Origin of the sequence: Virgibacillus sp. MG-45 (assembly GCF_036409425.1) — a bacterium.
Taxonomy (GTDB): Bacteria; Bacillota; Bacilli; order Bacillales; family Amphibacillaceae; genus LDC-1.
Window position 1 is genome coordinate 1 of record NZ_JAXOFU010000005.1, and the last position, 57671, is coordinate 57671.

The 57671-nt window shown below is 37.3% G+C and carries 62 protein-coding genes and 1 other RNA gene (1 of these 63 running past the window's edge); 30 read left to right on the top strand and 33 right to left on the bottom strand.

What is annotated here, in order from left to right:
- Positions 1–96: 96 nt before the first annotated feature.
- Entirely contained in the window at positions 97–2718 is a 2622-nt protein-coding gene (locus SPK86_RS06755) for a PBP1A family penicillin-binding protein (protein ID WP_284140112.1), read from the bottom strand.
- Positions 2719–2768: 50 nt separating this feature from the next.
- On the bottom strand, positions 2769–3356 hold the full coding sequence (gene recU / locus SPK86_RS06760; protein ID WP_284140111.1) for a Holliday junction resolvase RecU: 588 nt from the start codon (positions 3354–3356) through the stop codon (positions 2769–2771).
- Positions 3357–3464: 108 nt separating this feature from the next.
- On the opposite strand from recU, the gene SPK86_RS06765 reads away from it, so the two are divergent.
- Entirely contained in the window at positions 3465–4421 is a 957-nt protein-coding gene (locus tag SPK86_RS06765; protein ID WP_284140110.1) for a DUF2515 family protein, read from the top strand.
- 36 nt (positions 4422–4457) lie between these two features.
- On the opposite strand, the gene SPK86_RS15170 is transcribed toward SPK86_RS06765, so the two are convergent.
- The gene (locus tag SPK86_RS15170; protein WP_443089763.1) at positions 4458–4565 is read right to left on the bottom strand and encodes an acid-soluble spore protein SspM; all 108 of its coding nucleotides are present in this window, start codon (positions 4563–4565) and stop codon (positions 4458–4460) included.
- A gap of 459 nt (positions 4566–5024) precedes the next feature.
- Between SPK86_RS15170 and SPK86_RS06770 the strand changes: the two genes are divergently transcribed.
- From SPK86_RS06770 to rnpB, 4 genes are all read left to right on the top strand, one after another.
- Positions 5025–5384, top strand: coding sequence for a DUF1798 family protein (locus SPK86_RS06770; protein WP_284140109.1), 360 nt, complete (start codon positions 5025–5027; stop codon positions 5382–5384).
- Between the two features lie 74 nt (positions 5385–5458).
- Entirely contained in the window at positions 5459–5860 is a 402-nt protein-coding gene (locus tag SPK86_RS06775) for a cytidine deaminase (RefSeq protein WP_284140108.1), read from the top strand.
- A gap of 147 nt (positions 5861–6007) precedes the next feature.
- Entirely contained in the window at positions 6008–6316 is a 309-nt protein-coding gene (gene gpsB / locus SPK86_RS06780; RefSeq protein WP_284140107.1) for a cell division regulator GpsB, read from the top strand.
- Between the two features lie 66 nt (positions 6317–6382).
- An RNA gene (rnpB, locus tag SPK86_RS06785) (RNase P RNA component class B) lies at positions 6383–6765 on the top strand.
- Between the two features lie 206 nt (positions 6766–6971).
- On the opposite strand, the gene SPK86_RS06790 is transcribed toward rnpB, so the two are convergent.
- Positions 6972–7709 carry an alpha/beta fold hydrolase gene (locus SPK86_RS06790; RefSeq protein WP_284140106.1) on the bottom strand — a complete coding sequence of 246 codons (738 nt, stop codon included), beginning with the start codon at positions 7707–7709 and terminating at the stop codon, positions 6972–6974.
- Positions 7710–7755: 46 nt separating this feature from the next.
- Complete coding sequence (locus tag SPK86_RS06795) at positions 7756–8712, bottom strand: acetamidase/formamidase family protein (protein WP_284140105.1); 957 nt, start codon at positions 8710–8712, stop codon at positions 7756–7758.
- Positions 8713–8936: 224 nt separating this feature from the next.
- Between SPK86_RS06795 and SPK86_RS06800 the strand changes: the two genes are divergently transcribed.
- The 3 genes from SPK86_RS06800 to SPK86_RS06810 all read left to right on the top strand — a co-directional run bounded on the left by SPK86_RS06800 (position 8937) and on the right by SPK86_RS06810 (position 12779).
- Positions 8937–9992: a helix-turn-helix domain-containing protein gene (locus SPK86_RS06800; RefSeq protein ID WP_284140104.1), complete on the top strand. Its 1056-nt coding sequence runs from the start codon at positions 8937–8939 to the stop codon at positions 9990–9992.
- Between the two features lie 137 nt (positions 9993–10129).
- Positions 10130–11260: a THUMP domain-containing class I SAM-dependent RNA methyltransferase gene (locus SPK86_RS06805; protein WP_284140103.1), complete on the top strand. Its 1131-nt coding sequence runs from the start codon at positions 10130–10132 to the stop codon at positions 11258–11260.
- Positions 11261–11279: 19 nt separating this feature from the next.
- Positions 11280–12779, top strand: a complete 1500-nt coding sequence (locus SPK86_RS06810; protein ID WP_284140102.1) for a carboxypeptidase M32 — start codon at positions 11280–11282, stop codon at positions 12777–12779.
- Between the two features lie 380 nt (positions 12780–13159).
- Here SPK86_RS06810 and SPK86_RS06815 read toward each other — a convergent pair whose 3' ends face one another.
- From SPK86_RS06815 to SPK86_RS06825, 3 genes are read right to left on the bottom strand one after another with little or no spacing between them, the layout of a single operon-like run.
- Entirely contained in the window at positions 13160–14845 is a 1686-nt protein-coding gene (locus tag SPK86_RS06815; protein WP_284140101.1) for a b(o/a)3-type cytochrome-c oxidase subunit 1, read from the bottom strand.
- Entirely contained in the window at positions 14845–15348 is a 504-nt protein-coding gene (locus tag SPK86_RS06820; RefSeq protein WP_284140100.1) for a cytochrome c oxidase subunit II, read from the bottom strand. Before SPK86_RS06820 ends, SPK86_RS06815 begins: the two co-directional genes overlap by 1 nt.
- A gap of 26 nt (positions 15349–15374) precedes the next feature.
- Entirely contained in the window at positions 15375–15518 is a 144-nt protein-coding gene (locus SPK86_RS06825) for a cytochrome c oxidase subunit 2A (RefSeq protein WP_284140099.1), read from the bottom strand.
- Between the two features lie 261 nt (positions 15519–15779).
- Here SPK86_RS06825 and SPK86_RS06830 point away from each other — a divergent pair, with 261 nt between their 5' ends.
- Both SPK86_RS06830 and SPK86_RS06835 read left to right on the top strand, forming a co-directional pair.
- Positions 15780–16859 (top strand): type III polyketide synthase, encoded by a 1080-nt coding sequence (locus tag SPK86_RS06830; RefSeq protein WP_330948963.1) that lies wholly within the window; start codon positions 15780–15782, stop codon positions 16857–16859.
- A complete protein-coding gene (locus SPK86_RS06835) occupies positions 16859–17371 on the top strand; it encodes an isoprenylcysteine carboxyl methyltransferase family protein (RefSeq protein ID WP_330948964.1) in 513 nt (170 codons plus the stop codon). The genes SPK86_RS06830 and SPK86_RS06835 overlap by 1 nt, the downstream gene beginning before the upstream one ends.
- 51 nt (positions 17372–17422) lie before the next feature.
- Here the strand turns inward: SPK86_RS06835 and SPK86_RS06840 are convergent, their stop codons facing one another.
- Together SPK86_RS06840 and SPK86_RS06845 are read right to left on the bottom strand one after the other, a co-directional pair.
- The gene (locus SPK86_RS06840) at positions 17423–18100 is read right to left on the bottom strand and encodes a queuosine precursor transporter (protein WP_330948965.1); all 678 of its coding nucleotides are present in this window, start codon (positions 18098–18100) and stop codon (positions 17423–17425) included.
- 229 nt (positions 18101–18329) lie between these two features.
- Positions 18330–18530, bottom strand: coding sequence for a cold-shock protein (locus SPK86_RS06845; protein WP_284140095.1), 201 nt, complete (start codon positions 18528–18530; stop codon positions 18330–18332).
- A gap of 308 nt (positions 18531–18838) precedes the next feature.
- Between SPK86_RS06845 and SPK86_RS06850 the strand changes: the two genes are divergently transcribed.
- Together SPK86_RS06850 and SPK86_RS06855 are read left to right on the top strand one after the other, a co-directional pair.
- Complete coding sequence (locus SPK86_RS06850; RefSeq protein WP_330948966.1) at positions 18839–20506, top strand: formate--tetrahydrofolate ligase; 1668 nt, start codon at positions 18839–18841, stop codon at positions 20504–20506.
- Positions 20506–21102: an HD domain-containing protein gene (locus tag SPK86_RS06855; RefSeq protein WP_330948967.1), complete on the top strand. Its 597-nt coding sequence runs from the start codon at positions 20506–20508 to the stop codon at positions 21100–21102. Before SPK86_RS06850 ends, SPK86_RS06855 begins: the two co-directional genes overlap by 1 nt.
- Before the next feature lie 86 nt (positions 21103–21188).
- Here SPK86_RS06855 and SPK86_RS06860 read toward each other — a convergent pair whose 3' ends face one another.
- Positions 21189–22202, bottom strand: coding sequence for a C40 family peptidase (locus tag SPK86_RS06860; protein ID WP_330948968.1), 1014 nt, complete (start codon positions 22200–22202; stop codon positions 21189–21191).
- A gap of 130 nt (positions 22203–22332) precedes the next feature.
- Between SPK86_RS06860 and SPK86_RS06865 the strand changes: the two genes are divergently transcribed.
- The 7 genes from SPK86_RS06865 (at position 22333) to SPK86_RS06895 (ending at position 26048) form a co-directional block, all read left to right on the top strand.
- Entirely contained in the window at positions 22333–23289 is a 957-nt protein-coding gene (locus SPK86_RS06865) for a thymidylate synthase (protein WP_284140092.1), read from the top strand.
- Positions 23290–23314: 25 nt separating this feature from the next.
- Complete coding sequence (locus tag SPK86_RS06870; protein ID WP_330948969.1) at positions 23315–23806, top strand: dihydrofolate reductase; 492 nt, start codon at positions 23315–23317, stop codon at positions 23804–23806.
- A 21-nt stretch (positions 23807–23827) separates the two neighbouring features.
- Entirely contained in the window at positions 23828–24409 is a 582-nt protein-coding gene (mobA, locus tag SPK86_RS06875) for a molybdenum cofactor guanylyltransferase (protein ID WP_284140090.1), read from the top strand.
- A 142-nt stretch (positions 24410–24551) separates the two neighbouring features.
- On the top strand, positions 24552–24758 hold the full coding sequence (tatA, locus tag SPK86_RS06880) for a twin-arginine translocase TatA/TatE family subunit (RefSeq protein WP_284140089.1): 207 nt from the start codon (positions 24552–24554) through the stop codon (positions 24756–24758).
- Between the two features lie 21 nt (positions 24759–24779).
- Positions 24780–24962 carry a twin-arginine translocase TatA/TatE family subunit gene (locus SPK86_RS06885; protein ID WP_284140088.1) on the top strand — a complete coding sequence of 61 codons (183 nt, stop codon included), beginning with the start codon at positions 24780–24782 and terminating at the stop codon, positions 24960–24962.
- A gap of 105 nt (positions 24963–25067) precedes the next feature.
- Positions 25068–25808, top strand: a complete 741-nt coding sequence (gene tatC / locus SPK86_RS06890; RefSeq protein WP_284140087.1) for a twin-arginine translocase subunit TatC — start codon at positions 25068–25070, stop codon at positions 25806–25808.
- An 18-nt stretch (positions 25809–25826) separates the two neighbouring features.
- Positions 25827–26048: a YozE family protein gene (locus SPK86_RS06895; protein WP_284140086.1), complete on the top strand. Its 222-nt coding sequence runs from the start codon at positions 25827–25829 to the stop codon at positions 26046–26048.
- A 39-nt stretch (positions 26049–26087) separates the two neighbouring features.
- On the opposite strand, the gene SPK86_RS06900 is transcribed toward SPK86_RS06895, so the two are convergent.
- A complete protein-coding gene (locus SPK86_RS06900) occupies positions 26088–26408 on the bottom strand; it encodes a YolD-like family protein (RefSeq protein ID WP_284140085.1) in 321 nt (106 codons plus the stop codon).
- Positions 26409–26768: 360 nt separating this feature from the next.
- Here SPK86_RS06900 and vrrA point away from each other — a divergent pair, with 360 nt between their 5' ends.
- From vrrA to SPK86_RS06925, 5 genes are all read left to right on the top strand, one after another.
- Positions 26769–27356 (top strand): VrrA/YqfQ family protein, encoded by a 588-nt coding sequence (gene vrrA, locus SPK86_RS06905; protein WP_330948971.1) that lies wholly within the window; start codon positions 26769–26771, stop codon positions 27354–27356.
- Between the two features lie 82 nt (positions 27357–27438).
- Positions 27439–28392 (top strand): peptide-methionine (R)-S-oxide reductase MsrB, encoded by a 954-nt coding sequence (gene msrB / locus SPK86_RS06910; RefSeq protein WP_330948972.1) that lies wholly within the window; start codon positions 27439–27441, stop codon positions 28390–28392.
- A gap of 56 nt (positions 28393–28448) precedes the next feature.
- Entirely contained in the window at positions 28449–28649 is a 201-nt protein-coding gene (locus SPK86_RS06915) for a DUF6501 family protein (protein ID WP_284140083.1), read from the top strand.
- 166 nt (positions 28650–28815) lie between these two features.
- Positions 28816–29055 carry an indolepyruvate ferredoxin oxidoreductase subunit alpha gene (locus SPK86_RS06920; protein WP_284140082.1) on the top strand — a complete coding sequence of 80 codons (240 nt, stop codon included), beginning with the start codon at positions 28816–28818 and terminating at the stop codon, positions 29053–29055.
- 108 nt (positions 29056–29163) lie between these two features.
- On the top strand, positions 29164–30702 hold the full coding sequence (locus SPK86_RS06925; protein ID WP_330948973.1) for an FAD-dependent oxidoreductase: 1539 nt from the start codon (positions 29164–29166) through the stop codon (positions 30700–30702).
- A gap of 204 nt (positions 30703–30906) precedes the next feature.
- Here the strand turns inward: SPK86_RS06925 and SPK86_RS06930 are convergent, their stop codons facing one another.
- Positions 30907–31443, bottom strand: a complete 537-nt coding sequence (locus SPK86_RS06930; protein ID WP_330948974.1) for a topology modulation protein — start codon at positions 31441–31443, stop codon at positions 30907–30909.
- Positions 31444–31638: 195 nt separating this feature from the next.
- Here SPK86_RS06930 and SPK86_RS06935 point away from each other — a divergent pair, with 195 nt between their 5' ends.
- A complete protein-coding gene (locus tag SPK86_RS06935) occupies positions 31639–31812 on the top strand; it encodes a hypothetical protein (RefSeq protein WP_284140079.1) in 174 nt (57 codons plus the stop codon).
- Between the two features lie 201 nt (positions 31813–32013).
- Here the strand turns inward: SPK86_RS06935 and SPK86_RS06940 are convergent, their stop codons facing one another.
- A complete protein-coding gene (locus SPK86_RS06940; protein ID WP_330948975.1) occupies positions 32014–32595 on the bottom strand; it encodes a DUF4256 domain-containing protein in 582 nt (193 codons plus the stop codon).
- A 180-nt stretch (positions 32596–32775) separates the two neighbouring features.
- Between SPK86_RS06940 and SPK86_RS06945 the strand changes: the two genes are divergently transcribed.
- Positions 32776–32898: a hypothetical protein gene (locus tag SPK86_RS06945; RefSeq protein ID WP_330948976.1), complete on the top strand. Its 123-nt coding sequence runs from the start codon at positions 32776–32778 to the stop codon at positions 32896–32898.
- Between the two features lie 12 nt (positions 32899–32910).
- Here SPK86_RS06945 and SPK86_RS06950 read toward each other — a convergent pair whose 3' ends face one another.
- The 16 genes from SPK86_RS06950 to SPK86_RS07025 all read right to left on the bottom strand — a co-directional run bounded on the left by SPK86_RS06950 (position 32911) and on the right by SPK86_RS07025 (position 54387).
- Complete coding sequence (locus SPK86_RS06950; protein WP_330948977.1) at positions 32911–33576, bottom strand: CPBP family intramembrane glutamic endopeptidase; 666 nt, start codon at positions 33574–33576, stop codon at positions 32911–32913.
- A gap of 148 nt (positions 33577–33724) precedes the next feature.
- On the bottom strand, positions 33725–34585 hold the full coding sequence (locus tag SPK86_RS06955) for a 5'-3' exonuclease (RefSeq protein WP_330948978.1): 861 nt from the start codon (positions 34583–34585) through the stop codon (positions 33725–33727).
- Positions 34560–38219, bottom strand: a complete 3660-nt coding sequence (locus SPK86_RS06960) for a dynamin family protein (RefSeq protein ID WP_330948979.1) — start codon at positions 38217–38219, stop codon at positions 34560–34562. The genes SPK86_RS06955 and SPK86_RS06960 overlap by 26 nt, the downstream gene beginning before the upstream one ends.
- 72 nt (positions 38220–38291) lie before the next feature.
- On the bottom strand, positions 38292–39212 hold the full coding sequence (locus SPK86_RS06965) for an ABC transporter permease (protein ID WP_330948980.1): 921 nt from the start codon (positions 39210–39212) through the stop codon (positions 38292–38294).
- Entirely contained in the window at positions 39205–40077 is an 873-nt protein-coding gene (locus SPK86_RS06970) for an ABC transporter permease subunit (protein WP_330948981.1), read from the bottom strand. Before SPK86_RS06970 ends, SPK86_RS06965 begins: the two co-directional genes overlap by 8 nt.
- 232 nt (positions 40078–40309) lie before the next feature.
- Positions 40310–40774: a flavin reductase family protein gene (locus tag SPK86_RS06975; RefSeq protein WP_284140072.1), complete on the bottom strand. Its 465-nt coding sequence runs from the start codon at positions 40772–40774 to the stop codon at positions 40310–40312.
- Positions 40775–41000: 226 nt separating this feature from the next.
- Complete coding sequence (locus SPK86_RS06980; RefSeq protein WP_330948982.1) at positions 41001–42530, bottom strand: acyl-CoA carboxylase subunit beta; 1530 nt, start codon at positions 42528–42530, stop codon at positions 41001–41003.
- Between the two features lie 18 nt (positions 42531–42548).
- The gene (locus tag SPK86_RS06985) at positions 42549–43331 is read right to left on the bottom strand and encodes an enoyl-CoA hydratase (RefSeq protein WP_284140070.1); all 783 of its coding nucleotides are present in this window, start codon (positions 43329–43331) and stop codon (positions 42549–42551) included.
- Positions 43332–43426: 95 nt separating this feature from the next.
- A complete protein-coding gene (locus SPK86_RS06990; RefSeq protein ID WP_284140069.1) occupies positions 43427–43639 on the bottom strand; it encodes an acetyl-CoA carboxylase biotin carboxyl carrier protein subunit in 213 nt (70 codons plus the stop codon).
- A 14-nt stretch (positions 43640–43653) separates the two neighbouring features.
- On the bottom strand, positions 43654–45000 hold the full coding sequence (locus tag SPK86_RS06995; RefSeq protein ID WP_284140068.1) for an acetyl-CoA carboxylase biotin carboxylase subunit: 1347 nt from the start codon (positions 44998–45000) through the stop codon (positions 43654–43656).
- A 47-nt stretch (positions 45001–45047) separates the two neighbouring features.
- A complete protein-coding gene (locus SPK86_RS07000; RefSeq protein ID WP_330948983.1) occupies positions 45048–46190 on the bottom strand; it encodes an acyl-CoA dehydrogenase in 1143 nt (380 codons plus the stop codon).
- Between the two features lie 84 nt (positions 46191–46274).
- Positions 46275–46895, bottom strand: coding sequence for a TetR/AcrR family transcriptional regulator (locus SPK86_RS07005; protein ID WP_330948984.1), 621 nt, complete (start codon positions 46893–46895; stop codon positions 46275–46277).
- Between the two features lie 152 nt (positions 46896–47047).
- Positions 47048–49501: a DNA topoisomerase IV subunit A gene (parC, locus tag SPK86_RS07010; protein WP_284140065.1), complete on the bottom strand. Its 2454-nt coding sequence runs from the start codon at positions 49499–49501 to the stop codon at positions 47048–47050.
- Between the two features lie 37 nt (positions 49502–49538).
- Positions 49539–51491, bottom strand: a complete 1953-nt coding sequence (parE, locus tag SPK86_RS07015; RefSeq protein WP_330948985.1) for a DNA topoisomerase IV subunit B — start codon at positions 51489–51491, stop codon at positions 49539–49541.
- A 302-nt stretch (positions 51492–51793) separates the two neighbouring features.
- Positions 51794–53320, bottom strand: a complete 1527-nt coding sequence (locus SPK86_RS07020) for an ABC transporter permease/substrate-binding protein (RefSeq protein WP_284140063.1) — start codon at positions 53318–53320, stop codon at positions 51794–51796.
- 2 nt (positions 53321–53322) lie between these two features.
- Positions 53323–54387, bottom strand: a complete 1065-nt coding sequence (locus tag SPK86_RS07025; protein ID WP_284140062.1) for an ABC transporter ATP-binding protein — start codon at positions 54385–54387, stop codon at positions 53323–53325.
- Positions 54388–54545: 158 nt separating this feature from the next.
- On the opposite strand from SPK86_RS07025, the gene plsY reads away from it, so the two are divergent.
- From plsY to SPK86_RS07045, 4 genes are all read left to right on the top strand, one after another.
- Positions 54546–55127, top strand: coding sequence for a glycerol-3-phosphate 1-O-acyltransferase PlsY (gene plsY / locus SPK86_RS07030; RefSeq protein ID WP_284140061.1), 582 nt, complete (start codon positions 54546–54548; stop codon positions 55125–55127).
- 83 nt (positions 55128–55210) lie between these two features.
- The gene (gene folE2 / locus SPK86_RS07035; RefSeq protein ID WP_284140060.1) at positions 55211–56143 is read left to right on the top strand and encodes a GTP cyclohydrolase FolE2; all 933 of its coding nucleotides are present in this window, start codon (positions 55211–55213) and stop codon (positions 56141–56143) included.
- Between the two features lie 14 nt (positions 56144–56157).
- On the top strand, positions 56158–56424 hold the full coding sequence (yidD, locus tag SPK86_RS07040; protein ID WP_284140059.1) for a membrane protein insertion efficiency factor YidD: 267 nt from the start codon (positions 56158–56160) through the stop codon (positions 56422–56424).
- Complete coding sequence (locus SPK86_RS07045) at positions 56408–56692, top strand: HesB/YadR/YfhF family protein (RefSeq protein ID WP_330948986.1); 285 nt, start codon at positions 56408–56410, stop codon at positions 56690–56692. Before yidD ends, SPK86_RS07045 begins: the two co-directional genes overlap by 17 nt.
- 20 nt (positions 56693–56712) lie before the next feature.
- On the opposite strand, the gene SPK86_RS07050 is transcribed toward SPK86_RS07045, so the two are convergent.
- The 3 genes from SPK86_RS07050 to tlp form a co-directional block, all read right to left on the bottom strand.
- Complete coding sequence (locus SPK86_RS07050) at positions 56713–57027, bottom strand: hypothetical protein (RefSeq protein WP_284140057.1); 315 nt, start codon at positions 57025–57027, stop codon at positions 56713–56715.
- On the bottom strand, positions 57027–57455 hold the full coding sequence (locus SPK86_RS07055; protein ID WP_330948987.1) for an acyl-CoA thioesterase: 429 nt from the start codon (positions 57453–57455) through the stop codon (positions 57027–57029). The genes SPK86_RS07050 and SPK86_RS07055 overlap by 1 nt, the downstream gene beginning before the upstream one ends.
- Before the next feature lie 122 nt (positions 57456–57577).
- On the bottom strand, positions 57578–57671 hold the 3' end of the coding sequence (gene tlp / locus SPK86_RS07060) for a small acid-soluble spore protein Tlp (RefSeq protein WP_284140055.1). Its footprint extends 140 nt past the window's final position; 94 of the gene's 234 nt are visible here — the last part of the coding sequence; its start codon lies beyond the right edge, outside the window — the gene reads right to left on this strand; it ends in the stop codon at positions 57578–57580.

The following is a 57671-nucleotide window of genomic DNA, read 5'->3' on the forward strand; positions in this document are numbered from 1 at the left end:
CAAACCAGCCAATTATCTGCTTAATAATTTAGTCTAACTTTATGGGTTCAGTACATACACATTCATGTGAGCCACTTTTTTTATTTGTTATTGTCTTTATTCTGACTCTTGTTCTGCGGGTACAGTTATTTCTGTAGAAGCAGGTTGGCCTCTTTTTCCTTCATTCGCACCGTTCCTGCCAATTGGCGTAACCGTGATCGTATAGGTTTGCCCAGCCTGTGCCTTTTCAATAATGACGCCATTAGATTGGACAATTTGTTTCTGATTGTTCACGATTACTTCAAATTGAGCAGGGGGGCCATTATATTGCCAGCTGACATCAATCTCTTTATTCTCATTATAGGTAGCAGCTAAAGCTTGAACTGCACCAATATTTCCTGCTTCGTTTTCTTCTTCCTCATCTGGAATTTCTTCTTCTTCCTCAGCTTCAGGCACCTTTACCTTTGTTGACTTTGCTTCACTCTTATTCGCGCTATCATCCTTACTTACGGCAATAACTTGAATTTGATATTCTGCTCCTGGTTCAACTTCGGTAATTTCGATTGTGCGTTCTTCTGTTGATGATAGCTCCTGCATCGAACCACCATTTACACTTGCACTGACATTAAAAACAATATCCTCATCGACATCATGGTTCCAGGTTACTTGGATGGAATTAGAGTCTTCATTGTACGCTGCTTTTAGTTTACTTACTGGATCGATCCTATCATATTTATCAGATTTCTTCTTCGGTTCCGTTCCTTTTACAAACAACTCCGTCACGATTTGTGATTTAGGTGTATATTTACTCGGAAGTGCTGCTGGATTTGAACCTTTTTCAACTGCTACACGAACAACGGAATCGGGCTTTTTAAAATCTCCGGAATCTTTTCCTTTGGATATTTCAGCCATTGTTTCTTTAAATAACTGATTCGCGACAACAGTGTTTTTCTTTGATACATCCTCTTCATATCCAGTCCAAACAGAGACAGTGTAATCCGTTGTATACCCTGTAAACCAAATATCCTTATCATCATTTGTTGTTCCTGTCTTTCCAGCGACATGTAACCCAGGAACATTTGCAGATCTCCCAGTACCTTCTTTGACCACTGTTTTCAGCATATCAGTAATCATATATGCGGTATAGTCAGACATAGCAGCTTTAGGATCAGGGCTTAATTCAACTGTGCGTCCATCAGGGAACTCAACTTTTGTCACTGTGTATGGATCATTGTATATTCCTTCATTACCAAATGCTCGGAAAGCACCCGCCATTTGTAATGGATTAACGTTCGTTTCTGCACCACCAATTGCATCCGTTAAATTGATCTTATCATCTTTAAACGGAATTCCTAGACCTTTGGCGAACTCCATTGCGTTTTTAGCGCCAACTTCTTCAAAGGTTTTCACAGCTGGAACGTTTAGTGACCATTGCATCGCATAACGCGCACTCATCCAGCCTTGATATTTCAAGTTCCAGTTCTTAATTGTTTTATTCGTACCTGCGATCGGATATGGTTTATCATCGTTGAGCTGATGATATGTGGACCATTTTTTATATTCAATAGCAGGTCCGTAATCAAGAATAGGCTTAAAGGTCGACCCAGGCTGCTTTCCACCTTGAATAGCATAGTTCCATTCATCTGTACCTTTACTATTTCTTCTACCACCAACAGCACGAACAGCACCATTTTTTGTATCAAGTACGACTAAACCAGCTTGAAGCTTGTCATCTCCATTATAAGCGATAGGGTTGTTTTCACTGTCGGTTAATAGTGATTCTACATGCTTTTGCGCGTCAGGATCTAAGGTCGTATAAATTTTAAGTCCATCAGTATATATATTGGCATCAAGCTTTTCCTTTACTTCTTTATCAACTGCTTGAATGAATGCTTCGTATGGTGTTGAATCAGGACGATCGCCAGCAAGTAAAGAGGGGATATCCACTTGACTTGCCTCATCGGCTTCGGCCTGTGTTATCTTTCCATGTCTTACCATTAGCTTTAATACCGTATTCATTCTTTCCTTCATTAAATCAGGATTCTCATATGGATTATATGCACTTGGACGTTGGGGAAGACCCGCTAAAATGGCGGCTTCTGGCAAGGTTAATTCATGCAAATCAGTTTTACCGAAATAAACCTCCGATGCCTTCGCAACTCCCCAAGCATTACTTCCGTAGAAAATTTTATTCAAATACATTTCTAAAATTTGTTCTTTAGAATATTCACGTTCTAATTTTAATGCTAACCACATTTCTTGCACTTTCAATTTTATTTTCTTTTCTGGGGTGAGGAAGGATTTTTCTACAACCTGTTGCGTTATTGTACTAGCACCTTCTGCACCAAACCCACGTTTAACGTTAGCGACAACCGCACCACCAATTCGTTTTAAATCGATTCCGCTATGGTCGAAAAAACGAGAGTCTTCCGTTGCCGTTACTGCATCAATAAGAACCTTCGGTAAATCATCAAATTCAACCTTTGTTCGTTTTTCTGAACCAAAATCACCAATCAAGTTTTCGTCCTGATCATATATCTTCGTAGAAAAAGGGTCCGATAGTTTCGATGCATCAATTTCTGGTGCTGTGGCAATATAATATGTAAATAACACGCCAACACCTAGTCCAATTGCGATTAGTAATACAAAGAGAACACGCATTATTTTTTTCCAAAATGGTTTCTTTTTTGATTTTTTTTGTTTTCTTCGTGCAATACGAGATTGGCTATTATCCGCCATTTTGCTTACCTCCAATGAAATGAACTACATTTCCTGTATTAGTCTCTAAATTAAAAGTAAAGTTGTTCAACGATTTCTAAATAGTTTACTCGCGCTTTAAAATCGAATGGAATAGGATAGCCATCCTGAACAATTGCTGCATATGGAATCGACTTTTTACCATCATTTAAATGCGCCTGCCAATAACGCAATAATTTGGTTGCTGGTAATAAAAATGTCTCATCCCTTACAGTGAAGCGTAGGATCATAAAACAAATTCCACCATGCTCGACGACTGCTTCCATATGCGAGATTTGATGCGAATGAATATTCGCTAATGGAAATGCGGTTTTATTTCTAGTTTCTTTTGCTTCAAAATCAATATATTTATTCCGATATATTCCATTATAATCCGTTGTTGATGCTTGTTTAAAATAGGCCTCCGTTATTACCGCGGCACTTCGTTTAGGATAATTTACTTTTACGATTTGTACTGGTGTCGGTTTTTTATGGATAACCGCTTTATTTATCTCTAAATAATACGTATTCGTTATATTAATATCTTCCTCCAATGTCATGCCTCGTTTTCCATATCCATGCTGCAGCTTAGGCTGTATATTGGATGATCCACTGCTCTTTTTCCCATTCGGATAATTCATTTTATGTCCTCCTATTGTATTACAGTATCATATCAAAAATAGAACAGAATGATAACTATAAACAAATAAAAGTACCGATATTTTCATAAATAAAGGTAGGTAGTGCGAATGGAAATGAAATGGAATGATGTCAACTATATTCATTATATAACAAATAAGACCGAATTATATAATATGGACAATATTTCCCGTACAAAGGCATATCAAAACCTGTACTTTCAGCTTCCCGAATTAAAATGGGCATTTGTTGCAAGTATTGTATCAAGAAATGCTGGCTGGAACATGACTGATCTATATTTAAAGCCCTTTAAAAGTATGTTAAGTAATAAAGAGCGCGTACGATTATTCATGACTTACGAACGAGCAAACTGGCTTATATTCTCGGATGCATATCCCCAACTAGAAATTTATCGAATATCGAAAGAAATCCAGAAACCAATGTTTCATTTACTTAACCATTTCAAGGTTTCTAAATTTATGGAAAGGGAGTGGAATTATTTTTGGCAATATAAAGACAGAGATCGGTTACTTATTGCATTAATTATTAATGAACAAAATGTTATTCATCATCCAATTGTTAAACAACCCTTTTATAAGCACCATGTGTTTTTATCAATGCCATACTTGATGCAAAACTTTTTTTGGATGAACGCAGTTTTACTACCGACATTCGATACCAGAATTTATGGTGCAAATGTCCATGGTTTTACGAAGCTACAAAATCGTATTAGCTTAGGGAAAAAACTTGCCTCGATCATCTTTCATCCTGACGTGTATGATGATCTTGTTTTGTTTACGAAGCAAACAGAACATACTGGATCAAGAAAAGACTATGAAAGAAATATAGGTATATCCTTGCCAACAGCTCCAATGTTACGGGCGATTTATCCAGTAGTTGATCATCAAGATATTATTCGTAAGGATTGGTTTACATTAGAGGGTATAAAAGCATCTTGGCTTTTACCAAAACGTACCAAGATTGATTCTTCTATTGGAAATACTTTTTATAAAAAAAGGCATCTTCTATGGAGCTATATGCATCTAAAAACACTGTGGGACAAATAAAGGGATTTGCTCGATGCAAATCCCTTTAAATTAACGCTACGTAGAAGGACGATTCGGTCCTTTTAGCTTTTTATTCCCTTTTTCTAAGGCTTTATACGTTGTTTCCTTCTCTTTAGAGGTCACTTTATTTTTCTGCGTATTCATCCTTATCCCTCCTTCGCCTTAGTTTGTCTAAATGAGAAGAAAACATAACGATTTTTTCTATTTTTGTTTGATTTATTCTAGTTTTGTCGAAGTTGAAGGACTTTAGCGATTGTTAACGAATTTAAATTTATGTAGGAAAGTAAACTAGATGGGGTGAATAAAATGAGTTTAGCCATGTACAAAGAGAGTCACAGATATATCCAAGGAATGCCAAAGCATGACACCGATCATTTTTTTCTACGTATGAACGAGCAAATTGGAAGGATTGATTCCAGAATAACTATGCGAATAGATGAAGAGGTTACAGTCCAATACCATAACCTGTCCAATGAAATAAGCTGTGTTAGAATTTTAATTCCAAAACAAAATCCCGCGATTAAATAACTCAAATAGGATGTGTTTTGCTGTCATCCATGATACAGTTACATTGTATATTTTCTATATAAAGGATGGGACAGCATGGAGTTAATGATTCAAACAACCGAGCTTCTTAAGCATATAGACCAGTTGAAAGATAACTATGAGCATAATGATCCTCCTCAAAATCAGAAAGACAAGGATTTTTTCCATTATGTAAAAGAGGCGACATTACCTGTCTACAACCTTATAGATGATTGGGAAAGTAACGCACTCACATTCTTAAAAACAAAGCAATCAAATGTTCATCCACAACAAATTATGTCTACTAGAGATAATTTGGAATTACTATTAATGCATAGCTATTATATAGATGTACGACGCAAAAGGTATATGGAACTATACCAGTCTATTTGTTATGTACTTGATAATCTTGTTCAAGATATTGAAGTTAATGACTAAATTGTGAAAGTGCTTTACTTTTCCTAAGTTATCTCTTATAATTACCTTCCACTACCAATAGGGGGGAAGTACATATGGCAAAAGAACAATTGATAGAGCACGCGATAACGATGATGAATAGTGCTTATGTTCCTTATTCTAAATTTCCCGTTGGGGCCGCATTATTAACAAAATCAGGAAAGGTGTACACAGGATGCAATATTGAAAATGCAGCTTATCCAGTAACTTGTTGTGCAGAAAGAGTTGCCATTTTCAAAGCAATTGCAGATGGTGAACGTGACTTTCAGGAAATGGCTGTTGCAGCAGATACTAAGCGCCCTGTACCACCTTGTGGCTCTTGCCGTCAAGTGATGAGCGAGTTTTTCGATAGCGACATGCCGATTTATTTGACAAATCTTCATAAGGATACAAAAACCATTCATATGGAGGAATTGCTACCTTTTTCTTTTCAGCCCACTGACTTAACAGAAAAATAAAGCTAAATAAAAAATGGAAGCTGATTTTTCAGCTTCTTATTTTAATGGTATACTGTAAAAAAGACATAAAAAACAGTTATTCTAATAAGATAATATGAGCAACCAAATATGGTAAAATTACTAATGAACAAGATGAGGTGAGGTTGTATGACACAAAACCGTATGCAAATGAATACAAAGGAAATATTAGAAAAAGATTTTAAAATTTCTATGAGGGGCTATAACCAAGAAGAAGTGGACGAGTTCCTTGATAAAATCATCCAAGACTATGAAGCATTCCAACAGGAAATTGATAAGCTGAAGCAAGAAAATGAGCATTTACGAAAAAATGCAGAAGGAACTAGAACACGTGCTGCTGCAACATCTGGACATCAAGTCAATTATGACATTCTTAAACGTTTATCCAATTTAGAAAAAGCAGTTTTCGGTAAAAAATTTGCTAATGCAGATCAGTAGACATACCAAATTCTTCTAGTGAAATTTTCCCAATCTCATGGTATACTATTTTTACTTTAAAATTGAATACTCACGTAATCGCTGCATGCTATTAGCATGTAGAGGAAAGTCCATGCTCACACAAACTGAGATGTTTGTAGTGTTCGTGCTTGACGAAATCATAAGTCAAGGTAGCTTTCATAAGCTAACGGCAGTGGATCCTCCTAAGTCCGTTTGGATATGGAGTAGTACACTTGAAAGTGCCACAGTGACGAAGCTGAGTTGGAAACAATTCAGGTGGAACGAGGTAAACCCCGCGAGTGAGCAACCCAAATAATGGTAGGGGCACTCTTGAGTAGGGAATCCAACCGAAAAAGAGCCAGGCTATTGCCTGTAGATAGATGATTACGACCTGCGTACGAGGCTGACCACCGTATGAGTACAAATGGTACAGAACATGGCTTACCGAGTATTCAATGGTCCCATGAACGAAGACAACCTTTTTTGTCGGCATAATGCCAACGAAAAAGGTTTTTTGTTGGAGAGATATACGATCGGATACGATGAATAATTAAGGCTTGAATTACATGTTAATTGTCGAGATAAAATTTTCACCACACCAAGAAAGCACTTTTTCAAAAAGAATACCCCTCGAAGGGGCGATTGACAGCAATCATCATTTTTTCGCATCACAATCTTTCATAAATGATTCGATAGCTTGTATAAATGTATCCAAAGTAGGTTCATAAATATTATGATCCGATTCATTGAATACGATTAAACTTGCTTGAGGCATTTTATCTAAATATTTTTCTCCTGCTTCTGCAGATAACGCTGCTCCTTTTTTTCCAGCACGAATAATAAGGGCGGGGCATACAATGGTCGATAACGCATCCCAAAGGATAACTTGAGATGATTCTTTTTGTATTCCTTGTAATGCTGTATAACGCATTCTTTGAGAAAGTGATTTTCCTCTCCAAGGCGGTAAAGATGAGAAAAACTCTACCCACCCTTGTGGGAGTTGTGTATGAATAGCGGGGTAGTCCCCGATGATAAATCCTTTCACTATCTCCTTGTTTTCTAATACGTATTTAATTGCGTATGACACGCTTCTAGAGTAGCCAAATAATATAAAGTCTTTTAGCACTAGATGATTAACAACCGCTTCAATATCATGCTTATGATCATCCAGACTGTATCCAGCTTCTGGAGTGTCGCTTTTGCCACGGCCTCTAAGTGTGATAGTAATACAGTGTCTAGGGGAAAGCTTTTCCATTACGGAAATATAATCTTCTGCTGACTCCGAAAGGCCAGGAATAATTACCAACGGAGTCTGTTTCGTTATATTAGCATTTATTTCAATAAAGTGTATTTTAATACCATTATTATTAATCCAACTTTCATTATAAATCATACTAATCCCACCTTATCTAGTAATGAACATATGGCGTTGTCTTCCATCATCTTAAAGCATGGAAAGGAAGAAATGCATGAACACCTTTGATCAAATTTACAACTTGCGTTATTCGCAAATCAACTACCATCGTAGCGTATGCATAAGCCTCAGTTCGTGAAATCTTATATAAAGACGACATGAAATCCAGCATCTCACTTAAAGCTATCCACATAGCTTCTTCAAGATTTTCATGAAACCCCATTGTCAGCCATCCAGTACTCGTTTTAGCTCTAGGCATTTTAATCGGCATATCTTCTCTTACTGAAAGGGTTAAACTAACTTTTTCCATTGGACATTCAAGGGCGGGACCACTAACTTCTCCATCACCTTGAACAGCATGACCGTCTCCTGTGGAGAAAAGAGCACCGTCAACAGGGATTGGTAAAAATAGTGTACTCCCAGCCTGTAATTCTTTACAATCCAGATTTCCTCCAGATGGCCGCGGAGGGAGGGTGGAATGGTTCCCTATTTCCGATGGAGGCATTCCCATAATCCCCATGAAAGGCTTTAAACCTACACTATAATTGAAATTACCGAATTGACTTTTTCCGACCATTTTTTCCGTATCTAGTTCAAAGTCTAATAAAACTTCTTTTTTTCTGACCATCCCCATTTTCTCATTCCAATAGCTTGGGAATCCTCCTGCTGATGTCCACCCCCATGTCCCAGGGATTACTTCATTAATCTTTATTTCCAACGTTTGTCCGGCTTTGGCTTGTTTGATAAAGACGGGACCAATTAATGCGTGTCCGAATCCATCCGGGTATCGACTCGGATTTATTTCAGTGAATTTCCTTCTTGCTTCCCCCATAGCAGAGCGTCTCTCCGCTCCCCATGCGGCATCTAATGTTCGAAATATGACAGTATCTCCTGTATTAATTTCTAGAGCGGGCTCTAATTCATTACTGAAAAAGCCGTGAAGTGCATTTGCATCAGGTTTTAAATAATGAAGTTCAGACATTTCACACCACCTTTCCATCGTAATATTAAACTATAATTAAATCACTTTTATTACTTTATAAAGTAATTTAAATTACTTTAAATGTCAACTCTTTTCACGTAATAGAGTGATAATATTTACCTCATAATGTTTGCTTTTCTTGATATCCACACTATAACTAATTATATTGCTTTTAAAAGTAATTTTATTTACTATTTATTATAAAGGAGTAAGGAGGCAGAAAAATGAAATCTTCCTTTAAATTAAATACGCATTTATTGAAAAGAAAAGTTCCTAACTTAACGGTTGCTGCTAAACGTGCGGGGCTACGGCCAGCTACCGTTTCAAATCTGACGACTGGCAAGATACCAATTAGCCGAGCTGAGGTTAAAACTTTAGTCGCATTATCCCAAATAGCAGATTGTACATTGGATGAATTAATCATAATAGAAGACGAAACAGAAAAAATAGAAACAGGAATCAAGACAATAGATTTGTTTGCTCCTTTAGTTCGAGGTGGAACTGCTGGACTTGTCGCTCGTCAAGATATGGGACAATTAGTTTTACTTGGTGAGCTTTTTTATCGGATGAGAAAGTTACATTTCTACACAATACTTTTTATGCCGAACACGAATATTCAAGGCTTAAATGATGTGATAAAGAACGCAGATTATTTTAGTTCAACCACGAATGACACGTTTAAAAAACTAAATGAAATAAACCTAAATCAAGATTTCATTATAGGCGTTGATAGATCCATGGTAGTATCCGGTGATTTAACTAATTTAAAGGAACGAATAAGGAAAGAGACGGATCGATCAATTACTTTTGTTATTGTCGATATCACTGGGCAATCTGTAGACGATGATATACCATTCGGTCCATTAGAGTCTTATTGGTCTTTTGATATAGACTTAGTAACAAGGAGAATGTATCCAGGAATTAATCCGATATCTTCAACATCTTCTTTAATAGAAAGTGAATATTTGGATGCTGATCATTTAAGTGTTGTACGCCCAGCCAAAAAATTGCTTCGACGATACAGGGAATTAACGTTTATCGTAAATACTTTTGGCTTTAACAAATTGATCGAAAGAGATCAAGAAGTTTATACCCGTGGATTACGGTTGGAAGCTTTCCTTACGCAACCATTTTATATCGCCGAAGAAGTCACGGCTAAAGCAGGGGAATGGGTTAGCTTGCAAGAAACGGTAAAAGCTGTTCAATCCATACTAGATGGAAAAACCGATAACACGAAAGTAGAAGACTTAATGTATATCGGCGCATTGAATCCTAAATAAGTATTGCAGGAATTTTTTAAAGCACTTCAATTTCTTGGTTATATAAGTGCTCTACACTTTTGGTTCTTATCTTCCATCTTGATGTGGTAAACTGATACTAATACATTTTTGATTTAAAGATGAAAGGAAATTTTGATATGCAGGTTACTTTAATTGCAACAGCAGCTATGGGCTTAGAAAGCGTCGTAGCAAATGAAATAAAAGCACTTGGATATGAAACACAGGTAGAGAATGGGAAGGTAATTTTCGAGGCACCAATTGAGGCAATTCCACGCTGTAATTTATGGCTACGGACTGCTGACCGAATAAAATTATTAGTAGGACAGTTTGAAGTAAAAACGTTTGATGCATTATTCGAAGCAACAAAGGCACTTCCATGGGAAAACTATATTAGTGAGGATGGATCATTTCCTGTTTCCGGAAAATCAGTTAAATCCACGCTTTTTAGTGTGTCTGACTGTCAAGCGATTGTCAAAAAAGCAGTAGCAGAACGATTAAAGCTTAAATACGGGCTCGCAAGCATGCTTCCTGAAACCGGTGCGCTTTATAAAATAGAAGTGGCAATTCATAAAGATATTGCGTCATTAACTATTGATACTTCTGGTGTTGGTCTACATAAAAGAGGATATCGTGTTGGACAAGGAGAAGCACCATTAAAAGAAACGATGGCAGCTGCTTTGTTGCTTTTAACGAATTGGAAGCCAGACTTTCCATTAATTGATCCGTTTTGCGGCTCTGGCACGATTCCAATAGAGGCGGCGCTAATCGGGCAAAATATTGCTCCAGGCTTTAATCGCGCATTTGCTTCAGAAAATTGGTATTGGATCAAACAGAAATTATGGGATCAAGCGTTTGAAGAAGCAGAAGACGCTGCCAATTATGATCAACCGCTGCAAATCCTTGGAACGGATATTGATCATAAAATGATTCAAATCGCTCAAGAAAACAGCCGTGAAGCAGGTTTAGCTGATTTAATTTCATGGAAACAAATGCAAGTCAAAGATCTGACCATTAAGGATGAGGTAGGATATCTTATCGGAAATCCACCATATGGTCAGCGAATTGGAAATAAAAAAGCAGTGGAACAAATATATCACGATCTCGGACAAGTGATGAGCAAGCATCCTGGATGGAGTGTATACATTTTGACTGCATATGAGCAATTTGAAAAACAGTTTGGGAAAACAGCTACAAAAAAACGGAAACTATTTAACGGGTTTATCCGAACAGATTATTATCAATATTTCGGGAAGAGAGCATCAAAATAAAAGACGCGGAGGGGATTCGATGGATTCAGTTCAAAAAATGGAAAAGGATTTTCAAGCATTGCTTCAGGAACAAAGTGCGTACCAAGAAGCAATCGGATTAATTCATTGGGATTTACGAACTAAAATCCCTAAGAATGGGGTAGCGCAACGATCAGAGGTTGTTGGATTTTTAGCAGAAAAACTCCACGAATTAGAAACATCTGAAAAAATGAAGTATTTTATTGACGGGTTAGAAACAACTACCGATAATAACGTATTGCAAAAGGCGATTACTGTTTGTAAAGAAACATATGAAAAAAATCGTAAAATTCCTACGGAAATGCTTAAAGAATACGTGATGCTTCAATCTAAATCAGAAGCAGCCTGGCAAAAGGCAAGAGAAAAAGCCGATTTTGCTTTGTTTCAACCATACTTGGAAAAGCTTGTTGATTATAATAAAGAATTCGCAAACTTATGGGGTTATCAAGACAATATTTATGATGCCTTATTAGATAATTACGAACCAGGTGTGACAGTAAAAACGTTAGATGACGTTTTTCCTAAAGTCAGAAATTCATTGAGTCTCCTTGTGGAAAAGATAAGCCAAAGCACTGTAAAGCCTGATTCTAGCTTGTTACAGACGCATTTTCCTCAGGATAAGCAAAAAGCGTTTGCTATCGAAATTTTACAACGAATGGGTTACAACTTTGATTCTGGACGATTGGATGAGACGATTCATCCTTTTGCTATCTCCCTTAATGCAAATGATGTTCGAATCACGACAAGATATGATGAACAGGATTTTAGAATGGCAGTTTTTGGTACCATTCATGAAGGTGGGCACGCCTTATATGAACAGAATATTGATCCAAAGCTCTATCAGACCCCTTTAGCTACTGGAACTTCCATGGGCATTCATGAATCACAATCACTATTTTGGGAAAATTTTGTTGGTCGAAGCAAATCATTTTGGGAAAGCCATTATGATTTATTTAAACAACATGCGCCAGCTTATTTCCAAACCATTGCCTTTGAAGACTTTTACCAAGCTGTAAATGAAGTTAAGCCATCTCTTATTCGAATTGAAGCTGATGAGTTAACCTATTCGTTACACATCATGATACGTTATGAATTAGAAAAAGCACTAATAAATAGTGAGATTTCCGTAAAAGATTTGCCACACCTTTGGAACGAAAAAATGAAAGATTATTTAGGAGTTGAACCACCTTCAGATCGAGAGGGGCTTTTACAAGATATTCATTGGGCAGGGGGAGACTTTGGCTACTTTCCGTCCTATGCATTAGGGTATATGTATGCTGCACAATTCAACCATGTTATGCAGCAGGAATTAGATGTAGAAGGAATCATCAAAACTGGTGAATTCAAGCCACTGACAAATTGGATGGCTACTCATATTCATCAGTTCGGAAAAGCGAAAAAGCCATTAGAAATTATTCAGGATGTTACAAATGAAAAGTTGAACCCAAATTATCTCATTGAATATTTAACAAAGAAATATCAAGCAATATATCAATTTTAAAAGTTCAAAAGCGTAAAGCGCCGCTTAAAAACAGAGAGATTGGAGCTACGTAACTGAGATAAAGGAATCACGGCGAGGAACGAGTCGCTGATGACTTATCGGAGGGCGCGAAGCGAAATCTAGGCGTTTTTGGCGCTTGAAGCTAGACAATCAAAAGCGTAAAGCGCCGCTTAAAAACGGAGAGATTGGAGCTGCGTAACTGAGAAGGAATCACGGCGAGGAACGAGTCGATGATGACTTATCGGAGGGAACGACGCGAAACTTTCTAGTTTTTAGCGCTTGGAGCTTGATGTGGCTGTTGTTCCATCAAAGCTTTCCACCTCGTAGGAAATTTTATAATTACCGAGATAAATTAAAAAACAGGGGAGAACCCCTGTTTTTTAATTATTTCCGATTGGCCATGCAAATGGCGGTGATCCTGGTGGTGAATTTTGAATAATATCGACAAATGGAATGGAATATGCGAATAGGATTAAAGCAATTGTAATCCCAATCCAAAGCTTCCAATTGTCAAACCACATTGGTGTAGGCTCTGCATCAGCTTCTTCTTCTGCAACTGGAAATTCCTCGATCCCTTTCGGTGCAAAGAAGGTCAAGTGGATAAAAATATACATCATTAGAATGATCCCGATAAATAGAATGGAACCACCAATTGCTTGCGCTAATTGATAACCAATCCATTCCTGAGCTTGTGCGGTTCCTCCATATTCAGAAAACGCAGATCTCCTTGGTCCACCAAGTAAACCTTGGATATGCATTGCAACAGACATAATCGTCATTCCAACCGCCCAAATGATTGTTTGGATCATGCCAAGCTTATTTATTTTTGCAGTTAGCTTTCTACCTGTTAAATGAGGGATAAGCCAGTACGTTACCCCAAAAAACGTGAGTACAACAGTGGTAGCAACGGTTAAATGAAAGTGACCTGTAACCCAAATCGTATTATGAACAACACCATTTACTTGGTGTGATGCATTTATAATACCGCCCGCTCCGCCTGGAATAAATGCGAGCATCCCAACAAAAGGAGCGAAGAATCGAACATCCTTCCATGGCAAATGCCGGAACCAGCCAAACAATCCTTTATGGCCCTTTTTACGTCCGGTTATTTCAAACGTCGCAAAGAGAGAGAAAGCAGTCATCAAGCTAGGAACGATTACCATAAAGGTTAATACGACCTGAATAAATTTCCAAGTAGGATCAATTCCAGGCTCTGTTAGCTGATGGTGAAAGCCTACAGGAATCGAAAAGAATAAAAATAATACAAATGACATCCGTGCAAGCGAATCACTGAAGATTTTACCACCGATAATTTTAGGGATAATTGCATACCAAGCCATATATGCTGGCAATAGCCAAAAATACACTAGTGGGTGACCAAAATACCAAAATAGTGTTCTACTTACTAATACATTAATCGTTTCTGCATACCCTAGCGACCATGGAATGAATTGAACGAGCACCGCAGTTGCTACACCTAGCGATGCAATAAACCACATCACCATATTAATAACGACCATGAATGCTAACAGGGGTGATTTTTCACCAGGGTGCTGCTTTTTCCAAACGTAAAGCTGTCGCCAATTTACAAAACCAGCAATCCAGCTTCCTACAATAACAAGTGCTAAACCAATATAAAATGCCGGATGTGCCTTAAGGGGTGCATAAAATGTATATAGCACACTTGCTTTTCCTAATAGAATGGTAATTGCGGTCATGATTGTACCGATAACCATTACCCAAAGACTAATCCATGCGGCTTTCCGTTGTTTGAACGAAATACCTACTGTTTTTCCCATTAAAGAGAATTGAAATCCGATAATAAAATAGGTTGTAAGAACGAGTCCAAGAATAACACCATGTACAGTAAGTATTTGATAGTATCCAATTCCCCAAGGTAATGTAAATGATCCAGATCGAACGAGCGTTTGAAGCAAGCCCATTAATCCACCAACAAAAAGGGCGATAAATGCTACATAAATAAAAGACATGTATAAACGTGATTCTGCTTTTGTAATAGGCAAGCGTTCCGGTTCATGAACAGGTACTATTTTTTCTAACGCCATTATTCATACACCTCCACAGTGGCATACATCATATGATGACCAACACCACAATATTCGTTACATACGACCGTATATTCACCAGGCTTATTCATTACCGCTTCATAGCTACTAATATAACCAGGTTCCACCATCATATTAACGTTCGTACCAGCTACATTAAAGCCATGCACAACATCCTTTGTCGTTAACTGAAATAATACGGTTGACCCTTTAGGAATGCGAATGGTTCTAACCGCTGTGCCATTTTCATCCTTCCCAAGATCATAATTAAAAGCAGAGGCAACAATATTTACAATATAGCGATTATCATCCACTTTTGTTAATCCGAGATTTTCAGGTTTAAACGCCTCATAAGCTTCCACATTGTTTGGATCAATTGTCACACCATGACTTTGTGGATGTGTTCCTTTCCAAAAGGCTCCATAACCAAGTACACATAAAAAGACAACCAATGAACTAATTCCAAAGATAAGCCAAATTTTTTCATATTTATGCAAATGCATGATGTCTCACTCCCCTTTATCGTTTTTTATCGCGATATAAATAGTGCATAAACGCCAAACCAACTAACGATGAGAAAACTTCCTAGTAATAAGACGGAAATAAGTGTTCCCTTTAAACTAGGACTTTCCTGTTCGTCGCTTGAATGCATTTTTTTATTCGTTTGATCCATCCTTCCCAACTCCTTTGCAAAAGAATTAATTGCTATTTTCATCATACATAAATTGTTAACACAATTTAACAGATTCTCCGTCATTTCACAATTTGTTCAATAACATCCAAAGCCTTTATTCTATTGGTTTTACTAACTGTTTGGTTAATAAAGTTTGTGAAATAATTGTGACCAAAACAAGCATAAAATACCAAAACATGAACAAACTAATACTAAAAAAGCGTGGTTTTCAGCAAAAAATATAGAATAAAAGGTGAAATAATGGCAATTATTAGTTCTGTAGGGTTAGGGATTCCGGAGTTTAATGTCTCTCAATCCAGTATTAAAACGCTTGTTGAACAGATCTTTCCGTATACAAAGAAAGAAGTAGAGCGATTACTTCCAGTGTTTGATAATGCTTCGATCCATAATCGTCAATTTGCAGTAGACACAGCATGGTTTATGGAAGAACATAGCTTTCAAGAGAAAAATGATTTATATCAACAGCAATCTTTAACTTATTCGCTTACCGCAATGGACGATTGTTTAGAAAGCAATCAATTTCATTCTGAAAACATTCCATACGAGGCAGTTGATATGCTTATTTATGTTTCAAGTACCGGAATTGCAACGCCGTCTATGGATGTACGCCTCATGAATGAACGACCGTTTCGAGCGGATACAAAGCGAATGCCTTTATGGGGGCTTGGTTGTGCAGGAGGTGCAATCGGATTATCTCGCGCGTTTGATTGGTTGAGCGCTCATCCGGAAAAAACTGTGATGCTCGTATGTTGTGAACTATGCAGTTTAACCTTTCAAAAAAATGATCGCTCGAAAAGTAATTTAATTGGTACCGCATTATTTGGAGATGGGGTAGGTGCAGTGTTGTTAGTAGGAGAAAAATCCCCCTATAGAAATAAAGGCATTGGAACAAAGGGCAATATTAAAAAAACGAGTTCTTTTACAAAGAAAAATAGTGAATCAATTATGGGGTGGAAGATTACAAACCATGGATTTGAAGTGATCTTTTCTAAAAGTATTCCTAGCTTCGTAAAAACGGTTTGGAAGGATCATGTAATAGACTTTCTAACCGAGATGCAACTAGAAGAGATTGATTCCTTTATTGCGCATCCAGGTGGAAAAAAAGTGTTGCAAGCAATGGAAGAAACGTTAGCCATTGAACAACAAAAGCTCATTCATTCATACAACGTACTGATGAACCATGGAAACATGTCATCCGCTACAGTGCTTTATGTGCTTTTTGAATGGATGCAAGATAACATGCATCCGAAAAAGAAAAGTATTTTGTCTGCTTTAGGACCAGGATTTAGCTCAGAACTATTACTATTGGAGTGGATATAATGGCAATTTGGATGTGGATGCTTCTCATTTTTATTATTTTACAACGACTAGTAGAGCTTGTGATCGCTAGAAACAACGAAAAATGGATGAAAGAAAGAGGAGGTGTAGAAAGGGGAGAGGATCATTATAAATGGTTTATTATTCTCCATTTTTTATTTTTTTTATCGCTTCTTGTTGAGACCCATTTACATGGTCGATCAGCGTATCCATTTAGTTTCTTTCTCTTTTCTTTATTCTTTATCGCACAGATTTGCCGTATATGGTGCATCTATACATTAGGTCGCTTTTGGAATACGAAAATTATCGTATTGCCACGTGTGGCTTTAATTAAAAAAGGGCCATATAAATATGTGAAGCACCCTAATTATTTTATCGTCGGAATTGAATTATTTGTAATTCCAATGCTTTTTGGAGCATATGCTACTGCAATTGTTTTTCCAATCCTGCATTTGCTTTTGTTGCGAATTCGAATTCCGAGAGAAGAAAAGGCATTAACGAAGGTTTCTTTATAAACGCGAAGGAGACACCGCCGTATAAATGTTCGGCACCTGTCTCCTTCGTGTTTATTTTTTAGGCTGCATATACTTAGCAGCATACATAAATGGGGTGTCCATTATCGCGACAATAAATTTGATTACATACGTCGTAATAAATATTTCCACCCAAATAGATGTAGGGTATTCACCATAAAAAGCAATTGTGCAAAATACGGCGGTATCAATGAGTTGACTTATACCAGTACTTGCATTGTTGCGTACCCATAAGAACTTATCAGATGAGAGAAGTTTACGTACTTTATCATAAATCCAAACATCTGTATATTGACTAATGATGTATGCAGCTAAGCTTCCCGCGGCGATTCTTGGAATTAATCCAAATAAAACGGATAATGAATCATGTGCGAAATCATCCGCTCCAGGTTCGAACACGAGCACAATTTGCATAATCACTGTCATTGTGATTAAAGTAGAAAAGCCAAGCCATACTGCTTTCTTCGCTTCTTCTTTCCCATATTTTTCATTTAAAATATCTGTTGCTAAATAGGCTGTTCCATAAATGATATTGCCAAGTGTAGCAGTCATACCGAACATTTCAATTGTTTTTAACACTTGAATATTAGCGAGCACGGTAGACATCCCAATCCATACGAACAAGCCAACCTTCCCAAACATCTTATAAAAAAATAGTAAGAGGGAAAAATTAATTAGTGCAAATAAAATCCAAATAAGTTCATTTGACATTTATATGCCTCCTTAGTTTTGATAACGCGGGATTTCGCGAACCGCGATTTACAACATGAATCATTATACGGTCTGCATCATAGAAAAGCAATCCCTAATATTTGCCGAAAGCTGGCATTGTCATGTTATTTTCTCGCACACACTGGAAATTATGATATAAAGGATGTTCAGTCCATCAAAAAAGTGGTAATCACAATGATTACCACTTTCTAACCTATATTGTTTTCCATTAGCTTTTCTCTACGTTTGCTGCCTGTGGACCACGTTCACCTTCAACAATTTCAAAGGATACTGCTTGGCCTTCTTCCAATGTCTTGAATCCTTCTTCTTGAATTGCAGAATAATGGACAAATACATCATTTCCATCTTCTACTTGAATAAAACCGTAACCTTTTTCCGCGTTGAACCATTTTACTACTCCATTTTCCATGTAAACGAATCCTCCTAAAACTCTCACGTAAAACGTGTTAATACAAAGCAGATCATAGGCCAATTACCAATGTTTTTATAAAGAATTAATATGTCTCTTTTCAGCAATTGACTTGACTCCCTTGCTTGTGTCTAATATAGTTCATTTTCCTATACCAGTCAAGGGATTGCAAGGTATTATACATCAAAAATTTGTTTCATTTTCTAGCAAATCGTTATATAATTGTAAACGCTAACACAAGTGTAATTACGTGCAATTTTAAAAAAATGAATTACACTTGACTTATTATGAGGGAAAGGGAGTTGTATATGAAGACTGATATTGAAATAGCACAACAAGCAACGATGAAACCGATTCATGAAATTGCTGATAGCCTAGGATTAAACAATGAAGATTGGCAGCCTTATGGACATACAAAAGCAAAGATATCTGATGATCTTTATAAAAGGTTATCTGACCGACCAGACGGAAAAATAATTCTCGTTACGGCGATCAACCCTACACCTGCTGGAGAAGGTAAATCAACCGTAACCGTTGGACTTGGACAAGCAATGAATAGACTCGGAAAAAAAGCAGTTATTGCTTTACGTGAACCTTCGCTTGGTCCCGTTATGGGTATAAAAGGGGGCGCAGCTGGGGGCGGTTATTCACAAGTGCTGCCGATGGAGGATATTAATTTACACTTTACTGGTGATATCCACGCCATAACAAGTGCAAATAATGCACTATCTGCCTTAATTGATAATCATATCCACCAAGGAAATGCATTAAACATCGATCCCCGTAGAATTGAGTGGAAGCGTGTAATGGATATGAATGACCGCGCATTACGACAAATCGTCGTTGGTTTAGGTGGCCCGTTACGAGGCATCCCAAGAGAAGATGGATTTAATATTACAGTTGCATCCGAAATAATGGCCATTCTTTGTTTAGCATCAGGACTTGATGACTTAAAACAACGAATCGCTAACATTGTAATTGGATATACATACGACGAGACTCCAGTAACGGTAAAAGACCTTAAAGCAGAAGGGGCACTCACATTATTATTAAAAGACGCAATTAAACCAAACCTCGTACAAACCATTGAAAACACACCAGCAATTATCCATGGTGGGCCTTTTGCCAATATTGCACATGGCTGTAATAGTATATTAGCTACAAAAACCGCTGCAAAGTTAGGAGAATATGTTGTAACGGAAGCTGGCTTTGGTGCCGATTTAGGAGCTGAAAAATTCCTTGATATAAAAACACGAGCTGGTGATTTTAAAACAGATGCTGTTGTTATTGTAGCAACCGTACGTGCGTTAAAAATGCATGGTGGAGTTAGCAAAACGGATTTATCCAAAGAAAACGTAGCGGCTTTAAAAGCTGGAATGGAAAATCTTAAAAAGCATGTAGAAACAATTGAACAGTTTGGATTACCGTACGTTGTTGCAATAAATAAATTTCCAACCGATACTGACGAAGAACTGCAATTCCTTGAATCCTGGTGTGAATCAAGAAATATTGATGTAGCCTTGGCAGATGTTTGGGCAAAGGGAGGCGAAGGAGGAATTGCACTTGCAGAGAAGGTAATCGAGAAGACGGAAGAAAACAAGCAATTTAAGCCCATGTATGATCTTAACGAAACATTAGAAACAAAAATAAGAAAAGTAGCGCAAAATGTCTATGGAGCAGATGATATTGAACTTTCACCAAAAGCAAAAAAACAACTAATGTACTATGAAGCGCAAGGGTGGGGAAAGCTACCTATTTGTATGGCTAAAACCCAATATTCACTTTCTGATGATCCTTCATTATTAGGAAGACCTCGAGGATTTACAGTCAACATTCGTGAATTACGTCCTTCCATTGGAGCTGGCTTTATTGTCGTACTTACCGGAGATGTGATGACGATGCCTGGACTTCCGAAAAAGCCGGCAGCATTGAATATGGATGTAGCGGAAGATGGAACGATTCTAGGGTTATTTTAATGATGAACGAGCAAGATCAATTAATCGCAATAAAACAATATGTAAAGCACCTATTTTCCAAGGATGCGAGTGGGCATGACTTTTATCACCTACAGCGTGTTGCCACATTAGCACGTACCATTGCAACAACGGAGAAAGCGAATAGCGTTATATGTGAAATGGCTGCATGGCTTCATGATGTTGGTGACCATAAATTATATAAAAAGCCACAAGCAGCCATCCAAGAGATGAATCATTTTTTAGTATCACTTAATCTTTCATCGGATGAAATAGATCAGATCAATCATACATTAGCGCATATTTCATTTAGTAGTGGGAAGACGCCAGCTACCCTAGAAGGAAAAATCGTCCAAGACGCCGATCGTTTAGATGCGATTGGTGCTATCGGAATTGCCCGAACCTTTGCATACGGTGGTGCAAAAGGACAACCTATGTATGATCCGACCGGAAAGGAAAACAATTCCATGCAGCATTTTCATGACAAACTGTTTCATTTAAAAAGCCATATGCATACAGCAACAGCTAAAACACTAGCCGAAGAAAGACATCATTTTATGGAGACATTTATGGAGCAATTTTTGCATGAGTGGGAATGATAAGTATCCTAGTTCACGTGACTGTGAACACAATACTAGCAAATACGAAGCCTAGCGGTCAGTGAATTTGATCGCTAGGCTTTATTTTAGTTACTAACTCGTTTTGCACCTAAATATTTATCCTTCCAATACGAATTGTTAAGTGCGCTTATTTCGACTCCACGTGATTCTCCCGCATGAATAAATTTCCCATCGCCTATGTAGATTCCCATATGTGATGGTCCAGGCTTATACGTTTCAAAAAAGACAAGATCACCAACGGATGGTTTACTAACTCCACTAGCAAAATTCCACATGTCACTAACTGTTCTAGGAACGGTAACACTTTGTGTTTCATAAACATACTGAATAAAACCACTACAATCGAATCCCCCAGGAGCCGTTCCTCCCCATACATACGGAGTTCCGATTAATGCCTTTGCTGTTTGAATCACTCCAGAGTAATATTGACTTTTCACTTGTACGTTTTTAATTTTCTTCTTTGTGGTAGAGGCAGATTGAGGCTCTACGTTCTCCTTGACCTTAACATCCTTATCCTTTTGATACATCGCCTGTAAGGATGCTTGGGTTACACCTTTTGTTAATTCTAAATCATGTTCTTCCTCTGCTACTTCTAATGCTTTTTGTGTAAGTGGTCCATATATTCCATCAATCTCTCCCTCATAATATCCGAAATATTTTAGGGTATCCTGAATAATTTTTACGTCCTCACTATGCATCCCTGGATAAATTGTCTCGGACATTTTTTCGATTTGGCGAATTTTACGTTTTTTTTCGGCTTTAATAATGGCGTGGATCGTTTCTGAGTCAGCTTCACCAGTTATCGACATTCCATAATCCTTTTGAAACTTCTTCAATGCGTGCTCAGTTAAAATACCAAGCTCCCCATCGATTTGATCGTCGTAGTAGGAGAGCTTGCTTAACTTATGCTGTAAAATACGTACGCTTTCTCCATGCTCTCCATATTGAAGCTGTTCTGCTTCTTGTAATATTTTATTCTGAAGGGCAGGATATGCATCGACATAAGCAGCAAATGGCTGACTTAACAAATAACTATAAATGAAGGATTGCTTCACTACATGCTCTAGCGTCCCATTCATATGCATTTAACCCCTTTCTATATGACTCTTTTACTACTTTTATGGAGAATTATCTCTATTTATGAATTACGTTTATGTTACAATAAGAGAAAATTAGTTTATCGAGTACATTTCTATTGGAGGGTGCATAATGAATTATGGGGAGCAAGCTTATTTAGACTTATGCAAACATATTTTAGCTAAAGGCCATAAAAAAGAAGACCGAACAAATACAGGTACATATTCCATTTTTGGCCATCAAATGCGCTTTGACTTAAATGAAGGCTTTCCTTTATTGACAACAAAGAAAGTACCATTTCGATTAATCGCAAGTGAATTACTTTGGTTTATAAAAGGGGATACAAATATTCGCTACTTATTAGAAAACAACAATAACATTTGGAATGAATGGGCGTTTAAAAATTGGGTGGAGAGTGACGCATATACAGGACCAGATATGACTGATTTTGGTAATCGTTGCTTACAGGATCCTGCATTCAACAAAAAGTATGAGGAACAAATGAACGCATTTAAACAGCGTATTCTAGAGGATGATGCGTTTGCAAAAACATATGGTGACCTTGGTTCAGTATATGGCAAGCAATGGCGCGCTTGGAAAACATCGAGAAACGAGACGATCGACCAGTTAAAAGAAGTTATTCATTCTATTCAACATTTTCCAGATTCTAGACGACATATTGTATCTGCGTGGAATCCAGAGGATGTTCCAAGCATGGCTTTACCACCATGTCATACACTTTTTCAGTTTTACGTTGCAGATGGGAAGCTTTCTTGTCAGCTCTATCAGCGTAGTGCCGATGTTTTTCTTGGTGTTCCCTTTAATATTGCTAGCTATGCTCTATTAACACATTTAATCGCCCATGAATGTGGTTTAGAAGTTGGTGAATTTGTGCACACATTGGGCGATGCACACATTTATACGAATCACATGGAGCAAGTAAAAACACAGCTTGATCGAGAAATTCGAGCATTTCCTAAATTAACGATAAACAAGGAAAAGAATTCAATCTTTGATTTTGAATTAACAGATCTTGAGATAAGCGAATATAACCCGCATCCAACTATTAAAGCACCAATTGCGGTTTAAGTTTTTTATTAAGGAGTGTATTTGAATGCTTTCATTATTAGTTGCAATGGATCGGGAGCGGGTAATCGGTGCGAACAATGATTTACCATGGCATCTCCCAAGGGATTTAAAATTTTTCAAAGAAAAAACAACTGGAAATACAATTATTATGGGAAGAAACACATTTGAATCTATTGGTAAAGCATTACCAAATCGAAGGAATGTCGTTCTCACGCGTAATAAGCAGGCTATCTTTCCTGAAGATATTGAGGTTATTCATGATATTGATACGATACTGAAATGGAATGCCGAAAAGCCAGAAGCGGAATATTTCATTATAGGAGGCGGCAAGCTCTTTGAACAAATGCTAGCCTATGCAGATCGCATGTATATCACGATGATTGATGAGACTTTTGCTGGAGATACATATTTCCCCGAATTTTCGACTGCGGATTGGAAAATAACATCAAAGGTTAAAGGAGAGCGGAACGAAAGGAATCCTTACGACTATTACTTTGTGCAGTATGACCGAATATAAACAATGTAACGGAGAGATAAGATGAAGACTTGTGGAGTAATTTTAGCAGGTGGGCAATCTTCTAGAATGGGAACGAATAAAGCATTATTAAACATAGGAGGGAAATCTGCTATTGAACATGTAGCAGATAAGCTCCATGCTTGTTGTGATGACGTTATTATCATTAGCAACGATAGAGAACCGTATATATTTCTAAATCTCTCTATTTTCCCAGATAATTTTCCTCACAAAGGACCGCTTGCTGGAATGGAGACTGCTCTACAAAATGTTCAAGCAGACGCTTATCTATTCGCTGCATGTGATATGCCATTAATTGAGCCAAGACTATATATGTATTTATTAACACAGCTTGGCAATTATGATGCAGTTGTTCCGAGCTATAATGGACAATTGCATCCGTTAGCAGGTATTTATCGTAGAACCATTTTACCTAAGCTTCAGAACCAGCTTACAACAAACAACTTACGTGTCCGAACCCTGCTTGATCAAGTTAATGTGTTATATATGAAGGAGTTCCCCGGATTTGAAAGTGACATACTTGAGAATCATTTTTTTAATATGAATTATCCAGTGGATTATGAAGTAATTAAGACGCGTCAGTGAATCGTTTATCGTTTTATGTTTGTTATATGCTATTTGTAAGCGTTGATATAATGCTTGTTTAATTCTTCTGTGGCATGGTACACTATAATTGAAAATTATTGAATCTTTACGGAAATGATAACTTATAAAAGAGGGTGTAAGCATGAGTTTTCTTTCTAATATCGGCTTTCCTGGACTTATTTTAATTTTGATCATAGCACTTGTTATTTTCGGACCGAAAAAGCTACCTGAAATAGGAAAGGCAGCAGGGCAGACATTACGTGAATTCAAAAAATCGACCCGTGACTTAACGAGTGATGTATCGAATGAAATTAAGGAAACAAAGGAAATAATCAACGATCAAAAATAAAGAACATCCGGAGTGATTTATATGTTTACGAATATTGGACTGCCTGGATTAATCTTGATATTAATTGTAGCTCTTGTCATTTTTGGTCCATCTAAGCTCCCTGAAATTGGTAAGGCTTTTGGTTCCTCACTAAAGGAATTTAAAAACGCTACAAAAGGGATTATTGATGATGATGACAACAAAAAAAATAATACAAATGACTAGTTCTGATTTATTGGTGGAACAAGCATTGTGGATATTTCACTTTAGAAAGGTGTAGGGAATTACCTTACATCTTCTTTTGTGCTCGTACAGTGGGGAGTGGTGGATATGACATCGGATGAAAAAGAAATGGATCTAACTGGACATTTATCCGAATTAAGAAACAGGCTAATTATAACAGGATTATTTTTTATCGCATTCTTTATCGTTGGCTTTGTATATGTAAAAGATATTTACGCCTTTTTTGAAAAGGATTTTACCTTTGAACTGTATGTTAATAGCCCAGGTGATATATTATGGATTTATTTTACAATGGCTGGGATTATTGCAATTATTGGTACCATCCCTGTATTAGCCTTACAAGTATGGCTGTTTATTAAACCAGGATTAACTACAAAAGAACAAAGGGCATCTGTAGCCTACATACCGGCTTTATTTCTATTATTCCTAGGTGGTCTTGTTTTCGGATATATCATTTTTAACCAGCTTATTTTACCTTTTTTATTATCTTTAAATGATGGAATGTTTAACGAGCTTTTTACCGTTGATAAATATTTTCGATTTATGTTCCGAGTAACACTTCCATTTGCGATTTTATTTGAAATTCCAATTATCGCGATGTTTTTAACGAGTTTAGGGATAATAACACCACATTTTTTACGCAAAACAAGAAAGTATGCTTATTTTGTATTAATTATTATAGGAGCGGTCGTTACACCACCTGATTTTGTTCTACAAATCGTTGTGGCTATTCCGATGTTTATTTTATATGAGATTAGTATTTATCTTTCTGCTGCTGTCTATCGAAAAAAACAACAGAAGCATCGTGACTTTATGGAAGAGGAGTAGATTGGAGGCGAACTGAACATGCGATCATTTTATCATTTTATGATGACATACAGAGGAAAAAAGCATCCAGACGATGAAAGCAGGCTTGCAGATTGGATGTTTCATGATCATAATTTTCCAAAGCAAGCAACCTCCTATGATGAAATTAGTGCATATTTGGAATTATATAGTCCGTTTGTTAATGCTATTCCTACATTTGATTCGCTATGGGATACCTATATAACAAAAGAAGCAGATTAAAACAGTAAAGTGGCTATTCCGATTCGGAATAGCCACTGTTTAGTTAACAGAAGTAATTTGCTGAAAAGCAATCTTTTTTGCATGACCATTGTTTATTTGCAGATGAATGTAGGAGGAATATCCATCCCATTGCACAAGTCCTTCGTGTACGTTTACAATTCCATTATCGTAAAACGAAACAGTAACTGGACAATTATTTTTAATAGCTGCAACTAGTTCTCTATTAATCAATTCCGCTTCTTGAATATCTAATACAGGTGGTTTTCGTTTATTATCCTCATTCCACATTTCTTTAAGCAAAACAACATGCTCCGGGAGCATTAGTGAGATCCATTTTATATTACCACGATCTTTTGGCATGACTACACCTCCAATATTTTTATTATATACAAACAAATGTTCCCGTATCAATGATTTTATCAAAGAAAATAATGAATTAGCTTCGAGTTATGAATTAAAACAAACGTTTGATTGAATTACAAGAGTCGGCTATTATGGCGATAATTCGCACGCATTCGTCAAAATACACGGGGATATGCGCTGGATTTGTATTTTCCTGCGGTTTCCCGGGAAATAGATTTAGACAATAATCCTATTTCCAATAAAAAGATCGAACTTAATTTTAAAGCAAAACAATAAGGATAGTGGATGAAAGCCTACACGCTTTCCTTTGCCTAACGTACAATAAACTAGATGATTTCTAATGAGGGAGAGATAATTATGGTGTTCCCACCACAAGGTCCGGGTAATTTCATGGCAAACGTTCCAGCACGTATGCCAGGTAATATGTTTATGCCTAGTCAAGCAATGGCTAATTTCCCACAAAGCAATCCTGGTTCCTTTATCCAACGACTTCTACGTCCAGGACTAGGCGGCGCAAATCCAACTTCCATGCTGGGTAATTCAATGATTGGGAATGCTACTGGAGCAGCGGGAAGTTCAGGTGGATTAACTGGTACGCTAAGCAATATTCAACAAATGTTAAAGATGGTAGAAACAACTGCTCCGATGGTAAAACAGTATGGTCCAATGGTTAAAAACCTTCCAGCAATGTTTAGAATGATGCAAGCGTTAACTGATATGGGAAACTCGGAAGAAGAGGAGGATAATAACGAGTCCAATGAAGAAATAGATGAAGAAGAGTCCGAACAAGGGAAAAAGAAAGAGAAGAAAGATAAAGAAAAACCAAAAAATAAAACAAAGAAAAGCTCATCTACAACAAAAAAAAACGAAAAAAAGATAACAGAAAGAAGCGATGTAAAAAGAAAAACGAAGACAGGGGAGTCTGTTCCAAAACTATTTATTTAAAAAAATATGCGCTACACTTGATTTCTGAAGAGAAAAAGGGAAAAATAAGAGGTAAACATGTCAGAAATGGAGGGAAGCATCAATGACGAATAAGATAGAGGTTGCCACATTTGCAGGAGGTTGTTTTTGGTGTATGGTCGAACCATTTGATCAACGGCCAGGAATTATTAAGGTGGAGTCTGGTTACACTGGTGGCGATGTAGAAAATCCAAGCTATGAAGAAGTCTGCACACATACAACAGGACATGTGGAAGCTGTTCAAATTACATTTCAACCAGAAATCATGCCATACGAAAAGCTTGTAGAAACGTTTTGGCAGCAAATCGATCCTACAGATGTCGGCGGTCAGTTTCATGATCGAGGAGAATCCTATCAAACGGCGATTTTTTACCATAACGAAAAACAAAAACAAATCGCAGAGCAATCTCGAGAAGCTTTAATGGCAAGCGGTCGTTTTTCTAAACCGATTGTAACAAGCATCGTTCCAGCCAAACCATTTTATCGTGCAGAAGAACAGCACCAACATTATTATAAGAAACAACCTTTCCACTATCGATTGTACAAAAAAGGCTCCGGAAGAGAGGCTTTCCTTCAAAAACATTGGCAGCATAATAGAGAAGAACGCATTAAAAACCTGTCAGCGATTCAATACAATGTGACCCAAGAAAATGGTACAGAGCCACCGTTTCAAAATGAATACTGGGATAATAAAGAAGAAGGTATATATGTTGACATTATCTCTGGAAAAGTTTTGTTTTCATCAAAGGACAAATTCGATGCGGGCTGTGGATGGCCAAGCTTTACAAAGCCTGTAGACCAATTTGAAATTACTGAAAACACGGATACATCACATGGAATGGTACGTACAGAAATTAGAAGTAAAGCCGCAAATTCTCATTTAGGACATGTATTTGAAGATGGACCAAAGGAAGAAGGCGGCCTGCGATATTGTATTAATTCGGCAGCATTACGTTTTATTCCAAAAACTGAAATGCAAGCAAAAGGTTATGAAAACTATCTTTATTTATTTAAATAGAAACATTGTTAACCGTAATATGATTATGTAAACTAAATATAGAAAAGAGGAAAAACATGCTTCATCTAAAATGGGAAAACAAACCAACAATCAAACAAATCGAATGTGTGCATACAAACGCAAAAAAGTATATGGTGGATAATAAGCTCACCCCGGGAAAGAAATACGATGTAAAAAACGAAACAGAAGAATTTTACTTTATTATCGACAATAGCAACCGTATCGCTGGATTTCGAAAAGAATACTTTAAAGAGTAGTCTATTTTATTATTTAAAAATATGACATATTATAAGGTAACTACTTTCTTTTTTAGAAGCTGAAAGATTCTTTAACTCCTTTCAAGCTTGCTCAACTAAGGCATATTTTGTAATATTAGTAATGGAAGTAGGATTTAGATATACATTATTGAAGGAGGAGACTCTCTTGGCTTTCGTAATTACTTCACCTTGTAAGGGTGAAAAAGCAGGTGAATGTGTAGAGGTTTGCCCTGTGGACTGTATAGAAGAAGGTAAGGACATGTTTTATATTGATCCCGATATTTGCATTGACTGTGGAGCATGTGAAGCAGTTTGTCCTGTTGAAGCTATATATATGGAAGATGAAGTCCCTGAAGAAGAAACGGAATATATTACTTTGAATCGTAAGTTTTTTGAAGAAAGGTAATACCAACCCCATTGTTTATGCAATGGGGTTTTCTTATTATGAAAATAAAAAGCACAACGGTTGGGAATAATAATGTTATTCATAACAGATAAATAGGAGGGCGCAAAAATGAGCGCACAGCACCAGATGCCAGTTGTTCCAGAATCATATTGGTTACAATCGATTAACATTCCAGAATTTCCAACACTAGAAGAGAGCTGTAAGGCAGATGTCGGTATTGTAGGTGGTGGTATTACAGGGATAACCGCGGCATACCTTTTATCCAAACAAAATTACAAGGTCGTATTACTTGATGCAGGGAAAATATTACATGGTACTACAGGTCATACAACCGCTAAAATCACCGCCCAGCACGGCTTAATTTATGATGAATTAATTCAGCATTTTGGCGTAGAAAAAGCACAGCATTATTATCAAGCAGCAATAGAAGCTAAACAATTAATAGAAACAATTGCAAAGCAACTAAATATATCCTGTGAGCTTCAAGAGGAACATGCTTACCTATATACAAATTCAGACGACTATATAGTCAAGCTAGAGGATGAATGGAAAGCATACGATAAACTTGGAATAAAGGGTGAGCTAGTAGACAAAATGCCGTTGGATATTCCAATGAAAACTGCTCTAGTGATGTCTAACCAAGCACAGTTTCATCCATTAAAGTATTTAACCGCGCTAACAAAAGCATGTATTGATCAAGGGGTTCGTTTTTATGAGCATACGACAGCAATGGATGTCGAATACAACAACCACCCTGCAATTATTACGAAGGAAGGACAGCGAGTAACATGCCGTTATGTTATTGCTGCATCACATTTTCCGTTCTATGACGGACAAGGATTTTATCCAACAAGAATGTATGCAGACCGCGCTTATATTGTAGCAATGGAGACACCAAAAAAGTATCCAGGTGGAATGTATATTAATGCGGAAACACCTACAAGATCCATTCGTAGCACAAAAATTGCTGGAAAAGACTTATGGTTGGTTGTCGGTGAAAATCATAAAACTGGTCAAGGCAAGCCTACGATCGAACATTATGAAGCATTACAAAGATTTGCTCAAAAGGAATTTGATGCTTCAAAATGTTTATATCGGTGGTCCGCACAAGATTTGACGACGTTAGATAAAGTTCCTTATATTGGTCCAGTTACGAAAGAACAGCAAAATGTTTTTATCGCAACAGGCTATCGTAAATGGGGAATGACAAATGGAACAATTGCTGCAAAGATTATCACAGATCACATTATGGAAAAAGATAATCCATACACAGAATTGTTTTCTCCAGCAAGGTTTCAAGCAGATCCAGCTATTCGCAAGTTCACACAATTTAACGCTGATGTAGCAAAGCACTTAATAAAAGGTAAACTAGAGTATCCTGACAATGATGTAGCGCAACTAAAAAATGATGAAGCAACTGTTACACGAGTTCAAGGAAAACGTACTGGAATATATAAAGATATGGACAGCAAGCTGCATATCGTTGATACAACATGTACACATTTAGGCTGTGAGGTTGAATGGAATTCTGGGGATCGAACTTGGGACTGTCCATGTCATGGATCAAGATTTTCATATGATGGAGCAGTCATTGAAGGCCCAGCAAAAAAGCCATTACAAAAACGCGATGCAGCTGAATTGGATTAATCATTTAAAAACAACTTCGATTGAATTTGAAGTTGTTTTTATGTATGAAGTAAAATTTTATTATTTTATCTCAATATCAAAAGTATACTTAGTTTTCGAGATATGAAACACGTTTTCCTCTATAACTTCCTATAATATATATTATGTAAACTAGAAAATAAAACAAACCTATTTCACAAAACGTGACCTCTTTGTTCGATTAAATTATACAGTGGTATTAACACGTTCTAATTCCTTTAAAAAGGAGTGAATTTGTTTTTTTCCTTTAAGAAAATAAACGTTTCTTGCATCTTGTGCTTGAAATAATTGAAACCGTTCCCTCATTTTCTTTTTCCTTCGATAATACGTTGTCCAAATGAACTTTATGAAATCCCAATCCATTTTTTCGGGACAGCCTTCACCGACATCAGGACGAGTTTTTCCTCTATTTTTTAACCAACGCTTAAGAACACGATAAAGGCATATATAACGTGGAAGTTCTAAATAAACAATCGTATCCGCATATTGAGCTCTAATCTCATATGTATTACTATAATTTCCTTCGATAATCCATTGTTTGTTATGGTAAATAATATTTTTTTGTGCTGTCGAAAATTGTTCTATCGTCGCTTGCTTCCAGCCTGGCTTCCAAAATAAGCGGTCTAAATGGTATACATCAACATTTATTATCTCTCCTAGCTTTCTAGCAAATGTTAATTTGCCTACTCCAGATGAAACACCTAGTACCATGATTTTTTCCATATTCTCTACCCCCTCTTCCCTATTACTCCTTTGTTATATATCTAAAATCAATATCTTTCATCACTTAATTACAAATATTTATAATTGTACCATTAATTATGTTACAATTAAATTACTACTAAATTCTATTTGTAAAATAAGCGGTATTATTTTTCCGTTCATACTTTTTTAAGGATATATTAGAAAGGAGTTCCTATGAAAAAAAGAACCTTTATTGTATTAACAACAACAGTTATTATTGTTTTGACTGGCTTTATTTCTTATTCATTTTTAGCCGATACAAATAAAAAAACCGAAAGTATTGTAATAGATAAGGATGGAGAAGTAGTAGAACCATTGAGTGACGATAGTGATAATATTGGTCATTGATGTAGAGAGTTTCCCTATTAAGTGGTAATAAACGGGAACGAAGATGCATTCTTATTTTACAATAATTGCGTATAACCCACATCTATTCAATAGATGTGGGTTATTTTGTGCTTATTTGAGTAGGACAAAAAAGTGGTTTTTAGGTATGTTCAAAGCCTTTGTATTTGTTTTAACATCCATTTCAAAATGCTCTTTTATTGCTTATACGTTTAATGCGCCCCGAAATCCTCTTGAAGCATAATAAGATTCCGCACCATTGTGATAGACAAAAACATGATCATAGCGATAATCACAAAAAATTGCTCCACCTAGCTTGCGAATAGCAGCTGGAGTTTGTATCCAGCTTGATGTTTTCATATCAAAATGATCCAGCTTCTGTAATGCACGGTATTGTTCTTCTGTTAAAATTTCAATCCCCATCGCTGTTGCCATATCGACCGCGTTGTTTTCTGGCTTATGTTTTTTTCTCGACTCTAATGCTTCCCGATCATAGCATACGCTTCTTCGACCTTTAGGACTTTCTACAGAACAATCAAAGAAAATAAATTCATTCTGTGCTTTATCGTAACCAACAACATCTGGTTCCCCGCCTGTTCTTTCCATTTCATTAAGTGACCAGAGCTTTTCAGGTTGTGTATCTAATTTTCCCTGGACTTTATCCCATTGTAAGCCAGGATGACGATGCATATTTTTTTCAAAACGAGTCTGTAATAGTTCCAGCAAATTTTTCCGCTGTTCTTGAGATAGCGCTTTTTGTCTACTCTTTTCATTTTGCTTTGTCATGTGTTATTTCCTCCTATTAATTTTTTGATACATAGATGCGTACGTTCTCTAAAAAGATGTTTATTGTTTCATTTTAACTCCTTTCCGTTATTGATGAAATAAAATAATGAAATGTTTCTGCTTAGACTTAGCATCAGACAAGTATGTCTAGAAATAACCTAATGATAAGGAGGAGCTGCAATGAGACAACTTGACTGGCACATGATCGTATTTGTTGGTTTTTCACTTATCCAAGAATATTGGTTAATATGGGGACTTCCCCGTGTTTATTATTGGGAGATGCAAAAAAGCGCAACCGAATAATGTCACCCAAACTTAGCCGTAGAATATCGACATACCGATCAAAATAATCATGATATCTGCGCAAATATGAATCATCCACGATGCCCATATTGACTTATTTTTTTCATTTACGATATGAAAGATAATACCAATTAACCACAATCCGAAAAAGCATACAGCCACTAATAATGGACTAAACCACAGAATAATCATCGGTATATGGTATGCTGCAAACAAAACCGGAGCGAAGGCATACGCAAGCTTTCGTGGCAAATTAAAAAAGATAAATCCTCTAAAAAAATATTCCTCTAAAAATGAATTACCAAAGGTTACGTACAGTCCAACCCAAATAAATCCAGTTGCTGATATTCCCAATCGATCGGTTAAATCTGTTTTAATGGAAGATAAATCAAGGAATGGCTGTAATATTACAAATGCTAAAAGTACAACTCCTGCCGAGATGAATCCGAGCAGTAGCATACGTGTTATTTGTTTCTTTCCTAGTTTATGTAAGCTAACAGGGGCTTTCCATGTAAAATCTCGGAACACTTGCTTGTATATAAATATGACCAAACCAAATAAAACCACTTTACTTATTGTTTTAATGCCATAATTGATTGGTAAACCGTGTTCAATAAACGCTAGTAAGCTACACGTAACAATGGTGCTAATAAGAATATACTGTGTTCTCGATTTCATGTGATCCCCCTATTTTCTCTATTTCCTTTATTATACAAAATCTCATCCTTCTATTACGAGTATTTATCAATACTTTTATTTTTCATTGTAAAGACTGAAAAAGCAAACCTATAATTAGCTAGGTTTGCTTTTGTTTTAGGCTATTCTATTACAATACCTTTGCGAAATTTTTCCACTCTAACATTGCTGCTTTTTTCGTAACCTTTTCCTTGTCATATTTCCACAGTGCATCCTCAAGTCTACAGCTAATTGGTACATCACATTTTATTTCTGCTAGTGTTCGAGACAAGTGTAGCATCTCCAAATCGGCATTTATTTTAGCTTGTACCCCCTTTGGGAGCTGATCAATATTTTCTAGTAACGCATCAATGGTTTCATACGTTTGTAAAAGCTTGAGAGCTGTTTTTTCACCAATTCCTTTAACCCCTGGATAATTATCGGAGCTATCTCCCATTAAGCCTTTTAAATCAATCATTTGAGCTGGTTTTATGCCTCTTTTTTCATAGAAGTTTTCATGATCAAAGACTTCATAATTCCCTTGTCCTTTTCGCATAATTGCAACTTGAATGCCTTCATCCACAAGCTGCAAAATATCTTGATCTCCTGTTAAAATAAGCACATTATGCTCTGTTGCATAATGACGCGCTAATGTTCCAATACAGTCGTCCGCTTCAAAGTTCTCTAACCCGATATTCGGAATATCAAAGGACTCCACTACCTCTTTGACTAAATCGAATTGGGGGATTAATTCCTCCGGTGGTGCAGATCGATTGGACTTATACCCGTCATACAAATCTGTGCGAAATGTTTTACTCCCCATATCCCAGCAGCATATCGCATGGGTAGGGCTGAATGTATTGGTCGCATCAAGCAAATAGCGAAAAAACTGATAAACTCCATTTGTTGGGACTCCTGCACTTGTTTTCATAAAGTTTCCACGATAAGCTGTTGCATAAAATCCTCTAAATAATAAGGCCATCCCATCAATTAATAGTATGTTCTGCTTCATTTTCATTTACCTCCATCATTTCACTTGGAATAATTTGAACTAGCTGCTGTTTTCGTTGCTGAAGCTTTGTAACGTCTACCCCATCCCCCATAACAGATAAATGATTATCTACATAAGCAGCAAGCTCTGTGACTGCCTTTTGACGATACGCAGAAAAAATCTGCTCCCATTGCGTTTCATAGGAGGTGTACATATCTTGAGATATCCGCTCCAAATATTCTTGAATGGTAGGTGTTAGCTTTTCGTAAATCGCTTCTTTTACGTTTTCCTTTTCATTGTGAACGAAGAAAGCCTTCGTCCCCTTGAAAAGCGATAATGCTTTTTGAAAATGCGCTAGTTCAAGGTGTTGGAACGCTTGTTCGTAAACCGGGGTATCGATTTCAATTACTGGATAATCCGGTAAAACAAAGCGTTCATCAATAGTCGCTATCCTTGTTGTCAATTCTTGTTTCACGTCATTTAATTGTTCACGTATATATTTTTCCACACGTAGAGAAACTGCTCTTGCCTCCTGTAATAACGTATAGCTAGTATCCTTTAGGAGTGACTTTAATGCTTGCTCTAATTCCATCCTACCCGCTTTCCCAGAATCCGTTATCGTTGTCGGATTAAAGGAGTCCTTGAATAAATCATGAAAGTGAATGGACAAGCGTTCTTGAACATAAAATAGCTGTTTTTCAATTTTTTGTTCTAGTTGCTTTAAATAAACTGTTATCGAATGGCTGCTTACTACAGCTTCCATGTCACTTTGTGCCTGTAGAAGCTGTTTCCGATATGTTTCCTTTTCCTGACGCGATAAAGTTGCCGTCTCGATGAACTGTGTTAATGTAGTTTGAATTCGTTGTACTTCAAATAATGCACTTTTCACCATTAATGCAGCAAGATCATGGTGGATAAACGCATGAAAATCCTGTTCAAAGGTAGCCATTTGTTCATTTAGTTGTTTGCTATCAAGCTTATCCTGAAGCGAGTGTTTACTTGATACCGGATAAATTCTAGGCAAACGAATTCCGAGTAACTGTAGTTGTTCCTCTACATAGTTGCTTACCATTTCTAAGTCTGCGGTATGCAGCGCTAAATCAGCTGCATTAATAATGAAAAACATTTTATCGAGCTGAAATGCTTCCTTAACTCTTCCAAGCTGAAGCAAAAATTCTTTATCTGCTTTTGCAAGCGCGTGGTTATAATACGTAATGTATAAAATAACATCCGCATATTTAATATAGTTAAATGCCACATTCGTATGTCGTGCATTAATGGAATCAGCACCAGGTGTATCAACAATGGTGATTCCTTGTCGTGTTAATGCACAATCATAAAAAAGATCAATTTCCTCGATATAGCATGCCTTTGCTTCATTTGTAACCACATCCTGGAATGCATCCAACGAAACGGTCGTTGTTTTTCCAATATGCATATGGAACTGTTCATAGCCTTGGATAAGTGCGTGAATATAAGTGGCATAGATCGGTTCAATGGTATGATTCGGAAGCACTTCTTCTTTTACTTGATGTAGCAGTGCTTTAAATGAATTTGCTTTAGGCAATCGTTCACCAAGCATTACTTCTAAATCGTCTATTAAAGTTTGCTCGCCCTTTAATGTTAATACAACCGTTCCATGTGGTTTTGTATGTGTAACTGGACATATACGTGTAATAACAGCCGTCGTAGGGTTTGGTGAAGATGGTAATATTTTTTCACCAAGTAGCGCATTAGCAAACGACGATTTCCCAGCACTAAATGCACCAAATAACGCAATCGTGATCGCTCTATTTTCTAGGCGCTCTTTTTTATCCTGTAAATCTCTAAGCACTGTTTCAAAGCCTGGCAGGCCTTCTACGGACTTTTCTGTATGTTCCATGATTGGTAGTACCTGTTCGATTGTATGGATAGATGTCGGCTTTTTTTGATTTGATAGAGCTTCTCTAGAGCGTTCAGTAGGCTGTTCCATTACTGCAGCTTCTAATTCACCTTTAACAACTGGTGCCCGATTCGTTTCTATGGCGCTTTTCAACGACCAAATTTGGTCATCCGTTACATCTGGTGCTACCAGACACTGATCAATCGCAGCCATTGCGCTTTGGAGATCATTTTCCAAGTCTACTTCTTTCTGTTTACTAATAAGTTCTGCTTCCAATGCTTGCTTTATATCTTCACTTTTTCGGAGCTCAGTAGCTTGATTTGCTTGTAACGCTGTTTTCATTTGTTCTAAGATACGCCATGATAATTGTTTGTATCGCTGTTTTATATTTGCTGCCAGCTCATTCGTATAATTCAAGAGATAGCTACCATTCAATTCCGCGCCTGGTTTAATTACTTTAAATAAGTCTTCCTCTGTTACGTCGATAGAAAATTGCTGGAGTTCATTTAATATAGATTGATCATGAATCGGATATTGTTTTATTAATGCAGTGAATTTATCTCTTAGCTTCCATTGAATGTTCGATTCGACAACTTGCTGAAAAGCCTCGAGAAACGATTGTAAACGAGCTTGTTTTTCTTCTTCTGTTTTTCTTTTCGCACCAAATAAACCAACCCTAAAATCCTTTTGCAGTGAAGCAAGAAACTGATTTGCTAGATCACGCAGCTCTGCAGGCATAATGTAGGCGTTTTGTAACGTTGTATTCATATCCTGTGAAAAGGCTGATTCGAATACTGCTGGAAGCTCCTTTATCCGATTCATGTCATCCTCTGTTTTTTTCAGCTTCTCTATAAGTCCCGCTTTATTCTCAGAAGATGAAGCAATTTCGGATTGTTGCTCCGCGAATTCCTGCTTTAGCTTTTCTTTATGTGCATGTACGATTTGCTGAAAGGAGCTTGAAGTTCGTAATATAGAAGTTCTATCTTCTTTTAACAAATGAAATAACCGTTCTTTAATCATTTGAAATTGATTTTGCGGATGATCCATATCCTTTAACGAGCAATAATAAATCATTTGCGGAGAAATAGACCATTGCTGAAATGTTTCGGTTACACGTTCATGAAAGGTATGAAAAGCTAATTCCTTCTCTTCATGCTTATCTACTTGATTAACAATTATATTAAATGGGATGCCCATTTCTTGGATCTGTTGCAGAAATACTAAATTTACTTCTGATTGAACATGATTGTAATCCATTACATAAAAAAGCATGTCAACAAGATGGAGCGATGATTCAGTAATTACACGATCAGCATCATCAGCAGCATCAATGCCTGGTGTGTCAATTAGTGCTGTTCGTGGTGGGAGAAGTGCTGAAGAAAGACTAATTTCAATTTGTTGGATAGTATCCTTCGTTGTACAATACGCTTTTAATGCGTCAATATCATACGGTTCTTTATATTCATAGGTGCTTTCATGCTTAAAATAAACTCGAGCAACACCTTCACCAGATGTTACCTTTACAATATTTGCACTTGTAGGGACTGGACTATGCGGTAATATATTTTTCTCAAGCAAAGCATTTATCATGGACGATTTCCCTGCAGAAAAATGACCAGCAAAGGCAATGACCATCTCATCCTTCTGTACTTTCTCGAATAGTTCCATAAGCTTTGCTGCATTTTCGACATCATTATGGTCTTGTAGTGTATGATACAATGCAGTGATTTGAGTAGTATCAATCTTCAAGTTTTGGTTTTGCGGTGTACGCATGCTGTACAAATCCTTTCCTCGAAATGCTATCTTTCATTATACGAGAATATAAGAAGTTTAGCTACCGATGCTTTATATGTAAGGCTGTTTAGTTAAGTTTGATTTTTGCTGCAATTCCACACCACGTAACAGCATATAAAATGAAAAAACAACAAATAAAAAAGAAAGCATCGGAAACATTAAAATCCATTGATAATCAAAAATAAAAGCACGCCATTGACCGATTAATCCAGTCCATTCTCGACTAACCGAAATATATACAGGTGGTCCGCCAAGACGAAGTATCGTTCCCCCTAAAAACAAGTTGAAAATCCCAAGCTGTCCAAGAAGTGAAAGCGACAAAACAATTTCTTTTAAAAACATCACAAGCATCGTTCCCTTTAAATGTGGGAAAATATGCTTTACTGCAATTTGTAGCTTGCTTGCTCCGAGTGAAGCGGATGCTGTTATAAACAAACGCTTGTTTAACTCCATCGTTTTCGCTTGCATTGCTGCATATACTCCTGGGAAACCTACAATAATCATTAACAAAACTTGAAGAACGATTAATTCACTCATTTTTAAGGAAGAATTTATTGATATGCCGATTAATGCAAAATAAATAATGATAAATGCTGGTATGCTCCCAAGAAGTCCAAAACCGATGCCTTTGTCTTTTCTTTGATTTTTCCGATTCAATCCAGCCATAACACCTAAGGTTGAACCTAATACAACTCGAAAAAATGCGATTACTAATCCAGCAAACACCGTATATTTAGCTCCATATAGTAGCAAGGTCAATATATCATACCCCCACTCGTCCGTCCCAAAAGGATGCTGTCGAGAAGGTGGATATGGCGCAGCATAAACACCAAAATCGTCTGCGCTATTATAATAATAACCAGATGGCTCCACTTCATCTTTATCGTACGGAGCAAAAAGCGGACCAAATATAGCGAGTAAAACAATAAACGAAGATAAACTAATTCCAAGCCATAGTCGAAAATTATTCATAGGAAAAAATCCTTTCTAAAATCACGATAAAAAGCCGAATACTCCAATATAAAAGCACGTACATAATGACCATCGTTAACAGCGTATTCACGGTTAAATTATATTGGTATCCGTCCTTCGTAAAGAGTAAACTGGTTAGTCCACTAATATTAAACAAATACTCGACAATAAATAAATTGCTCATCATGATTGCGATTACCTTATGTAAGTCTGCTTTTAAATAAGGTAATATATTGCGGACAGCATGCTGCATAAAAATATAGAAGACAGAAAACCCTTTCGCTTTCGCTGTTAAAATATAATCCTCTGTTAAGACATAAGCTGTAGCCTCTGAAAGTGTTCGGATGAGATAAATTGTTGGAACAATAATTAACGTAATGAGCGGAAGAAGTAACGCATGTTCATCTGCTCCTCTTGAAGCAACTCTTGCAATATGGAAACCAGTAGATTGATAGACCCATACTACTCCTAATTGTAAAAATAAAATAAAAATAAAATCAGGAATCAATCCTAAAAATCCAATAATATCCTTGCTCCATTCCTTTTTGGATCGACTATACCAGCTAGCTACTATCATTCCGATTATAACTGCAGTTAAACCAGCAACTAGCAAATAGACAAAAGAAAGACTAAAATGTCTTCCTACTGTTTGCAAGTAGTTTGGACTGCGATCTATTCCTTCTTGATAAATAAATGTATCACCGGTTCCAATTCCGCTAATATATGTATTTATTAATCTACTAACTACATGAAAATCGATCATTAGCTTCCCTGATGTGGTATTTAGGGCTAACGGAATTGCGGCTAACATGAGAATAAAAAATACGATGATAAAAAAAGATAAACTTGTTCGAATACGCTGCATTCACTCACGCTCCCGTTCAGTAAACAATGCTGCTTTTTACATAAGTAAAATGTACTACTTACAGAAAATTTGGTCAAGTAACAAAAGTACAAAAGCGCCGTTTAAAAACAGAGAGAGTGGTTCAGTGTAATCCTGATAAAGGAATCAAGGGAGTTAATTCGAAGAAAATAAAAAATCCTTCTTCACCTATTTTGTAAGAAGGATTTTTTATTTATGAAAGTAGCTAAGTATCTTAAGCTTTATTTATCTGCTCATATTTCCCACCATAATATAGTAATGGCGATCCGTTATTTGTTTTGAGGTCCTCAACCTCTGCAATAAATATCACATGATCTCCCGCTTTATGCGTGTCAACCACCGTGCACGATAGCATCGCAAGTGCATTTTCTATTATCGGATTTTGTTGTAATTGGCTGAAGGGAATTTGGCGATCTTTTTCCTTTTGTTTTGCAAAAATCATGGAAATATCTTTTTGCTCTTCCTTTAAAACACTTAAGCCAAAGCGTTTTGCTTCCAATAATTTTGGATACATACTTGCTTTTTCTGCTATTGAAATGGCAATGAGTCGCGGATTTAATGAAATAGACATAAATGCATTAACCGTCATTGCAAAAACTTCATCTTTATAATCAACGGATACGATCGTTATTCCAGTTGTGAATTTCCCCATAGCATCACGAAATTGACGTTCATCCATTTAGATTCCCCCTTTAAAGTTTTCTATCTATACTTTTTCAGCGTATCATTAAATGGTTACTTTTTGAATTAACTTGCTCTTCCTATACATCATATTAAAATAAAGTGCGAATGTGCAAAAGCAGCAAATTGTATGTAAATACGAATTGTAATCCTCTAGCATGCTCTATTCTAAAAAAGAGCACTCTCCATCTAACGATAATGGGAGAGTGCAGTAATTTTTCAAATCAAACTGGGTATACACCATGTTTTCTTTCTGTAAAGAGAACATTCTTTGCCTCGTATATCTGAAAGCGTTTCGTTAATTCCTCTCGTAATAAATCCGGTTCAATAATCGCATCAATCACTAATTCTGAAGCTAACCGATAAATATCAATGTCGTTCTTATAAGCTTCTTGTTTTTCTTTAATAAAAGCAGCGCGCTCTTCTTCCGGAAGTTCTGCTATTTTATTTGCATACACCGCATTTACAGCTGCCTCTGGACCCATAACCGCAATCTGAGCAGTCGGAAGGGCAAGACAACAATCTGGTTCAAAAGCAGGTCCAGCCATTGCATAAAGCCCTGCACCATAAGCTTTTCGAACAATTACGGAAATCTTTGGTACAGTTGCCTCACTCATTGCTGCAAGCATCTTTGCCCCATGTCTAATAATTCCTTGCTGCTCTACTTTTGTGCCAATCATAAACCCAGGAACATCTACTAAGAACAGTAATGGGATATGGAAGGCATCACATAATTGAATGAATTTGGCAGCTTTATCCGCTGAATCAGGAAATAAAACACCACCTTTCATACGTGGTTGATTCGCAATAATACCGACTGGTTTTCCATTCATTCTACTTAATCCTGTAATTAGCTCGGGAGCAAACTTTTTCTTTATTTCACAGAAGCTGTCTTCATCGATAATTTGATCAATTAAATCGTACATATTAAATGGCGCATTTTGGTTTTCTGGAATTAGCTCAGCAATTGTTTTTTCGACCCTTTTACTTTCCTTCGGTGTGAGTGCCTCAGGTTTTACCCGAAAATTAGCAGGGAAGTAGGATAAGTATTTTCGTGCATATTCAATTGCTTCTTGCTCTGATTTCACCAATACATCTCCACATCCGGAAATAGAGCAATGCATTTTCGCACCACCCATTTCTTCTAAGCTAACCTTCTCACCGATTACCTTTTCTGCCATTCGAGGTGAACCTAAATACATTGAAGCATTTCCATCCACCATTATGACGATATCACAAAAAGCTGGAATATATGCACCACCTGCTGCGGAAGGGCCAAACAAAAGACAAACCTGCGGAACTCTACCGGATAATTTTATTTGATTATGAAAAATCCTTCCAGCTCCACGTCTTCCCGGAAACATTTCTATCTGATCGGTAATACGCGCACCCGCAGAGTCTACTAGATATAGCATTGGAATTTCAAGTTTTTCAGCCGTTTCTTGAATACGAATGATTTTTTCTACCGTCCGTTTTCCCCATGAGCCTGCCTTTACAGTCGAATCATTTGCCATTACACATACATCCTGGCCATTAATTCGTCCAATACCAGTAACTACCCCATCCGAGGGCAATGAATCATCCATACAATTGGCGAAAAAGGCATCCTCTACCTCAAGATCTTCATCGAACAGTAATTCAAGTCGACTTCTGACAAAAAGCTTTCCTTTTTCATTATTTTTTTGGTGATATTTCTCAGCTCCCCCTTTTTCAATCGTTTCGATTCGCTTGCTTAATTCATCCAGATAGGACATGTAAAAACCTCCTGAAAATTAGTTCCCTGTATAATTTGGCTTTCGTTTTTCTTTAAAGGCACGCAGTCCTTCCATTCTATCCTTCGTAGGAATTGTTTCCTTATAACATAAATGTTCAATTTCTAGTCCTGTTGATAGATCAACCTCTAAGCCTCGATTAATCGCTTGCTTTGCTTGTCTTAAAGCAATCGGACCATTCGCTGCAATGGTTTCTGCAAGGGAAAACACTTGATCCATTAATTCGGTGTTATCATATAACTGCTCAACGATCCCTAGCTGAACCGCTTCCTCTGCATAGACTGGGGAACCAGAGAATATCAATCGTTTTGCATGCCCTCGACCTATTAATCGTGATAAACGCTGCGTCCCACCAGCTCCGGGAATAATAGCTAGAGTTGTTTCTGTTAACCCCATTTTCACTTCATTTGCAGCGATACGAATATCACAGGCAAGAGCAAGCTCTAGCCCACCACCATACGCTGCGCCATTTATTGCCGCAATTACTGGCATGGTCATATTTTCAATCTGATTAACCGTATGACCAATATAGCGAACTGCTTCGACTACTTGCGCATTGTCCATTCCTTTTCGTTCCTTTAAATCTGCTCCTGCACAAAACACTTTATCTCCTGCACCAGTAATAATCGTGCAATAGATTTCTTTATTGGTATTAATCTGCTCTATTGTCTCATTCAGTTCGTCTAGAAGCGCGCGTGACATGGCATTTGCAGCTTGCGGACGATTTAAAGTTACAAGTGCTACATGCGTTTGGAGCATTTCAAATGATACGAATCCTGCCATGCAACTCCTCCTCCATATTGAAGAGGGCACGAAAAACTATCAAACGTGCCCATCTAGCATGTTTATTAATGTAAAATATGAGATTTATAGATCAACTATTCGATTGTTGCAATAACATCACCTTCATTAACAAAATCACCTTCCGCTACCTTCAACTCTTTCACTGTTCCAGCTTCCTCCGCTCCAATGGGAATCTCCATTTTCATTGATTCAAGGATGACAATATCCTGATCTCCTTCTACCTTTTCTCCTTCGGCTACGACAATCTTCCATACGCTTCCTGCCATTGTGGCTTTTATTTCCTGCATTTTATCCTTCCTCCTTAGTTGTGGTTTAAATAATGTTTTTCAATAAAGCTTGTTGTTGTATTCCCTGTCTTATAAGGCTGTAAATCAATAATTTTTAATAACATTGGGATATTTGTTTTAATTCCCTTTAATTCATACGTTGCTAACGCCGCATGCAATCGCGCTATTGCTTCGTTTCGGTCCTTGCCCCAAACAATCAGCTTCCCAATCATCGGATCATAAAATGGGGTCACGTCGAAATCGCTCGTCACCGCTACCTCATTTCGAACATAATCTCCTTCAGGTAAATGTAAGCTTGTAATATGTCCAGGAGACGGGAAAAAGGTTTCTGGATCCTCTGCATAAATGCGTGCTTCGATGGCGTGGCCGTTTATTGCAAGTTCATCTTGCTTCAATTGCAACGCATCTCCATTCGCGATGCGCAGCTGCTCCGCTACAATATCGACACCAGTAATTTCTTCTGTAACAGGATGCTCTACTTGAATACGGGTATTCATTTCAAGAAAATAAAAATTTTCGTCTTCATCAACTAAAAATTCGATTGTCCCTGCATTCGTATATCCAAGTGTTTTTGCGGCAGTTACCGCAGCCTCACCCATTTTCTGACGCGTCTTTTCGGATATAAACGGAGAAGGTGCTTCTTCAATAACTTTCTGATTTCTACGTTGAATCGAGCATTCTCTTTCAAAAAGGTGGATAGCATTCCCTTTTGTATCAGCAAGCAACTGGATTTCTATATGTCTCGCATTTTCAATCTTTTTTTCTAAGAAAATAGCTCCATCTCCAAAAAAAGCCTGTGCTCGCTTAGCATTTCCCGAAAATGCTTTGATTAGTTGGGTATCGTTAGCAACAACTTCCATACCGATACCACCACCTCCAGCAGCAGCCTTTACCATAATTGGATATCCGATTTCATTTGCTTTTTGGACAGCCTCATCACTCGAGCTGACTGCGTCATACGTCCCAGGTACGATTGGAACACCTGCTTGCTGCATCGCTTTCCTCGCGCTTACCTTATCCCCCATCGTTTTGATGACATCACTCGTTGGTCCAATAAAAATGATTCCTTCTTGTTCACATCGTTCAGCAAATGATCCATTCTCACTTAGAAACCCATAACCAGGATGAATAGCATCAACATTTGCTTGGCGCGCAACAGCTAATATCTTATCCACATTCAAATAGCTTTCATTCACACGAGGCGGACCAATTAAATAGCTTTCATCAGCCTGCTTTACAAAAGGGGCATGCTGATCTGCTTCCGAATAAATTGCGACAGTTTGAATGTGAAGCTTTTTACACGTCCTAATCACACGTGCGGCAATCTCCCCACGATTGGCAATCAATACTTTTTTAATCATACACTTTCCCCCATCCTTGCATAATTCTTCCTACATAGTGAATAGTATTAACAACCTAGCTGCCTAGCAATAACTAAACGCTGCACCTCTGATGTTCCCTCTCCTATTTCTAAGAGCTTGGCATCTCGCAAATATCTTTCCACTTCATATTCTCGCATATAGCCATAGCCACCATGAATTTGGATGGCCTGGTTTGCAGCGCGGAACGCTGTTTCTGTCGCAAAAAGCTTGGCATAAGCAGCTTCCTTTGTAAAAGGCTTATCTTGATCTTTTAACCAGGCAGCTTTATATACCATATTTCTTGCAAGCTCTACTTCCATTGCCATATCAGCGAGCTTGAATTGAATGGCTTGGAAGTTCGATATCGCCTTTCCAAACTGCTTTCGCTCTTTGGCATACTGTAACGACTTATCTAACGCAGCTTGTGCAATCCCTAAACCTAATGCAGCGATTGATATTCTCCCACCATCTAATGTATAAAGAAATTGCTTAAAGCCTTTGGATGGATCACCGAGAAGATTTTCTTTCGGGACGCGCACATTGTCTAATACAACTTCTGCTGTATCTGATCCACGAACTCCCATTTTATCGTAATTACTTGTTATGCTAATCCCTGCAGTATCTGTCGGCACAACGATCGCGGAAATAATATTTCTCCCCTTCTCGTTTTTACCAGTTACAGCAGTTACTATAATCGTTTTCGCATAGCTGGCATTTGTGATAAAGCATTTTTCGCCATTAATAACATAGTTATCGCCATCTAATACAGCGGTTGTCTTTGTCCCGCCTGCGTCTGACCCTGCATTAGGTTCTGTTAATCCAAACGCACCAAGGGCTTCCCCTTTTGCAAGCGGTTTCAAAAAGCGTTCTTTTTGTTCTTCAGTTCCAAAGTAATAGATAGGGCTTGCTCCAAGAGAAACTGCTGCTGCATAGCTCAATCCTGTGCTGCCACAAACACGGCCAATTTCTTCAACAGCAATTGCATAGGACAGCGTATCACTTCCTGACCCGCCATATTTCTCTGGAAAAGGAATTCCTAGAAGCCCTAGTTCTCCCATTTGCTCAAAAATATCTAATGGAAAACGTGCTTCCACATCGATTTCAATTGCCCGTGGTTGAATAACATCCTCCGCAAAATCGCGTACCATACTCCGAATCATCATTTGTTCTTTTGTCAATTCAAAATTCATTAAACCCCTCCTCAATAATCAACATGATAAACCGACTGGTTGGTCTGTGTGAAGCTGACTTTTCACACAGAATTTTAGATGCATTCACTTTTGCGATAGCAAAATAGATGCAAATGCGTTTTGATCTAAAAACCGTTCATGCAGAATGGCGTGCAAAATTAAATCAACAAAAATATCCCCAATCTCATCAATTGTTTTTACACCATCACGCTGATACCATTTATACGTCCAGTTCACCATGCCTAGAATAGCCATTCCCGTTATTTCTACAGATATATCCTGCCGAAATTCCCCACATTGTTTTCCTTCTTCGATTGCTTGCATAATGATTTGTTTAAATTGATCACGCTTTTGCTTTATTTGCAGCTCATATGCAGGTCGTAAATAAATATGTTCTTGATAAAATACGGAAATATGCGGTTTATACAAATCAAATACTTTCACAAAGCTCCTTACAATCGCTTGCAGCTTATCAGTAGGTGAATTAAATTCTGCATTGGCTTTTTCTGCATTTTCAAGCACATAGCTAATAAACGTATCATGGATAACAAATAACAATTCATCCTTGGAGGAAAAGTGATGATAAAATCCTCCTTTTGATGTCCCTACTTGCTCCACAATCTCATTCACCGATACACCATGAAAGCCTTTTGCTTCAAAAAGCGGAAGTGCTGTCTGTATTATTTTTTTGCGTAAATCCGACATAACCCCTCCTCTCCATTATCCAAATATTATCCTATCACATTTTTCAGAAAATATATAGTATTTATTTAATATGCTCCAGAACGAGGTTTACAGATTTAACTCTATACTTCTTCTGCAATATAAAAAGAGTGGGTATGTACCCACTCTTCTAATTAAGCATCCTTTATTTCAGTAAATGGTGTCTCATAAACCGCTTCTCTCCACACCTCTTCTACTTCTCCTTCATGATCTGTATCAATGACAAAGGATCCATTACTATAACGGTCACTTACCGATAATTCTAATGGGAAGATTTGATGTGTCTCACCATGACTTGTCTTAAAATGAATTGTCTCACTTTCATTCCCAACAATAAATCCTTTTACCCGATGTGGCTTGCTCTTTAATTCACGAAGCATGAGAAGTCCTCGTTTAGCACGACTTGTTTTCTCAAAATCTTGCAGTTTCATACGTTTGCAAGCACCTCGTTGAGTAACTAGTACTAATGAAGGTTCAGAAAGATCATCAAAAACTTGTCCATTTACAACATACTCATTTTCTTTTAATTGAATTGCTTTAACACCGGCAGCTCGTTGTCCTACGACAGGTACTTCTGACTCGTGATACCATAATCCATAGCCTTTGTTCGATGCGATAAATATGTCAGAGTAACCATTTGTTAAGCATACATTAACTACTTCATCATTTCCTTTTAGGTTGATCGCAATCAGTGCTTTTGAATAACGTTGTGCTTCATACACATTAATTTCGCTTCGCTTCACTAACCCATTTTTCGTAAAGAATACAATATACGATCCTTCTTCAAATTCACGAACAGGAATACATTCGATAATCCGTTCGTCCTTTTCAATATGCACGATATTTGATATATGCTGGCCAATATCCTTCCAGCGAATATCTGGAAGTTCATGGACAGGGATATAGAGATAATTCCCTTTGTTTGTAAACAACAAAATTTTATCCGTTGTATTGATTTCCATTAATCGAACTAGATGATCCTCTTCTTTGATAGCAAAATCTTCGCCATTGGAAGCTTGATAAGAACGAAGGCTTGTTCGTTTAATATAGCCATCCCGTGTAGCTGAAACGAGAACATCCTCGCTTGCTATCATCACTTCAATATCAATGGTAAGCTCTTCAATTTGATCTTCAATTGACGTTCTTCTTGGATCTCCAAAATCCTTTTTTAGTTGTTTTAAGTCATTTTTAATGGATTGGAGTAATTTTTTTTCACTCGCTAAGATCGCTTCTAAAGCTTGGATACTCTTTTGTAGCTCTTCCGCCTCTTTGTTTAACGTGGTGATATCCGTGTTTGTTAACCGATATAATTGCAACATAACGATTGCTTCAGCTTGTGCCTCTGTAAATTCATATTTACTCATAATTTGCTGTTTTGCATCCTGCTTATCCTTGGATGCACGAATCGTTGCAATCAATTCATCAAGAATAGAAATTGCTTTGATTAATCCTTCAACTATATGCGCTCTTTTTTTAGCATGTGTTAAATCATAAGTCGTTTGTCTTGTGACAACTTCCTTTTGATGATTAATATATGCATCAAGCATTTGCGGTAATGATAACAGCTTTGGCGTTTTATCCTGGATTGCCACCATGTTGAAATTGTATGTTACTTGCAAATCCGTATTTTTATATAAGTAATGTAACACACTTTCACTATTAACGTCCTTCTTTAATTCAATTACAACACGCAAGCCTGTACGGTCAGTTTCATCGCGAACCTCCGCAATTCCTTCGACCTTTCGATCAATTCGAAGCTCATCGATTTTCTTAACCATGTTCGCTTTATTTACTTCAAACGGTATCTCATCAATAATAATTTGCTGACGACCACCGCGCATCTCTTCTACACATGCTCTTGCACGAATAATAATTTTTCCTTTTCCTGTTTCGTAGGCTTTTTTAATTCCATCAATTCCTTGGATAATTCCACCTGTAGGGAAATCTGGTCCTTTCATCGCCGTCATTAGTTCCTCTATGGTCACAGCTGGCTTATCAATCCGCATAATAACTGCGTCAATGACTTCAGCAAGATTATGAGGCGGGATATCAGTAGCATACCCTGCTGATATTCCTGTTGAACCATTTACTAATAGATTTGGAAATTTTGCTGGTAATACTACCGGCTCAGAGTTCGTGTCATCAAAGTTCGGAATAAAATCGACAGTTTCTTTATTAATATCACGAAGTAGCTCTGATGCAATACTAGACAAACGTGCCTCGGTATAACGCATTGCAGCTGGTGGATCACCATCATTACTTCCGTTGTTGCCATGCATTTCAATTAATAGGTTCCGCAATTTCCAATCCTGGCTTAAACGTACCATTGCTTCATAAACAGACGAGTCACCATGTGGATGATAGTTACCAATAACGGTTCCTACTGTTTTTGCTGATTTACGAAAGTTTTTATCATGTGTATTCCGTTCTTCAAACATTGCATACAGAATTCTGCGTTGCACTGGCTTGAGTCCATCGCGGGCATCTGGTAGTGCACGATCCTGAATGATGTATTTACTATATCTTCCAAATCGATCACCAATTACTTCTTCCAATGGAAGATCCAAATATTTTTCTGCTTGTGACAAACCAATTTCCCCCTATTTCCTATGCTCTAAATTGCGATTATGAATGGATTTTTTCATTTTCTAAAATATTGGAATCCTCTTCCATACCAAACGCAACATTTTGTTCTATCCAGTTTCGTCTTGGTTCTACTTTGTCACCCATTAATGTTGTCACTCTACGCTCAGCTCTCGCTAAATCTTCTATAGTGACACGAATTAATGTTCTTGTTTCAGGGTTCATCGTTGTTTCCCATAATTGATCTGCGTTCATTTCACCAAGACCTTTATATCGTTGAACGATATAACCAGACTTAAACTGCTTTATCGCAGCTTGTAATTCATGCTCTTCCCAGGCATAGATAATCTGTTCTTTTTTTCCATTTCCTTTGGAAATTTTGTATAAAGGCGGGAGCGCAATGTACACTTTTCCTGCGTCCACTAGTGGACGCATGTAACGATAAAAGAATGTTAGCAATAACACTTGAATATGTGCGCCATCTGTATCCGCATCTGTCATTATTATAATTTTATCATATTGCACGTCTTCTAAATCAAAATCGCCACCAACACCTGCACCAATCGTATGGATAATAGTAGATATTTCTTCATTTTTAAAAACGTCTTGTAGCTTTGCTTTTTCCGTATTTATTACTTTTCCTCGCAACGGAAGTACAGCTTGAAACTTTCGATCTCGACCTTGCTTTGCAGAGCCACCTGCTGAATCACCCTCAACAAGGTATAATTCATTTCGTTGTGGATTACGTGATTGAGCTGGAGTTAATTTTCCACTTAGTAACGTATCTTTTCTACGTTTTTTCTTTCCTGTTCTTGCTTCTTCGCGTGCTTTGCGAGCAGCTTCACGTGCTTCCTTCGCTTTGATTGCTTTTTTAATCAACAAACCCGCAATATCCGCATTCTCTTCTAAAAAGTAAGTTAACTTTTCCGAAACCACATTATCTACAGCAGAACGTGCTTCGGAAGTACCTAATTTACTCTTTGTTTGCCCCTCGAATTGAAGTAATTCTTCTGGGATTCGAACTGAAACAATCGCTGTTAGTCCTTCTCGAATATCTGTACCTTCAAGATTTTTTTCTTTTTCCTTTAATAATGCGTTCTTTCTTGCGTAATCATTAAACGTTCGTGTTATCGCAGTACGTGCACCAGATTCATGTGTTCCGCCATCTCTTGTGCGCACATGGTTAACGAACGACAGCATGCTTTCCGCATAACCATCATTAAACTGAAATGCAAAATCTACCTCAATATCATGAAATGCACCCTCAAAGGATATCACTTCATGTAAGCTATCCTTTTCTGCGTTTAAATATTGAACAAATGCCTTTAATCCTTCTGGATAATAAAACTGTTCTTTTTTGTCAACACGTTCATCCGTAAATTCAATCGTAAGGCCTTTTAATAAAAACGCTGCTTCTAGAAGTCGTTCAGAAATTATTTCAGCATCAAAGACCGTAGTAGAAAAAATAGATTCATCTGGCTTAAAGGAAATAATGGACCCAGATTTCCGCGTTTTCCCTTTCCGTATTGGGGCTGCGGTTGGCTTTCCACCATTCTCAAAACGTTGAAAATAAATTTCTCCATCACGAAAAGTGGTAACTTCTAGCCATTCGGAAAGTGCATTCACAACAGATGCACCAACACCATGCAGTCCACCACTTGTTTTGTATCCTCCTTGCCCAAATTTACCACCAGCATGAAGAATGGTGAATATGACCTCCATCGTTGGTCGTCCTGTTTTATGCATACCGGCTGGTATCCCTCTACCACTATCTTCAACGGAAATGCTATTATCCTTATGTATTGTTACTTTAATCGTATCTCCATACCCTGCTAATGCTTCGTCAACTGCATTATCTACAATTTCAAATACAAGATGATGTAATCCACGATGATCCGTACTTCCTATATACATACCTGGACGTTTACGAACTGCATCTAGTCCCTCTAGTACTTGAATGGAATCATCAGAGTATTGTACTGGTTTTTTTGCCAATCGTGATCGGCTCCCTTCATTCTAAAAAAAATAATAAACGATAAAATATAAACTATCATGCCCATATCATTCCGTACGCATACGAGTGTACATGTCTATTAGTATACTATAACTGAATTCAGCTTGTATAGAAAGTTTACATGAACGTACTTAGCGTTACTTGCTTTTCAAGTCATTTTCAATAAAATAAGTGACTTATAAAAAAAGACAAAGAAGAGAAGCTCTTCCCCTTCTCTCCTTTAGTGTACAGCTGTTGACTTGTGTTACTTGTAGTAATAGAAGTTTATTATATACTATCTTATTTACTTTTGAATAAGCTGTTGATCAACTAAAAATTGATAAGCAACATCTTCTGGAGACTTATCCTCATAATCAACCTGGTAATTCATTTCCCGCATTTGTTCATCGGATATCATTCCACCTAGCTGATTTAACAATGGTTTTAGCTTGGGATATTTTTCAAGGGTAGACGCGCGCATTAAAGGTGCCCCTTGATATGGTGGAAATAAATGCTTCGGGTCAGCTAACGTAGTTAAATTCATCTCTACCATATAGCTATCTGTAGCATAAGCGTCAATAATGTCGACCTCTCCATTTGCAAGAGCTTCTTGTCTAATGCCCGGTTCCATCGTTTTAATCGAACCAATGTCTAAATTATAAACATCTTGCATCCCAACATAGCCATCCGAACGATCCTTGAATTCTAATGTGAATCCAGCCGTAATGGAATCTTGCACTCTTTTTAGATCCGCTATTTCTTCAAGCTGATTCTCTTCGGCGAATGCTTTTGTTAAACCGATCGCATACGTATTATTAAATTTCATCGGTTCTAGTAGAACCATATTATATTTCTTTTTCATACCTTCTCTTGCTTGCTCGTATACTTCACGCGCCTCATTACTCACTGCACTCTCTTCTAAATGGGTAACAATTGCTGTGCCTGTAAATTCAGGATAGATATCGATACTTCCTTCTTTTAACGCCGAAAAAACAAAAGCAGTCTTCCCTAATCCAGGCTTAAGCGCAACATCTAGATCTGTTTCTTCTTCAATAAGTAGCTTATACATATTGATTAATATTGCTGGTTCTGTACCAAGCTTTGCTCCTATGACAAGATCTGCTCGTTTATTCGCTTGAAAAATAAATGGTAGTGAAATGATAAGCACGGTAATAACGATCATTGCGATGAAAGACTGAAACCCCGCCTTTCTTGATACGTGTTCAAAACCTCGCAATACGAGATCGAGTAATATTGCAAGTAATGCTGCCGGTATTGCTCCTAATAAAATTAAATTAATATCTGCTCCACGATCTAGTCCGAGTAATATCAATTCGCCTAACCCACCAGCACCAATTAACGCTGCAATCGTTGTTGTTCCAACGATCAGCACCATAGAAGTACGGATACCAGCCATAATGACCGGCATTGCAATTGGTAGTTCTATCTTTAGAAGCCGTTTATAGGAATTCATTCCCATTCCCTTCGCAGCTTCCTTTAAAGCAGGATTCACTTCACATATTCCAGTGTAAGTATTCCTTAATACTGGCAGTAAGCCATAAGCTGATAATGCGATAACAGCAGGTACTTTGCCTATTCCAAAAAAAGGAATAAGGAAGGCTAATACGGCTAAGCTTGGAATTGTCTGCATAATCGCCGACATTCCAATAATCGGTTCTGCGATCCGCTTGAAGCGAGTTAGAACTAATCCCAATGGTACCGCAATTAAAATAGCGATAACAAGTGACAATAGTGAGATTTGCAAATGCTCCCAAGTCGTTTCGAATAAAACGTCTTTTCTTTGGAGGAAAACGGAGATAAAATCGCTCATTTTTATATCCCCCTTGCTGTCGCAGTGGAATTTTCATATAAAAAGTGAATCATATCTTCGTAGCTTATTGTTCCTATTAGCCTACCATGTTGAACTACCGGATACACATCAAGCACATTATTTTTCATATGTTTCATTGCTGCGGATAGAGAAAGCTCATTTGACAGTACTGGAACAGAAATCCAGCCTCCGTTTCTCCATGCACCTACATATCTTCCGTCATCGTTCATTACATAAAAAACTTGATTAGATTCCTCATTTTTCTCTATTAAATTATGCTCTTGCACGATGCGTGAACTTTTATTTTGCTGCATAATAACATCGATTGCGGTATTCCACGGAGATTTTCGTTCTCCAATAAAACTTTCAACAAATGACGTTTCTGGATGTAGGATAAGTTGTTGAGGTTGATCGACCTGAATGATTTTTCCATTTCGCATGAAACAAACACGATCACCAAGTGCCAGTGCCTCATCCATATCATGCGTAACAAAAACAATCGTCTTTTTTATTTCTTTTTGCAACGATCGAATATCCTTTTGAAGTTGCTCTCTACTGATTGGATCTAATGCACTAAACGGTTCGTCCATTAAAATAATATCTGGGTCTGCTGCTAACGCTCGTATCACGCCAATTCGTTGTTGTTGTCCTCCTGACAATTCACTTGGCATTCGTTTCTGATACTTTTCAGGCTCTAGTCCTACCATGTCTAATAATTCCATTGCTCGCTTCTGCTGTGCTTTCCGCTTCCACTTTTTCATGTCTGGAACAACAGAAATATTTTCCTCAATCGTCATATGTGGAAATAAAGCAATTTCTTGCAAGACATAACCAATATTCCATCTTAATTCATGAATATTATATTGCCGAATATCTTGGTTATTAATAAGTATGGAGCCTGATGTCGGTTCAATCAAGCGATTAATCATCTTCATAGTTGTTGTTTTTCCGCACCCACTAGGGCCTATTAAAGTCATCATTTCGCCTTTTTTAATTGTTAATGAAAAATTATCCATTGCCTTCGTTCCATCTGCATATACTTTATTAACCTGTTTAAATTCGATCATCTCATCCCTTCCTTTCTAAAAAGCTTCATTCGATCCGCAGGCCCTTATTTACGGAATATTATAACAAAACTTTTATGTTCTTTCATAGCAAGTTCATGATAAAATAAGAAAGAATCGTTTTCTAGATTAGGAATATTGAAGGAAAGTAGGTATGGAAGATGGAGTATATTATTTTTGCAATTATTGCTTATTTACTAGGTTCGATTCCATCTGCTCTTATTGTAGGGAAGGTTGGTTTCAATATAGACGTTCGGAAACATGGAAGTGGGAATTTAGGAGCCACAAATACGTTTCGAGTATTAGGAGTGAAAGCAGGAATTATTGTAACGCTTGCAGATATTTTCAAGGGAACCATTGCAACTTTAATTCCATTACTCTTTGATGCAGAAGTAAATCGACTTATTATTGGTATTTTTGCTGTATTAGGACATACATATCCACTGTTTGCTAAATTTAAAGGTGGAAAAGCAGCCGCAACTTCAGCTGGCATTGTCCTTGGAGTAAATCCACTGTTATTTGTCATTATGGTTTGCTCTTTTTTAGTTACATTGTACATTTCAAAATACGTATCTCTTTCATCGATGATTACAGGCGTTATTTCTATTTGTGTGACTCTACTTATGAAAGACACGGGTTTATTTATTGTTACCACATTATTAACTGTGTTTGTTTTTTATCGACACCGTGAAAATATAAAACGAATTAAAAATAAAACAGAACCGAAAATTACGTGGATGTGATACAGATTAATTGAATATTCAAGGTTGCTCAAGTATACTTTGAATGAATTCGTCGAAGTGCTAAATAGAAAGGATCTTACAGAATGGATAATACAGAATTAATGGTGCAACGAAAATTGCCTTCAAAAGCAGAAAGACATAAATTATTTGGTTCTGTAAATCCAGGACCGCGAACGAAGCCAGTAGAAAAAGAAAAAATGTCTGATCTACAAAATGTGCAAAAAGATTTTTTATTTGCCATAGATCAGGTTGGGATTGCCAATGTGAATCATCCCATAACTGTAGAAAGTACTATACAACCAACTATACAGACTACGATCGCATCATTTAGTTTAACAACCAGTATCCACCAAGCAAGTAAAGGCACGAACATGAGCCGATTTACAGAACAATTACAGCTTTATCATACAAATGGATTTACAGCAGATATTGCTAACCTAAAACAGTTCACCAAAGAGCTAACAGATCGACTAGAGCAAGAAGATGCACAAGTCGAGCTTTCTTTTCCTTGGTTTTTCGAAAGACAAGCACCGCAATCAGGTTTAGCAGGACTTAATCATGCGGACGTGACACTATCTGTTTCGTATAATAAGCAAACTGGCTTTTCTATCAAAGGTTCACTCGAAGTATTGGTTACAACACTTTGTCCGTGCTCTAAAGAAATCAGTGAATACAGTGCCCATAACCAACGCGGACGCGTATTTATGGAAGCGACATTTAATGAATATATCGATGAGGCAAAGATTGATTGGAAGGAACAATTATTAGAAGCAGCAGAAAGTAATGCTAGTTCTAGACTGCATCCTGTTCTAAAACGACCAGATGAGAAAATGGTAACGGAACACGCTTATGAAAATCCGCGATTTGTTGAGGATATGGTACGTTTAGTGGCTGCAGATTTATATGAAATGCCATTTATACAAAAATTTAAAGTTTCCTGTCGTAATGAAGAGTCGATTCACATGCATGATGCAATTGCTTCGTTAACTTTTGACAAGAACGAATTTAATTTATAAGGATCGGAAATAACATGAAATATTTATTTATCGGCCTAATTAAATTTTACCAGAAAGCAATCAGTCCTTTTAAACCACCAACCTGCCGTTTTTACCCGAGTTGTTCTGCATACGGGCTGGAAGCTTTCCGCAGATTTGGTGTACTCAAGGGTGGATACTTGACGATTAAACGAATAAGTAAATGCCATCCTTTTCATCCTGGAGGAGTTGACCTAGTACCTCCCCCTAAAAATAAAAAGAATGTTCGAACAGGAGATGAGCGCAATGAAACTACGAATTGATGAAGCTGCTACGACATGGTATAAAAATACTTTCGAGCCTAGTTCTCCCATTGCTTTACGCTTTTATGTTCGATATGGCTTTGGCGGCCATATTCCTGGGTTTTCTTTAGCAATAAAAATGGCAACCCCAGAAAATCCAATTGCTACTGCTGAAAAAGGTGATATGCTGTTTTTTGTTGAGGAAAGTGATGCCTGGTACTTTGAAGAAAAAGATTTGCATATAAAACTAGATGAAAACCTTCAAGAGCCAACATTTTTATATGAATAACGAACACCCTCACACAGGAGCTATGTGTGAGGGTTCATAATTTGGAAACGCGTTAATTGTTCCCATTGCTTCTCTTGAGTTAAAATCTCCTTTTGATAATCCCCTAACAAATCAAAATGTGGATACTTGCTATTATTATGAATCCACTCTGCCCGCAGGTTATATTTTTCACCCCATGCAATCAATGCATCAATATCAGTACAACCAACCTTTGTCACTGTCGTAAAGTCTGGAAATCTTTCATCCTGCCAGTAATGTGTCAGAAATGCAATGTTTCCGTTTTCGATGCGTTGCTTCCAAGCTTCTAGTTCTTTACGATTAATGCCAAAAGCCATCAGCTATTCGCTTCCATCTGTTTTTTATATGCTTCATGCCACTCTGGAAAAGCCTTTCTCATAGAGAGTGGTCGAAATGAATCTTTTTTTACGATAACGTGCTCAGTAGAACCTGTTACAGCAATAACACCATCATTTCCTATAACTTGATAACCATAAATCGTTCGTATCCCATCATAATGTGCTAACCACGTTTCCACGGATACGGTATCTCCGTAGCGAATGGGATGTTTATAGGAGATATGTACATCTGTTACTGGTGAAACAATATTGTTCTTCTCCATTTCGATATATTGAAAACCTAATGCGTCAATAAATTTCGTTCGCCCAATTTCAAACCAAATTAAATAATTCGCGTGATATACTACTCCCATCTGATCGGTCTCTTGATATCGAACCTCAATCGGTGTGTTTACTTTTTGATTCATTCTCTCTTTACCCTCCTCAAGCTCAACTATCATTCTAACACACCACGATGTGTTTTTGCTTAAGGAATTAGAATGGCCACGCCATCGCCTAAAGGAGCGTGGCGTGGCGTGGCCATTCTAAGCTATTCGTTATGTTGCTGCGCGGCTTCATCCTTTATTTCTGCACGCATTCCTTCAATCGATTCTTCTCTTCGTTTATTTTTTGCTTTTATTTGT

What these genes read in the sequence shown, in the direction of transcription:
- SPK86_RS06755 (WP_284140112.1), bottom strand. Translation starts at nt 2,718, where the DNA reads ATGGCGGATAATAGCCAATCTCGTATTGCACGAAGAAAACAAAAAAAA.
- recU (WP_284140111.1), bottom strand. Translation starts at nt 3,356, where the DNA reads ATGAATTATCCGAATGGGAAAAAGAGCAGTGGATCATCCAATATACAG.
- SPK86_RS06765 (WP_284140110.1), top strand. Translation starts at nt 3,465, where the DNA reads ATGGAAATGAAATGGAATGATGTCAACTATATTCATTATATAACAAAT.
- SPK86_RS15170 (WP_443089763.1), bottom strand. Translation starts at nt 4,565, where the DNA reads ATGAATACGCAGAAAAATAAAGTGACCTCTAAAGAGAAGGAAACAACG.
- SPK86_RS06770 (WP_284140109.1), top strand. Translation starts at nt 5,025, where the DNA reads ATGGAGTTAATGATTCAAACAACCGAGCTTCTTAAGCATATAGACCAG.
- SPK86_RS06775 (WP_284140108.1), top strand. Translation starts at nt 5,459, where the DNA reads ATGGCAAAAGAACAATTGATAGAGCACGCGATAACGATGATGAATAGT.
- gpsB (WP_284140107.1), top strand. Translation starts at nt 6,008, where the DNA reads ATGACACAAAACCGTATGCAAATGAATACAAAGGAAATATTAGAAAAA.
- SPK86_RS06790 (WP_284140106.1), bottom strand. Translation starts at nt 7,709, where the DNA reads ATGATTTATAATGAAAGTTGGATTAATAATAATGGTATTAAAATACAC.
- SPK86_RS06795 (WP_284140105.1), bottom strand. Translation starts at nt 8,712, where the DNA reads ATGTCTGAACTTCATTATTTAAAACCTGATGCAAATGCACTTCACGGC.
- SPK86_RS06800 (WP_284140104.1), top strand. Translation starts at nt 8,937, where the DNA reads ATGAAATCTTCCTTTAAATTAAATACGCATTTATTGAAAAGAAAAGTT.
- SPK86_RS06805 (WP_284140103.1), top strand. Translation starts at nt 10,130, where the DNA reads ATGCAGGTTACTTTAATTGCAACAGCAGCTATGGGCTTAGAAAGCGTC.
- SPK86_RS06810 (WP_284140102.1), top strand. Translation starts at nt 11,280, where the DNA reads ATGGATTCAGTTCAAAAAATGGAAAAGGATTTTCAAGCATTGCTTCAG.
- SPK86_RS06815 (WP_284140101.1), bottom strand. Translation starts at nt 14,845, where the DNA reads ATGGCGTTAGAAAAAATAGTACCTGTTCATGAACCGGAACGCTTGCCT.
- SPK86_RS06820 (WP_284140100.1), bottom strand. Translation starts at nt 15,348, where the DNA reads ATGCATTTGCATAAATATGAAAAAATTTGGCTTATCTTTGGAATTAGT.
- SPK86_RS06825 (WP_284140099.1), bottom strand. Translation starts at nt 15,518, where the DNA reads ATGGATCAAACGAATAAAAAAATGCATTCAAGCGACGAACAGGAAAGT.
- SPK86_RS06830 (WP_330948963.1), top strand. Translation starts at nt 15,780, where the DNA reads ATGGCAATTATTAGTTCTGTAGGGTTAGGGATTCCGGAGTTTAATGTC.
- SPK86_RS06835 (WP_330948964.1), top strand. Translation starts at nt 16,859, where the DNA reads ATGGCAATTTGGATGTGGATGCTTCTCATTTTTATTATTTTACAACGA.
- SPK86_RS06840 (WP_330948965.1), bottom strand. Translation starts at nt 18,100, where the DNA reads ATGTCAAATGAACTTATTTGGATTTTATTTGCACTAATTAATTTTTCC.
- SPK86_RS06845 (WP_284140095.1), bottom strand. Translation starts at nt 18,530, where the DNA reads ATGGAAAATGGAGTAGTAAAATGGTTCAACGCGGAAAAAGGTTACGGT.
- SPK86_RS06850 (WP_330948966.1), top strand. Translation starts at nt 18,839, where the DNA reads ATGAAGACTGATATTGAAATAGCACAACAAGCAACGATGAAACCGATT.
- SPK86_RS06855 (WP_330948967.1), top strand. Translation starts at nt 20,506, where the DNA reads ATGATGAACGAGCAAGATCAATTAATCGCAATAAAACAATATGTAAAG.
- SPK86_RS06860 (WP_330948968.1), bottom strand. Translation starts at nt 22,202, where the DNA reads ATGAATGGGACGCTAGAGCATGTAGTGAAGCAATCCTTCATTTATAGT.
- SPK86_RS06865 (WP_284140092.1), top strand. Translation starts at nt 22,333, where the DNA reads ATGAATTATGGGGAGCAAGCTTATTTAGACTTATGCAAACATATTTTA.
- SPK86_RS06870 (WP_330948969.1), top strand. Translation starts at nt 23,315, where the DNA reads ATGCTTTCATTATTAGTTGCAATGGATCGGGAGCGGGTAATCGGTGCG.
- mobA (WP_284140090.1), top strand. Translation starts at nt 23,828, where the DNA reads ATGAAGACTTGTGGAGTAATTTTAGCAGGTGGGCAATCTTCTAGAATG.
- tatA (WP_284140089.1), top strand. Translation starts at nt 24,552, where the DNA reads ATGAGTTTTCTTTCTAATATCGGCTTTCCTGGACTTATTTTAATTTTG.
- SPK86_RS06885 (WP_284140088.1), top strand. Translation starts at nt 24,780, where the DNA reads ATGTTTACGAATATTGGACTGCCTGGATTAATCTTGATATTAATTGTA.
- tatC (WP_284140087.1), top strand. Translation starts at nt 25,068, where the DNA reads ATGACATCGGATGAAAAAGAAATGGATCTAACTGGACATTTATCCGAA.
- SPK86_RS06895 (WP_284140086.1), top strand. Translation starts at nt 25,827, where the DNA reads ATGCGATCATTTTATCATTTTATGATGACATACAGAGGAAAAAAGCAT.
- SPK86_RS06900 (WP_284140085.1), bottom strand. Translation starts at nt 26,408, where the DNA reads ATGCCAAAAGATCGTGGTAATATAAAATGGATCTCACTAATGCTCCCG.
- vrrA (WP_330948971.1), top strand. Translation starts at nt 26,769, where the DNA reads ATGGTGTTCCCACCACAAGGTCCGGGTAATTTCATGGCAAACGTTCCA.
- msrB (WP_330948972.1), top strand. Translation starts at nt 27,439, where the DNA reads ATGACGAATAAGATAGAGGTTGCCACATTTGCAGGAGGTTGTTTTTGG.
- SPK86_RS06915 (WP_284140083.1), top strand. Translation starts at nt 28,449, where the DNA reads ATGCTTCATCTAAAATGGGAAAACAAACCAACAATCAAACAAATCGAA.
- SPK86_RS06925 (WP_330948973.1), top strand. Translation starts at nt 29,164, where the DNA reads ATGAGCGCACAGCACCAGATGCCAGTTGTTCCAGAATCATATTGGTTA.
- SPK86_RS06930 (WP_330948974.1), bottom strand. Translation starts at nt 31,443, where the DNA reads ATGGAAAAAATCATGGTACTAGGTGTTTCATCTGGAGTAGGCAAATTA.
- SPK86_RS06935 (WP_284140079.1), top strand. Translation starts at nt 31,639, where the DNA reads ATGAAAAAAAGAACCTTTATTGTATTAACAACAACAGTTATTATTGTT.
- SPK86_RS06940 (WP_330948975.1), bottom strand. Translation starts at nt 32,595, where the DNA reads ATGACAAAGCAAAATGAAAAGAGTAGACAAAAAGCGCTATCTCAAGAA.
- SPK86_RS06945 (WP_330948976.1), top strand. Translation starts at nt 32,776, where the DNA reads ATGAGACAACTTGACTGGCACATGATCGTATTTGTTGGTTTTTCACTT.
- SPK86_RS06950 (WP_330948977.1), bottom strand. Translation starts at nt 33,576, where the DNA reads ATGAAATCGAGAACACAGTATATTCTTATTAGCACCATTGTTACGTGT.
- SPK86_RS06955 (WP_330948978.1), bottom strand. Translation starts at nt 34,585, where the DNA reads ATGAAGCAGAACATACTATTAATTGATGGGATGGCCTTATTATTTAGA.
- SPK86_RS06960 (WP_330948979.1), bottom strand. Translation starts at nt 38,219, where the DNA reads ATGCGTACACCGCAAAACCAAAACTTGAAGATTGATACTACTCAAATC.
- SPK86_RS06965 (WP_330948980.1), bottom strand. Translation starts at nt 39,212, where the DNA reads ATGAATAATTTTCGACTATGGCTTGGAATTAGTTTATCTTCGTTTATT.
- SPK86_RS06970 (WP_330948981.1), bottom strand. Translation starts at nt 40,077, where the DNA reads ATGCAGCGTATTCGAACAAGTTTATCTTTTTTTATCATCGTATTTTTT.
- SPK86_RS06975 (WP_284140072.1), bottom strand. Translation starts at nt 40,774, where the DNA reads ATGGATGAACGTCAATTTCGTGATGCTATGGGGAAATTCACAACTGGA.
- SPK86_RS06980 (WP_330948982.1), bottom strand. Translation starts at nt 42,530, where the DNA reads ATGTCCTATCTGGATGAATTAAGCAAGCGAATCGAAACGATTGAAAAA.
- SPK86_RS06985 (WP_284140070.1), bottom strand. Translation starts at nt 43,331, where the DNA reads ATGGCAGGATTCGTATCATTTGAAATGCTCCAAACGCATGTAGCACTT.
- SPK86_RS06990 (WP_284140069.1), bottom strand. Translation starts at nt 43,639, where the DNA reads ATGCAGGAAATAAAAGCCACAATGGCAGGAAGCGTATGGAAGATTGTC.
- SPK86_RS06995 (WP_284140068.1), bottom strand. Translation starts at nt 45,000, where the DNA reads ATGATTAAAAAAGTATTGATTGCCAATCGTGGGGAGATTGCCGCACGT.
- SPK86_RS07000 (WP_330948983.1), bottom strand. Translation starts at nt 46,190, where the DNA reads ATGAATTTTGAATTGACAAAAGAACAAATGATGATTCGGAGTATGGTA.
- SPK86_RS07005 (WP_330948984.1), bottom strand. Translation starts at nt 46,895, where the DNA reads ATGTCGGATTTACGCAAAAAAATAATACAGACAGCACTTCCGCTTTTT.
- SPK86_RS07020 (WP_284140063.1), bottom strand. Translation starts at nt 53,320, where the DNA reads ATGAGCGATTTTATCTCCGTTTTCCTCCAAAGAAAAGACGTTTTATTC.
- SPK86_RS07025 (WP_284140062.1), bottom strand. Translation starts at nt 54,387, where the DNA reads ATGATCGAATTTAAACAGGTTAATAAAGTATATGCAGATGGAACGAAG.
- plsY (WP_284140061.1), top strand. Translation starts at nt 54,546, where the DNA reads ATGGAGTATATTATTTTTGCAATTATTGCTTATTTACTAGGTTCGATT.
- folE2 (WP_284140060.1), top strand. Translation starts at nt 55,211, where the DNA reads ATGGATAATACAGAATTAATGGTGCAACGAAAATTGCCTTCAAAAGCA.
- yidD (WP_284140059.1), top strand. Translation starts at nt 56,158, where the DNA reads ATGAAATATTTATTTATCGGCCTAATTAAATTTTACCAGAAAGCAATC.
- SPK86_RS07045 (WP_330948986.1), top strand. Translation starts at nt 56,408, where the DNA reads ATGAAACTACGAATTGATGAAGCTGCTACGACATGGTATAAAAATACT.
- SPK86_RS07050 (WP_284140057.1), bottom strand. Translation starts at nt 57,027, where the DNA reads ATGGCTTTTGGCATTAATCGTAAAGAACTAGAAGCTTGGAAGCAACGC.
- SPK86_RS07055 (WP_330948987.1), bottom strand. Translation starts at nt 57,455, where the DNA reads ATGAATCAAAAAGTAAACACACCGATTGAGGTTCGATATCAAGAGACC.